The sequence below is a fragment of the Streptomyces sp. NPDC034670 genome (assembly GCF_055574875.1).
On sequence record NZ_JBVITR010000006.1, the window covers coordinates 32,844 to 88,905 of the forward strand.

A 56,062-nucleotide genomic window follows, 5' to 3' on the forward strand; every position below is an offset into this window, starting at 1 on the left:
CCGCGCAGGGTGGGACCCCCCCCCCCCCCCCCAAAGGGGGTGGGGGAACGACCCCCCAGAACCCCTGCCACCGGCGGGGTGCCCCCCCCCCCCAAGCCCCCCCCCCCCCACTCCTCGTCTCAGACGGATCCCCGGCGGGTCACACGTCCTTGCTCAGGTTCGGACCGGCTCCGCCGGCCGCCTGCTCGATCGGCGGGACGTCGGGCAGGGCCGACTTCTCCTCACCGCGGAAGGTGAAGGTCTGGGACCCGCCCTCGCCCTCGGTGTCCACGACCACGATGTGACCGGGGCGCAGCTCGCCGAAGAGGATCTTCTCCGAGAGCGCGTCCTCGATCTCGCGCTGGATGGTCCGGCGCAGCGGCCGGGCGCCCAGCACGGGGTCGTAGCCCCTCTTGGACAGCAGCTCCTTGGCGGACTGGGAGAGCTCGATGCCCATGTCCCGGTCCTTCAGGCGCTCGTCCACCTTGTCGATCATCAGGTCGACGATCCGCAGGATGTCGTCCTGGGTCAGCTGCGGGAAGACCACCACGTCGTCGACGCGGTTGAGGAACTCGGGCCGGAAGTGCTGCTTCAGCTCGTCCGAGACCTTGTTCTTCATGCGCTCGTAGTTGGTCTTCGTGTCGCCCGCGGCGGCGAAGCCCAGGTTGAAGCCCTTGGAGATGTCCCGGGTGCCGAGGTTGGTCGTCATGATGATGACCGTGTTCTTGAAGTCCACGACCCGGCCCTGGGAGTCGGTCAGACGACCGTCCTCCAGGATCTGCAGCAGCGAGTTGAAGATGTCCGGGTGGGCCTTCTCGACCTCGTCGAAGAGGACGACCGAGAACGGCTTGCGGCGCACCTTCTCCGTCAGCTGACCGCCCTCCTCGTAGCCCACGTAGCCGGGGGGCGAACCGAAGAGGCGCGAGACCGTGTGCTTCTCGCTGAACTCCGACATGTCGAGGGAGATCAGCGCGTCCTCGTCGCCGAAGAGGAACTCCGCGAGCGCCTTGGACAGCTCGGTCTTACCGACACCGGAGGGGCCGGCGAAGATGAACGAGCCACCCGGACGCTTCGGGTCCTTCAGACCCGCACGGGTACGGCGGATCGCCTTGGACAGCGCCTTGACGGCGTCGTCCTGGCCGATGACCCGCTTGTGCAGCTCCTCCTCCATGCGGAGCAGGCGGCTGGACTCCTCCTCGGTCAGCTTGAAGACCGGGATGCCCGTCGCCGTGGCGAGGACCTCGGCGATCAGGTCGCCGTCGACCTCGGCGACGACGTCCATGTCGCCGGCCTTCCACTCCTTCTCCCGCTTCGCCTTGGCGGCGAGGAGCTGCTTCTCCTTGTCGCGCAGGGAGGCGGCCTTCTCGAAGTCCTGCGAGTCGATCGCGGACTCCTTGTCCCGGCGGACACCGGCGATCTTCTCGTCGAACTCGCGCAGGTCCGGCGGCGCGGTCATCCGGCGGATGCGCATCCGCGAGCCGGCCTCGTCGATCAGGTCGATCGCCTTGTCCGGCAGGAAGCGGTCCGAGATGTACCGGTCGGCCAGGGTGGCGGCCTGGACCAGGGCCTCGTCGGTGATGGAGACGCGGTGGTGCGCCTCGTACCGGTCGCGCAGGCCCTTGAGGATCTCGATCGTGTGCGGCAGGGACGGCTCCGCGACCTGGATCGGCTGGAAGCGGCGCTCCAGGGCCGCGTCCTTCTCCAGGTGCTTGCGGTACTCGTCCAGCGTGGTCGCACCGATGGTCTGCAGCTCGCCGCGGGCCAGCATCGGCTTCAGGATGGAGGCCGCGTCGATGGCGCCCTCGGCCGCGCCGGCGCCGACCAGCGTGTGCAGCTCGTCGATGAACAGGATGATGTCGCCGCGGGTGCGGATCTCCTTGAGCACCTTCTTCAGGCGCTCCTCGAAGTCACCGCGGTAGCGGGAGCCGGCGACCAGGGCACCGAGGTCCAGGGTGTAGAGGTGCTTGTCCTTGAGGGTCTCGGGCACCTCGCCCTTGACGATGGCCTGGGCGAGGCCCTCGACGACGGCGGTCTTGCCGACGCCGGGCTCACCGATCAGCACCGGGTTGTTCTTGGTGCGGCGGGACAGCACCTGCATGACCCGCTCGATCTCCTTCTCGCGCCCGATGACCGGGTCGAGCTTGGACTCACGGGCGGCCTGGGTGAGGTTCCGGCCGAACTGGTCGAGGACCAGGGACGTGGAGGGGGTGCCCTCGGCAGGACCGCCGGCGGTGGCGGTCTCCTTGCCCTGGTAACCGGAGAGCAGCTGGATCACCTGCTGCCGCACGCGGTTCAGGTCTGCGCCCAGCTTGACCAGGACCTGGGCGGCGACGCCCTCGCCCTCACGGATCAGGCCGAGCAGGATGTGCTCCGTGCCGATGTAGTTGTGGCCCAGCTGAAGGGCCTCGCGGAGCGACAGCTCCAGGACCTTCTTGGCACGGGGGGTGAAGGGAATGTGACCGGACGGCGCCTGCTGCCCCTGGCCGATGATCTCTTCCACCTGCTGGCGGACCGCCTCGAGCGAAATCCCGAGGCTCTCAAGGGCCTTGGCGGCGACACCCTCACCCTCGTGGATCAGGCCCAGGAGGATGTGCTCGGTGCCGATGTAGTTGTGGTTGAGCATCCGGGCCTCTTCCTGAGCCAGGACGACAACCCGCCGCGCGCGGTCGGTGAACCTCTCGAACATCGTTAATCGCTCCTCAGAGCGGTCAGGCAGTAAGGGGAACTTCCCCTCCCTGTCCTTCCGCAGCTTAGTCCCGCAAGCGGGGACCGCTCATTCCAACTGCCGACACCGTCGATGGCCTCCTGACCCCGAACGCCGACATCTGCTCCAACCCGATGGTGCGAGACGATGTTCCCGCAGGCCAGGCAGTTACCCCCTTCGCCAGTACGCCGATGGCGAACGGAAGCCCCGCCGTCCCTGCGTGTCGCCCCCTCCCACTAGGGATGTCTTACCCGCTGCTACGGACGGTCCATGCCGAGTGCACGGTTTCCCTCCGCTACGGGCGAACAACCTTGCGCCTCCGCACGCCTCCCCACGCCCCCCTGTTCGAGACTCTGCGGACACACGTCGGCACTCAGCGTAACCCGGAGCGTCCTCCGGCGGTTGCGCCGGTCATGGTTGGCCCCCTCCCCGCCCCGGTCCCGCCCGTCCGCCCGCCGTCCGCCCGCCGGCCCCCCGACGCGGACGACGAGGTCCGGCTCTGGTACGAGGAGGCGCTGGACTGGCCGACGGCGCCCGGACGTCCGGTGCGCCTGGCGGTGGGGGAGCGCTTCGACGTCCTGGACCTGCCGGCCGAGGCGGGGCACGCGGCGCTGGAGCGCCTGGGGCACGCCGGCCGGGGCTTCCCGGTGGCGGTGCAGGACCGCAGGATGCGGCTGCTGGTGGCCGCGGGCACCGCGGAGGAACTGCCGGGGCTGCTGGACTGGCTGGAGTGGGGCTCGCTGGAGCTGGACCTGGCCGCGATCGGCGCGGGCGGCCTCATGGACGCCCCCCGGCCGCCCGGCCGCGGCGTTCCCGCGCCGCCTCCCCCGGAGCACGGTCACGACGGATCACAGGGGGCCGCCGTGTGGCTGCGGCCCCCCGAGCCGGGGTGCGAGGTCGAGGCCTCGCTGCCGACGCTGTCGGCGATGGGGCGCCGTGGCGGCGCCCCCGATCTCGTACGGCTGGTGAACACGGTGGTGACGCAGGTCCACCGGGTCCGGCTGCGGCGCGCGCACGCGTAGCCCCGGCCGCGCCACGGCTCCGCGGTGGAGCGTGCACGGTGCGCACCGCCTTCCGTCCGGCCCCGTGGGGTCGGACGGACCCGCTGTCAGCCGTTGGCCTTCTCGTAGGCCTCGCGGATGGAGGCGGGGACACGGCCGCGGTCGTTGACCTCGTAACCGTTCTCCTTCGCCCAGGCGCGGATGGCCGCGGTGTCCTGGCTGCCGCCGGAAGAAGCACGCGCCTTTCCGCGCCCTCCCGAAGCGCGGCCCCCGGTGCGGCGACCGCCCTTCACGTAGGGCTCGAGAAGGCCGCGGAGCTTGTCCGCATTGGCGGTGGTGAGATCGATCTCGTAGGTCTTGCCGTCCAACGCGAACGTCACCGTCTCGTCCGCCTCGCCGCCGTCGAGGTCGTCGACAAGAAGGACCTGAACCTTCTGTGCCACCGGATTTCCTTTCATCGATAACTTCAGGGCCGGGGTGTGCCGGCGTCCGCCGTATCGCCGTCCCCTGTTATATGCACTACTGCAGTACGTCGGAAAGCAAACCGCTTTTGCCGGGAAAACACAAACCCCTGGCGGAGCCCCGTCGCCCGCCCCGGCCCGAAAACGTGCGCGTTTCGGACATAGGGAACCCGGGCAAGGGTGCGGCACGGAATCACCGGCGATCACAGATGCAGAAGCATCCGGCTGTTGCCCAGGGTGTTCGGTTTCACTCGTTCGAGCCCGAGGAACTCCGCGACGCCCTCGTCATAGGAACGGAGCAGCTCCGCGTACACATCGGTGTCGACGGGCGTCTCGCCGATCTCCACGAAGCCGTGCTTGCCGAAGAAGTCGACTTCGAAGGTCAGGCAGAAAACACGGCGCACACCGAGCCAGCGGGCGGTCTGCAGCAACTTCTCCAGCAACTGGTGCCCGACCCCGGCGCCCTTCAGGCCGGGCTTCACGGCCAGGGTGCGCACTTCCGCGAGGTCCTCCCACATCACGTGCAGGGCGCCGCAGCCGACCACCTCGGCGTTGTCGTCCCGTTCCGCGACCCAGAACTCCTGGATGTCCTCGTAAAGCGTCACCGTCGCTTTGTCGAGCAGGATGCCGTCGCGGACGTAGGCGTCGAGGAGCCGGCGCACGGCCGGGACGTCGCCGGTACGGGCCCGTCGGACCGTGAGGGCTTTAGCGGTGACTTCGGGGCTGTCTGCTGAGCTGTCTGCTGACATGAACGGACGCTATCGCCTGTCCGGGCCCTTCGCGGAGTCGGGGTTCTCGTCCCGGCCTTCCGGGGGCTCGGCGGGTTGCGCTTCTCCGGGCGCTTCGGCCGGCGGTTGCGGTTGTCGCGCGGTTTCGGGAAGTCCGACGATGCGCACCGCATCCCTCAGGGCCTGACGCTGTTCCTCGCTCATCATGCCGAAGAAGGCGACGAGAGCGGCGGCGGCGTTGTCGCTGCGCGACCACGCTTCGTTCATCAGCGCGGCGGCGTATGCGGCGCGCGTGGAGACCGCCTCATATCGATAGGCCCGGCCTTCCGACTCCCGGCGCACCCAGCCCTTCTGATGGAGATTGTCCAGGACGGTCATCACCGTGGTGTACGCGATGGACCGCTCCTTCTGAAGATCTTCCAGGACTTCCCGAACGGTCACCGGGCGGTTCCACTTCCACACCCGCGTCATGACCGCGTCTTCGAGTTCTCCCAAGGGGCGAGGCACAACTCAGAACAATAGTGGGACATCCGGGCGACGGCGTGTCGGGCGGGCGCCGCCGGCCGCGAACGGGCACGGAGGAAGCGCACGACTCGCGCGGAGCGGGGCGCGCCGGAGCCGTGCGCCGGGGCGGCGGCGCGGCGGGTGCCGCCGGCCGCCGGTGTCACCGGTGGGGTCAGCCGTCGGCCCCGGAGGGGGACCGGGCGCCCTCCGCACGTGCGTGGGCCGCGTCGACGGCCGCGTCCTCCTTGGCCTTGTTGGCGCCTCCCTGGGTCTTCACGATCACCCGGATCACGCCGATGAAGAGAGCGGCCATGACGGCCGGGGGCAGGAGCGCGGAGACGTAGTCCATGGCTCCAGAGTAGCCAGGAGGAGGCGGGTGGACGGGCGGGGGTGGGCGGGACGCGGGGCGGTGCGGGGCGAGCCGCGTCAGCCCGCGGCCAGGCGCCGGCCGGACGGGGGCGGGGTGGGCTTGCGCCGGGGGAAGACCTCGCCCGGGGTGGGGACGGGGCGGCCGGGCCTCGGCGCGCCGGGGGCGGGCACGGGGCGGGGCTGGGGCGCGGCCGGCCGCTGCGCGGGCTTCTTCCGGGGGTCCTCGGTGGCGGCGTCCCGGCCTCCGGGCAGGGCGAGGAGACGGGCGCGGGAGGCGGGGGCGGCGGGAAGGGGGGCGGGGGCGGCCGCGGGTGCCGTGCGGCCGGCGAGGCGGGCGCGCACGTCCTGCTCGGCGAGGAGCCGGCAGCGGTGCAGGAGGGCGGCGGCGGTGGGATTGCCGCTCAGGGCCCGCAGGGCCGCGAGGTCGTCCGGCCGGGGACGGTATCCGGCGCCCAGCGCCTCCTCCAGGAGTGTGAGGTAGCCGGCGGCGGTGCCGGGGAGCGCGGCGCGGTAACGGCCGAGGTCGGCCACGAGGAAGGCGCGCAGCCGGGCGCTCTCCCGCGTCGCCTCGTCGAGGGACCGGGCGAGGCGGAGGCAGTCCTGGACGTCGTCGGCCGAGGCGGTGGCGGGGTGGAGGGCGAGGGCGAGGGCGCGGCGGAGCACGCGCAGCTCCTCCACGCCGAACGCCAGGCCGCCGCGGGATCCGTAGGGCGTGGGCATGCGGCGACGATACACGCTAATCGGACAAACGACGCGCAAGGGATGGGTGCGGCGTGAAAGCACCACCCGGGTGGACGGGACCGCGGGCGCCCCGGAGTGCCGGACGCCCGCCGCCCGCTACAGCCGCGACACGTTCCGCTCGTACACCAGGCGCAGGCCGATCAGGGTCAGCCAGGGCTCGTGCTCGTCGATCACCGAGGACTCGCCCAGGACCATCGGGGCCAGGCCGCCCGTGGCGATGACCGTCACGTCGTCGGGGTCGGCGGCGAGTTCCCGGGCCATGCGGCGGACGACGCCGTCGACCTGGCCGGCGAAGCCGTAGACGATGCCGGACTGCATCGCCTCGACCGTGTTCTTGCCGATCACGTTCCGGGGCCGGGCCACCTCGATCTTCCGCAGCTGGGCGGCCTTGACCCCGAGGGCCTCCACCGAGATCTCGATGCCGGGGGCGATCACCCCGCCGACGTACTCCCCGCGCGCGGAGACCGCGTCGAAGGTGGTCGCCGTGCCGAAGTCGACGACGATCGCCGGGCCGCCGTACAGCTCGTTCGCCGCCACCGCGTTGATGATCCGGTCGGCGCCGACCTCCTTGGGGTTGTCGAACTGGACCGGCACCCCCGTCTTGACGCCCGGCTCGACGAGGAGCGAGGGGACGTCGCCGAAGTAGCGGCGGGTCACCTCGCGCAGCTCGTGCAGGACGGAGGGGACGGTCGCGCAGATCGCGATGCCGTCGATGCCGTCGCCCAGGTCCTCGCCGAGGAGCGGGTGCATGCCCATCAGGCCCTGCAGGAGGACCGCCAGCTCGTCGGCCGTGCGGCGCGGGTCCGTGGAGATGCGCCAGTGCTCGACGATGTCGTCGCCGTCGAAGAGGCCCAGGACGGTGTGCGTGTTGCCCACGTCGATCGTCAGCAGCATGGCTCTACTCCACCGCGCGCAGGTCGAGGCCGATGTCGAGGATCGGCGAGGAGTGGGTGAGGGCGCCCACGGCGAGGTAGTCGACGCCCGTGCCGGCGTACGCCCTGGCGTTCTCGAGGGTGAGGCGGCCGGAGGCCTCCAGCGCCGCGCGGCCGCCGACGAGGGCCACGGCCTCCTCGCACTCGCCGGGCGTGAAGTTGTCCAGCAGGATCAGGTCGGCGCCGGCGTCCAGGACCTCGCGGAGCTGGTGGAGGGTGTCCACCTCGACCTCGATCGGCACGTCGGGGAAGCGTTCGCGGACCGCGCGGAAGGCCTGGGCGACGCCGCCGGCGGCCACCACGTGGTTGTCCTTGACCAGGGCCGCGTCCGAGAGGGACATGCGGTGGTTGACGCCGCCGCCGCAGCGCACCGCGAACTTCTCGAGGCCGCGCAGGCCGGGCGTGGTCTTGCGGGTGTCGCGGACCTTCGCCCCGGTGCCCTCGAGGACGTCCGCCCACGCGCGGGTGGCCGTCGCGATGCCCGACAGGCGGCACAGGAGGTTGAGGGCGCTGCGCTCGGCGGTGAGCAGGTCGCGGGTGCGGGCGGTGACGGAGAGGAGCCTCTCGCCCGCCTCGACGCGGTCGCCGTCCTCCACGTGGCGCTCGACCTCGAACTCCTCCGTGCAGACGACCGACATGACCGCCTCGGCGATCCTGAGGCCCGCCACGGTGCCCGCCTCCCGCGCGGTGAAGTCGGCGGTGGCGACGTCGTCCTCCGGGATGGTGGCGACCGTCGTCACGTCCACGCCGTGGGCCAGGTCCTCCTGGAGGGCCACGTGGGCGATGTCCTCGACCTCGACCGGGTCGAGGCCCGCGTCGGCCAGGAGCTGGGCGAGCGCGGGGTCGAGACCGCACTCCAGGTACGCCTCGTCGTCCGCGCCGCAGGCGCAGCCGTCGCCGCAGCCGTCGGACGGGACGAGGGGAAGGTCGGGGGTGGTCACTGCTGTCACTGCTCCTGGGCCTGGGGAGGGAGGGTCGGGGGGAAGTCTGTGGTGTCGGTGGTGCGGGTCGCCAGCGAGCGGTCCGGATTCAGCCGTATGACGATGTGGCGGCGCCAGGCCGCGTCGTCGCGCTCGGGGCGGTCCTCGCGCCAGTGGCAGCCGCGGGTCTCCTCGCGCCGCAGCGCGGCGGCGACCAGGACGCGGGCCACGCACAGGAGGTTGGTGGCCTCCCAGGTGTCGACGCCGGGCTCGGCGGTCTTGCCGTTCTCGTCGAGGGCGTCGCGCGCGTCGGCGTGCAGCCGGTGGAGGGCGTCGGCGGCCTCGGAGAGGGACGCGGCGGAGCGCAGGACGCCCGCCCCCCGGGTCATGATCCGCTGGATGGTGAAGCGGGCCTCCGGGGGGAGGAGGGGGTGCGCGGGGCGGCCGGAGTGCGCCAGGGGCCGCGGCGCGCGCGCCGGGGAGGTGTCCCCGGCACGGCCGCGCGCGATGTCGGCGGCGATGCGCTCGGCGTAGACCAGGCCCTCCAGGAGGGAGTTGGAGGCGAGGCGGTTGGCGCCGTGCACGCCGGTGCAGGCGACCTCGCCGCACGCGTACAGACCGGGGACGGTGGTGCGGCCGTGGGAGTCGGTGCGCACGCCGCCGGAGGCGTAGTGGGCGGCCGGGGCCACCGGGACCGGCTCGGTGACCGGGTCGATGCCGTGGGCGCGGCAGGCGGCGAGGATCGTGGGGAAGCGGTGCTCCCACATCGCGGCGCCGAAGTGGCGGGCGTCCAGGTACATGTGCTCGGCGTCCTGCTCCCGCATGCGGCGCATGATGCCCTTGGCGACGATGTCCCGGGGCGCGAGTTCGGCCAGCTCGTGCTGCCCGGCCATGAAGCGCACGCCGTCGGCGTCCACCAGGTGGGCGCCCTCGCCGCGGACCGCCTCGGAGACCAGGGGCTGCTGGCCCTCCGCGTCGGGGCCGAGGAAGAGGACCGTGGGGTGGAACTGCACGAACTCCAGGTCGCTCACCTCGGCGCCCGCGCGCAGGGCGAGGGCCACGCCGTCGCCGGTGGAGACGGCGGGGTTGGTGGTGGCGGAGAAGACCTGGCCCATGCCGCCGGTGGCCAGGACCACCGCGGGGGCGTGGACGGCGCCCACGCCGTCGTGCTGGCCCTCGCCCATGACGTGCAGGGTGACCCCGGCGGTGCGGCCGTCGGCGTCCGTGAGGAGGTCCAGGACGAGCGCGTTCTCGACGGTGCGCATTCCGCGTGCGCGGACCGCCTCGACCAGGGCGCGGGAGATCTCCGCGCCGGTGGCGTCGCCGCCCGCGTGGGCGATGCGGCGGCGGTGGTGGCCGCCCTCGCGGGTGAGTTCCAGGCCTCCCCCGGCGGCCTCGTCGAACCGCGCGCCGGTGGCGATCAGGCGGCGCACGGCGTCGGGGCCCTCGGTGACGAGGAGGCGCACCGCCTCCTCGTCGCACAGGCCCGCGCCCGCGACCAGGGTGTCGTCCAGGTGCTGCTCGGGGGTGTCGCCGTCGCCGAGGGCCGCGGCGATGCCGCCCTGGGCCCAGCGGGTGGAGCCGTCGTCGAGCCGGGCCTTGGTGACGACGACGGTGGCCAGGCCGGCGGCCTCGCAGCGCAGGGCCGCGGTCAGGCCGGCGACGCCGGAGCCGACGACCACCACGTCCGCGGTGACGGACCACCCGGGCGCGGGCGCGTGCAGTCGTATGCCTGTGCTGGTCACGCGGCGGCTCCGAGGGTTCCGAAGGTCAGGGGGACGTTGTCGATCAGGCGGGTGCCGCCCACGCGGGCGGCCACGGCCAGGACGGCCTCCCCGGTGAAGTCGTCGCCGATCTCGGTGAAGTCGGACGGGTCGACCAGGGCCAGGTAGTCCAGGACGAGGGGCGGGTCGAGGCGGGCGGCCTCGTCGAGGACCAGGCGGGCGGCGGCGCGGACGGCCGCCGGGCCGCCGGCGGTCGTGGCGACGGCGTGCGCGTCGGCCGCCGCGCGGGACTCCCCCATGGCGTCGAGCGCCTCCGCGCGGGCGTGCGAGGCGGGCACCTCGCGGGCCCGCGCGCGCAGCGCCTCCTGGGCGGCGTGCCGGTCGCGGCCCGCGAACAGCGCCCGGGACAGGGCGAGCGCGGTGCGCCGCTCCCGCGGGGAGAGGTAGCGGTTGCGGCTGGACAGGGCGAGCCCGTCCTCCTCGCGGACGGTGGGCACGCCGACGATCTCGACGCCGAAGTTCAGGTCCCGCACCATGCGCCGGATCAGGGCGAGCTGCTGGGCGTCCTTCTGGCCGTAGAGGGCGACGTCGGGACGGGTGAGGTGCAGCAGCTTGGCGACGACGGTGAGCACGCCGTCGAAGTGGCCGGGGCGCGCGGCGCCCTCCAGGCGTTCCCCCATGGGGCCGGCGCTGATCCGGACCTGGGGTTCGCCGCCCGGGTAGACCTCGTCCACGGCGGGGGCGAAGACGGCGTCGGCACCCGACCGTCCGGCGAGTTCGAGGTCGGCGTCCAGGGTGCGCGGGTAGCGGTCGAGGTCCTCGCCCGCGCCGAACTGGAGCGGGTTGACGAAGACGGTGACCACGACCTCGCCCCCGGGGCCCGCGGCCCGGCGCGCGGTGCGGATCAGCGTGGCGTGGCCCTCGTGCAGGGCGCCCATGGTCATCACGACGGCGCGGCGGCCCGTGCGCGGGCGCGCGTGCAGTTCACCGGCGGTGCGCAGCAGGGTGGTGGTCATCGGACGGCTCCGTTCCGGGGTGTGCGCGTCGTCGGTCGGCCGGTGCGGGGGGCGGTGCGGCCGGTGCTGCTCATCGGGTCTCCCCCGCCTCGCCGGTGCCGCCGGTGCCGTCCGTGTCGTCCGGGCCGCCGGTGCCGGCGGCCCCGTCGGCGAGCGCCCCGAGGAGGTCCTCGGCGAGTTCCGGCTTCAGCAGTCCGTGGGCGAGCGCCCGGTCGGCGGTCGCGCGGGCCATCGCCAGGTAGCCGGCGACGACCCCCGGGGCGTGCCGGCGCAACTCGGCGACGTGCGCGCGGACCGTGCCCGCGTCGCCGCGCGCGACCGGGCCGGTGAGGGCCGCGTCCCCGGAGCGCAGGGCGTTGTCCAGGGCGGCGCCGAGCAGCGGGCCGAGCATCCGGTCGGGAGCGCCGACGCCGGCGGTGCGCAGCAGTTCCAGGGACTGGGCGACGAGGGTGACCAGGTGGTTGGCGCCCAGGGCGAGGGCCGCGTGGTACAGCGGGCGGTTCTCCTCGGCGATCCACTCCGGCTCGCCGCCCATCTCGATCACCAGGGCCTCGGCGGCCAGCCGCAGCTCCTCGGGCGCGGTGACGCCGAAGGAGCACCCGGCGAGGCGCTGCACGTCGACGGGGGTGCCGGTGAAGGTCATCGCGGGGTGCAGGGCCAGCGGCAGCGCCCCGGCCCGCAGCGCGGGGTCGAGCACCTTCGCGCCGTACCGCCCGGAGGTGTGCGCGAGGAGCTGCCCCGGCCGCACCGCGCCGGTCTCGGCGAGCCCGGCGACGAGGCCGGGCAGGGCGTCGTCCGGGACGGTCAGCAGGACCAGCTCGGACCGCCGCAGGACCTCGGCGGGCGGCACCACCGGCACGTCGGGGAGCATCCGCTCCGCGCGCCTGCGGGAGGCGTCGGAGACCGCGGAGACGGCCACCGGGCGGTGCCCGGCGAGCTGGAGGGACGCGGCCAGCACCGGGCCCACGCGTCCGGCGCCGACGACGCCGACGGCGAGCCGCGCGGGGCGGTCCCGGGGATCCGGCTGTGGGGTTGTGTTCACGCGACGGTGGCCTTCCCGTTCCAGTCCGCTCGGGGTACCGGACGATTTCTCGTCATGTTAACGCGATCGGTTCCCGGCGCGGTCGGCCGTCCGCGGGCCGCGGGTTCCCGTACGCCGGTGCGCCGTACGCGTGTGCGGGGAAGCGGGTGTCCGTGCGGGCGGGGACGCGGGATGATCGCGGGCATGAGCGATGTGGCGGAGCAGGACGGGGAAGCGCCGGAGCGACTGCGGGAGCGCCGGGAGGCCGCGCACCGGGCGGCCCGGCGGGTGCTGTCCCGGCCGGGCTTCCGGGGCACGGTCCGCGAGCGGCTCGCGCTGCTGCAGGAGGCGGCGCCCCGGGTGTACGACCTGGACCGGCCGGCGGACCTGTACGGCACCGGGATCGTGGAGGAGCTGGAGGAGCGGGTCGCCGCGCTGCTGGGCGCGCAGGCGGCGGCGTTCTTCCCGACCGGCACCATGGCCCAGCAGGTGGCGCTGCGCTGCTGGGCGGGCCGCACCGGCAACCCGGTGGTCGCGCTGCACGCGCTCTCCCATCCCGAGGTGCACGAGCGGAACGCCTTCAGCACGGTCAGCGGGCTGCGCCCGGTGCGCCTGACCGGTGAGCCCCGGCCGCCGACGGCCGAGGAGGTGCGCGCGTGCGAGGAACCCTTCGGCGCCCTGATGCTGGAGCTCCCCCTCAGGGACGCCGGTTTCCTGCTGCCCACCTGGGAGGAGCTCACCGAGCTGGTGGCCGCCGCCCGGGAACGCGACGCGGTGGTGCACCTCGACGGGGCGCGCCTGTGGGAGTGCACCCCCCACTTCGGCCGCCCCCTGGACGAGATCGCGGGCCTGGCCGACAGCGTCTACGTCTCGTTCTACAAGTCGCTCGACGGCTTCGGCGGCGCCGCGCTCGCGGGCCCGAGGACGCTGGTGCAGGAGGCGAAGGCCTGGCGGCACCGGTACGGCGGCACGGTCTTCCAGCAGTTCCCCACGGTGCTGTCGGCCCTGGTGGGCCTGGAGCGGGAACTGCCCCGGCTGCCCGCCTACGTGGCCCACGCGCGCGTGGTCGCCGCCGCGCTGCGCGAGGGGTTCGCGCGGGCGGGGGTGGCGTGGGCGCGGGTGCACCCGCAGGAGCCGCACACGCACGAGTTCCAGGTGTGGCTGCCCTACGACGCCGGCCTGCTCGCCGAGGCGGCGCTGCTCCAGGGCGAGGAGACGGGGACGATGCCGTTCGCCGCGGCCTGGCACCGGGGCGGTCCCGGCCTGGCCTTCACGGAGGTCGCCGTGCGCGCCGCCGGCCTGGAGTGGACCGCGCGGGACGTGGGGGCGGCGGTCGCGGACTTCGTCGCGCGGGTGCGGGCGCTCGACGGGCGGGGCGGGTCCCCCGCGCCGGGAGGTCCCGCCGGCTGACGGGGGCCGCCGGCGTCGTCGGCGGCGGGGTGCACCATGTGGGGATGAGCGTGCGCATCGACACCGCGGGGCTGCGGCCGGAGGAGGTCGTCGCCGTGCCCTCCCCCCTGGCCGAGCTCGGCATGGCGCTGCACGCGCTGTCCGAGCCGGGGCACCACCCGGGTCTGCAGGGCTGGGCGACCGGTGTGACCGCGCGGCTGGACCCGCACCTGGCGGATCGGATGTGCGAGGCCGACTTCCTGTGGCGCACGACGTTCTCGGACCTGTTCCTGCCGTGCGCGGGCGTCCCGGGCGGCCGGGCCCTCCCGGGGGCCACCCTGGCCGAGGAGCTGGACCTGCTGGACGAGCTGTCGGACGAGCAGTTCGTGGCCGCCGCCCTGGAGTTCACCTGCGCGCTCCCCTACGGCACGCCGGGTCCGGGGCCGCTGGCCGACGAGGGGCTGCGCCGGCGTTCGCTGGAGCTGGCCGCCGCGCGGGGGCCGCGCCAGGTCCGGTTCACCGAGCGGCTGCTGGCCGACCCGCCGCGGATCCGTGTCTGGCTGCGGCAGTTCCTCCGGGACTGCGAGGAGGCGTTCTTCGCCGGGACCTGGTCCCGGCTGCGCCACCAGCTCGCCGCGGACACCCGCCACAAGACCGAGCTGCTGCGGCGCAAGGGACTGGCCGAGGCGCTGGCCGCGGTGTCCCCGGCGGTGACGTTCGACGGGGCGGCCGGCCTGATCACCGTCGACAAGCTGGGCGACGGCCGGACGGCCACGGCCGGCGGCGGGCTGCTGCTGATCCCCACCAGCCTGGGCCGGCCGCACCTGATGGTCCTGCACCGGTACGGCTGGCAGCCGGTGCTGCACTACCCGGCCGGCTCCCCCGGGCTCGCCGCCCCGCCGACGGTCGGGCAGCTGGCCCTGAGGATGACGGCGCTGTCCCATCCGGTCCGCATGCGCCTGTGCCGCCACCTGGCCCGCAGCGCGTACACCACCGGCGAGCTGGCGCAGATGCACGGCATGACGGCGCCGGAGGTGTCCCGGCACCTGGGCGTGCTCAAGAAGGCCGGCCTGATCACCACGCGCCGCCGCGGGCGGTACGTGCTGCACCAGCTGGACGTGACGGTCGTGGCCCGGCTCGGCAGCGACTTCCTGGAGGGGATCCTGCGCTGAGGGCGTCCGCGCCCGCGCCCGCTCCTCAGTCGAAGCGGATGTGGCGGATGCCGACGCCCGCCTGCCGCAGCCGGGTGCGCAGCGGGCCCTCGTCGTTGGGGCGCAGGGTCAGTCCGGCCAGGGCGGCGATGCGGTCCGCCGTCCCCGGGACGGTCGTGCGGTCGGTCCACAGGTGCTCGGCGAACTCCGTCCCGGCGAGCCGCTCCAGGCAGTGGTCGAGCTGCCGTACAGCCCAGCTCTCCCGGCGCAGGCCCGCGCCCTTCCCGCCGGCGTACCGCAGGAAGCGCCCGAAGCCGCGTTCGCGCAGCCGCCGCAGCACCGTCCCGCGCTCCGCGAGGAGGGTGAAGTGGCGTACATCGTGGCCGAGCTCGCGCAGGCGGCCGACGGTCTCCGCGAAGTGGCCGGGGTCGGTGACGGTCATGGGGACGATCACCACGCCGTCGTGCTCGGTCAGGACGAGGTCGAGGACCTCGACGACGCCCTGCCGCCAGGAGGCCAGGTCCTGGAAGTCACCGCGCAGTCCGGGCGGGAGCATGCGGTGGAGGCCGAAGCCGACGTGCTCCGGGTCGCAGACGACGCTGCCCGCGAGGCGGCGGTGCACCTCGTACGCGGTCTGTGTCCTGCCGCCCCCCGAAGGGGCCGTTGGCCCACGGCAGCACGGGCGCGGGCGTACCGGCGCGGGGCGCGGGAGGTCAGCCGGTCAGCCGTGCCCGCCCGCCCGCACCAGTCCCGTCTCGTAGGCGAGGACCACCACCTGCACCCGGTCCCGCAGGCCCAGCTTGGTCAGGATGCGGCCCACGTGCGTCTTCACCGTCGCCTCGGACAGCACCAGCCGGGCCGCGATCTCACCGTTGGACAGGCCCTGCGCGACCAGCACCATGACCTCCCGCTCGCGCTCGGTGAGCCGCTCCAGCTCCTTGTGCTCGGGCTGCTTGCCCGTGCCCGGCAGCATCGGCGCGAAGCGGTCCAGGAGCCGGCGGGTGGTGGACGGGGCGACCACGGCGTCACCGCTGTGCACCGCGCGGATCGCGGCGAGCAGCTCGCCCGGCGGGACGTCCTTGAGCATGAAGCCGGAAGCGCCCGCCTTGAGCCCGGAGAAGGCGTACTCGTCGAGGTCGAAGGTGGTCAGGATCAGCACCTTCGGCGGGTCGGTGTCCGCGCAGATCCGGCGGGTCGTCTCCACCCCGTCGAGCTTCGGCATGCGGACGTCCATCAGCACCACGTCGACGGCGGTGGACCGCAGCACCTCCAGGGCCTCGACGCCGTTGCCCGCCTCGGCCACGACCTCCATGTCCGGCTGGGCGGCCAGCACCATCCGGAACCCGGTGCGCAGCAGCACCTGGTCGTCGACGAGCATCACGCGGATCGTCATCGGGCCCTCTTCCGTCGTTGCGTCGTTGCGTCGTTGTGTCGTTACAGGTGTCAGCACAGGGCATGCGCGGGCGTCAATGCGCGGGTTTGAGCGGCAGCAGGGCGCTGATGCGGAATCCTCCGCCGGGGCGCGGGCCCGCGTCCAGGGTGCCGCCGACCATGCCGACCCGCTCGCGCATGCCGATCAGGCCGTGGCCCCGGCCGTCCAGGCCGCCGTCCTCGTACAGCTCGTGCGGGGCGCCCTTGCCGTCGTCCTCGACGAGCAGGCCCAGCCCGTCGTCGAAGTACACCAGGCGCACGCTGGCGCCCGCGTGGGGCCCGCCGTGCTTGCGGGTGTTGGTGAGCGCCTCCTGCACGATGCGGTACGCGGTGAGCTCGACACCGCTGGGCAGCGGGCGCGGGGTGCCCTCGATCTTGAAGTCCACGGGCAGTCCGGAGTCCCGGCACTGCTCGACGAGGTCCTCGATCTGCCGCACGTCGGGCTGCGGCACGTACTCCCCGGCCTCCTGGTGCTCGCCGGTGCGCAGCACGCCGAGCAGGCGGCGCATCTCGGCGAGGGCCTGCCGGCCGGTGGAGGAGATGGTCTCCAGGGCCTTCTTCGCCTGGTCGGGCGCCGCGTCGAGGACGTAGGCGGCGCCGTCGGCCTGCACCACCATCACCGACACGTTGTGCGCGACGACGTCGTGCAGCTCGCGCGCGATCCGGGCGCGTTCGGCGGCGACCGCCACCTTGGCCTGCGCCTCGCGCTCCTTCTCCAGCCGGGCGGCGCGCTCCTCCAGCTGCGCGAAGTAGGCGCGGCGGGTGCGGATGGAGTCGCCGAGCACCCAGGCGAGGGCGAAGGGCACGGTCAGGAAGATCATCGAAGCGAGGTTGCCCCCCGCGCCCGCCTCCTCGTGGGGCCAGCGCAGCTGCGCCAGCGGGGCGGCGCACAGACCGGCGGTGAGCGCGAGGCGGGAGGCCCAGCGGGCGCCGATCACCGCGGCGGTGTAGACGATCGCCAGCAGGGCGAAGTCGGCGGGCACCGTCGGCACGTCCAGGACCAGCTGCGCCACGCCCACCGCGACGGCGAGGACCAGCATGCGTTCCGGCGTCCGGCGGCGCAGCGCGACGACCAGGCAGAGCAGCAGGGTGACCGGCACGGTCAGGGCCGGCAGCTCGGCTCCCCGGGACGCCTCCGCGGGCGCCGCGCTCAGCACCGAGATCCCGAACAGGACCACGGCCCAGGAAACGTCGACCCCTGTCGGGTGCCTGCGGAGGAAGTCATAGAGGCGCTGCACGTAACCCAGCGTAGGGAAGCGAAATGCGTGCAGGGGTCAACCGGAGGGCCGATCCCCGGCCGGTACGTGTACTACGCAAGGTGGAGGCCGGGAACGCACGTGCCCCTAATGTGGGCCGGTGACGACGGCGGCGGAAGGCGGGTGGCACCGGTGACGGCAGGGGCCGCGGACGACGGCCGGTACGAGCGGGACGACCGGGGCGAGCGGGACGGGCGGGACGAGCAGGACGGACGGGGCAGGCGGGGCAGGCGGAACGACCGGGACGGGCGGAACGACCAGGACGGGCGGGGCGGCTGGCGCGGCTGGCGCGCGGCGGCCCGGGCCGCGCTGTACGGGCCGGACGGCTTCTACCGCGGGCCCGAGGGCCCGGCCGGGCACTTCCGTACGTCCGTGCACGCCTCGCCGCTGTTCGCCGGGGCCGTGGCGCGCCTGCTGTGCCGGGTCGACGAGGCGCTGGGGCGGCCGGCGGCGCTCGACTTCGTGGACATGGCCGCCGGGCGGGGGGAGCTGGTCACCGGTGTGCTCGCCGCGCTGCCCGCCGACGTGGCGGCCCGGGTGCGGGCGCACGCCGTCGAGCTGGCCGGCCGCCCCGCCGGGCTCGACCGGCGGATCGAGTGGCGGGCCGATCCCCCGGCGGGCGCCGTGGGGCTGCTCTTCGCCAACGAGTGGCTGGACAACGTCCCCGTGGACGTCGTGGAGGTGGACGCCGCGGGCGTGCCCCGGCTGGTCCTGGTCCGGGAGGACGGCGCGGAACGGCTCGGGGACCCGGTCGCGGGCGACGGGGCGCGCTGGCTGGACCGGTGGTGGCCGCCGGGGGACGAGGAAGGACTGCGGGCGGAGATCGGGCTGCCCCGCGACCGGGCCTGGGCCGCCGCGGCCGGCACGCTCGCGCGGGGTCTCGCCGTCGCCGTCGACTACGCGCACACGGCCGGCGCGCGGCCGCCGTTCGGGACGCTCACCGGCTTCCGGGCGGGGCGGGAGACGACGCCCGTGCCGGACGGGTCGTGCGACATCACCGCGCACGTCGCCCTGGACGCCTGCGCCGCGGCCTGCGCGCTCCCCGGCGCCCGCCTGCTGTCCCAGCGGGACGCCCTGCGCGTCCTGGGCGTCACCGGCGACCGCCCGCCGCTCGCACGGGCGTCCACCGACCCCGCCGGGTACGTGCGCGCCCTCGCGACCGCCTCCCAGGCCGCCGAGCTCACCGCGCCGGGCGGGTTCGGCGACTTCGGGTGGCTGGTGCAGCCGGTGGGGATCGGGGACGTGCTCGCCGGCTGACGCCCGCGCGCCCTGGAGGCGCCCGGGCCCGCCCGTCCTCCTTGCCGGCCCACTTGTCGATCTTGCCGGCCTACTTGTCGATGTCGCCCACCACGAAGAACATCGAGCCCAGGATCGCCACCATGTCGGCGACCAGCGTCCCCGGCAGCAGTTCGGTGAGCGCCTGGATGTTGTTGTAGGACGCCGAGCGCAGCTTCAGCCGGTACGGCGTCTTCTCGCCCTTGCTGACCAGGTAGTAGCCGTTGATGCCGAGCGGGTTCTCGGTCCACGCGTAGGTGTGCCCCTCGGGCGCCTTGAGGACCTTCGGGAGCCGCTGGTTGACCGGCCCCGGGGGCAGCTCGGCGAGCCGGTCGAGGCAGGCGTCGGCGAGGTCGAGGGAGTTGTGCGTCTGCTCCAGCAGGCACTCGAAGCGGGCGAGGCAGTCCCCCTCCCGGCGGGTCACCACCTTCAGGACGTCCCCCAGCTCGCCGTAGGCGAGGTACGGCTCGTCGCGGCGCAGGTCGAAGTCGACGCCCGAGGCGCGGCCGAGCGGCCCGCTCACCCCGTACGCGTGCACCGCCCGCGGGGACAGGACGCCGACGCCGCGCGTGCGGCCCCGGAAGATCTCGTTGCCGAGCACCAGGTCGTCGAAGCGGTCCATGCGGGAGCGCACGTCGGCGACGGCGGCCCGCGCCCGGGCGGTCCACCCCGCCGGGACGTCCTCCTTGAGGCCGCCCACGCGGTTGAACATGTAGTGGATCCGCCCGCCGGAGACCTCCTCCATGACGTGCTGGAGCTCCTCGCGCTCGTGGAAGGCGTAGAACATCGGGGTGATGCCGCCGAGCTCCAGCGGGTAGGAGCCGAGGAACATCAGGTGGTTGAGCACCCGGTTCAGCTCGGCGAGCAGCGTGCGCAGCCACACCGCGCGCTCGGGGACCTCCATGCCGAGCATCCGCTCCACGGCGAGGACCACCCCCAGCTCGTTGGAGAAGGCCGACAGCCAGTCGTGCCGGTTGGCCAGCATGATGATCTGGCGGTAGTCGCGGGCCTCGAACAGCTTCTCCGCGCCCCGGTGCATGTAGCCGATCACCGGCTCCGCGCGGACGATGCGTTCGCCGTCCAGGACGAGCTTGAGCCGCAGCACTCCGTGCGTGGACGGGTGCTGGGGGCCGATGTTGAGCACCATGTCGGTGCTCTCCGCGGCGCCGCCGATGCCGACCGTGGTCTCCGACGTAGGAGTCATGCACCCAGTCTCCCCTACGTACGCTGGCCCCATGGAGACGGGGAGCGGGCAGGACGCCGCGGCCGTGGGAACGGGCGGGCCGGCGCAGGCGGAACCGATGGATCCGGCGGGGAGCGCCGCGGGACCGGTGGAAGTGGAGGCGGCGGAAGCGGTGGGGGCGGCGGGCGAGCCGGTGTGGATCGCGCTGCCCCCGGGGCTGCTGCGGATGCGGCGGCTGATGCTGGTGGTGTGGCTGGGGTTGCTGACCCTGGCCACCGCCCTGGTCCCGGGGCTGCTGGCCGGACCCTGGTGGGCCGCCTTCGCGGTGCTGCCGCTGGCCCTGGCGGTCTGGGGCTGGGCGCTGCTGGAGCGCAACTGGCGTTCCTGGCGGTACGCCGAGCGCGCCGACGACCTGCTGATCAGCCGGGGCGTCCTGTGGCGCCAGGAGACGGTCGTGCCGTACGGGCGGATGCAGTTGGTCGAGGTCACCTCCGGACCCGTCGAACGGTACTTCGGCCTGGCCAGCGTGCAGCTGCACACGGCCGCCGCGGCGACCGACGCGACCATCCCCGGCCTCGACCCGGCCGAGGCGGAACGGCTGCGCGACCGGCTCACCGAGCTGGGCGAGGCCCGATCGGCGGGGCTGTGACGGCCCCCGGCGTCCACGAGGGCGTCCGGGAGGAACGGCGCCCCGTGATCGAGCGGCGGCTGCACCCCGTCACACCGCTCAGACGGGCGTGGGCGCCCGTCGCGGTGCTGATCGGGTGGGCGCTGCACGACCCCGACCAGGCGCAGCGCCAGCTGACCCGGCTGACGCCCACCACCCTGCTCGTCGGCCTCGCCGTGCTCCTCCCGGCCGCCGCCCTCTACGGCTTCCTGTCGTGGTGGTTCACCCACTTCGCGGTGACCGACGCCGAACTGCGCATCCGCACCGGGCTGCTGTTCCGGCGCACCGCGCACATCCGGCTGGAGCGGATCCAGGCCATCGACGTCACCCAGCCGCTGCTCGCGCGGGTCGCGGGCGTGGCGAAGCTCAAACTCGACGTCATAGGCACCGACAAGAAGGACGAACTCGCCTTCCTGGGCGCCGGTGAGGCCCGCGCGCTGCGCGCCGAACTGCTCGCGCGGGCGGCCGGTTTCGCGCCCGAGACCGCGCACGAGGTCGGCGAGGCGCCGTCCCGGGAGCTGCTGCGGGTACCGCCGGGCGTCCTCGCCGTCGCCCTGGTGCTGACCGGCGCGACCTGGGGCTGGCTGGTCGCCGCCGCCGTCGCGTTGCCGCTGCTGTGGATGGCCACCCACAGCCTGTGGACGCTGCTCGCCACCGCCGTGCCGCTGCTCGGCGCGGCGGGCGCGAGCAGCGTGGGCCGGTTCGTCACCGAGTACGACTGGACCGTGGGCGAGTCGCCCGACGGACTGCGCATCGACCACGGGCTGCTGGACCGGGCGCACGAGACGGTGCCGCCGGGGCGGGTGCAGACCGTGCGCGTCGTCGAACCGCTGCTGTGGCGGCGCCGGGGGTGGGTGCGCGTGGAGCTGGACGTGGCGGGCTCGTCCAACTCCCTGCTGCTGCCGGTCGCTCCGCGCGAGATCGCCGAGGCGGTCGTCGCGCGGGTGCTGCCCGGGGTGAGCGTGCCGCCGCGCGAGGCGCTCACCCGGCCGCCGCGGCGCGCGCGGTGGTGCGTGCCGCTGTGGTGGCGCGGCTACGGACTCGCCGTCACCGACGCGGTGTTCGCCGCCCGCCGCGGGCTGCTGCGGCGGAGCCTGGCCCTGGTGCCGCACGCCAAGGTGCAGAGCGTGCGGCTGGTCCAGGGGCCCTGGCAGCGGGCCCGGGGCGTCGCCGACGTCCACGTGGACACCGGGGCGAACAAGTCGGTGACGGCCCGCCTGAGGGACGCCGGCGAGGCGGCGGACCTGCTGCGGGCCCAGGCCGAGAGGTCCCGCACGGGCCGCCGGGACGCCCGTCCGGACCGCTGGATGGCGTGACGGGCCCGCCGGCCCCGGCCCGCGTGCGGGGTCGGCCCGGCACGGCGACGGGCCCCGCACGCCGTCCTTGGGTTCAAGGGATCGTCGCAACACCGCTTGGTTTCAGGTGGTGAGTAGATCACGTAGACGCTCGGCTGGGGTATCCCAGCCGAGCGTCTTGCGTGGGCGGCCGTTGAGTTCCTGGGCGACGTGTTCGAGGTCTTCGGGGCTGTGGACGCTCAGGTCGGTGCCCTTGGGGAAGTACTGCCGCAGGAGTCCGTTGGTGTTCTCGTTCGAGCCGCGTTGCCAGGGCGAGGCGGGGTCGCAGAAGTAGACGGGCATGCCGGTGGCCATGCTGAACTGCTTGTGGCGTGCCATCTCGCTGCCCTGGTCCCAGGTGAGGGAGCCGCGCAGGTGGGCGGGCAGGGTCTGGATCGTGGCGACGAGGCCGTCGCGGACGGTCTCGGCGTCGTGGGCTCCGCCGGGCAGGTGGACCAGCATGGTGTAGCGGGTGCTCCGTTCGACCAGGGTGGCGATCGCGGAGCGGCCGCCCTGGCCGATGATCAGGTCGCCTTCCCAGTGACCGGGCACGGCCCGGTCCTCGATGTCGGCGGGGCGGTCGCTGATCATCACCATCGGGTCGGTGAACCGTGGGGTGCGCCGCTGGGGGTCCCGGCGTGGTCTGCGGCGGGTCCGCCCGGAACGGACGGCCGCCTGCACCTCCCGTTTCAGGCCGCCGCGGGCCTGGAAATACAGCGCCTGGTAGACCGTCTCCACGCTCACCCGCATGCTCTCGTCGTCGGGATGTTCTCTCAGTAGAGCGTGGCAGATCTGCTCCGGTGACCACCGCCTGCGCAGTCCGTCCTGGACGAAGCGGCGCAGCCGTCCCTCGCGCAGCAGTTTGCGTTCCTTGGGCCGGGGCCTGCGGGCGGCGGCGGCGCGGTGGGCGGCGTAGGGCTGGTAGCCCTCGCTGCCCGAGTTCGCGTCGATCTCCCGCTTGACCGTGCTCGCCGGCCGTCCCAGGGCTCGTCCGATCGCCCGCAGCGAGTGGCCCGCCGCATGGAGATCGCGGATCCGTTCGCGCTCGGCGAGCGTCAGGAACCGCGGGTGGAGCTGCTTTTCCAGGGCGTTCAGGCCCACCGGTGGCGTGGTCACACCGGACATCGTGACGGTCCCGGCCGCGTAGTCGACGCGGCGGCCGTCGGCGTAGGTGCGTGTGGTGCCGCTCTTCTTGACGCCCCAGTCCCAGTCCTTGGCCGTGCGTTCGTTCACGCCGACCTGCCGGGCCGCGACCCGGCGTGCGACACCGGCGGCCCGAAGCCGCTCGTACTCGTCGCGCCCGGGATGCCGGCGCGGCAGACGAACCGAGCTCCGTCCAGCTTTCCGGGCCCAGCTGAAAGCAGTGTTCCGGTTCACCCCCAGCTCACGCGCCACCACGGTCACGTTCCCCACGGCATCCAGCCGCGCAAGGAAACGCTCCCGCAGCCCCGCAAGATCATCGCGCCCAACGACCACGGTCCTCGCACCTCCCACAGATCGCGGGTGTTGCGAGGACCGTTAGAGCCCAAGGTCCGTGCGGGGCCCGTGGGGGCGACCGGTGCTTCAGGAGGCCGCGCTGCGCAGCCCCTCGACGTCGATCCGCTCCGTCTCGTCGTGCTCCGTCAGGTCGATGACCTGCCCGACGGCGCGCGCGTCCGCGTCGGCGGGCTTGAACTGCGCCTCGGTCTCGGCCTTGTGCAGCGCGAGCGCCTCCTGGCCGACGACGTCGGCCAGGTCCTCGTTCTGCACGGCCTCCAGGGCGGACCGCCCGGCGCCCTTCTTCGTGCCGAAGAAGTCGAACCCGCCCTCGGCCACCGGGGGCCGCACGGGCGCCGCCGGCGGTACGACCGCCACCGCGGTCGGCACGGTGAAGTGCCCGGAGGACTGCCGCGCGGACCGGTCCGCGGCGGCGGCCCGGCCGGGGGCGTCGGCCGGGTGCCCGTGCTCGCCGGCCGCCGCGGTCCCTCCCCGGGCCCCGTCCTCCCGCGCCGGCTTCCGCTTCCGCGCGGGCTCGGGGCCGTCGTCCTCGGGGGTCCGGGTCCCTCGCGGGGAACCGTCCGGCCGCGGGGCGCCGCCGGCCTCCGCGGCCCCGGCGGGACCGTCACCGTCACCGTCGGGTCCGGTGCTCCCGGAGGGCTCCGGTGTCCCGGCGGCCTCGGCGGGCCCGGGGGTCACGGAGCTTCCGGCGGGCCCGGAGCTTCCGGCAGCGGCTTCGCCGCCGTCCGCGGCGAGACGTGCCAGTGCCGCGCCGGCCCGCAGGAACAGCTGGGACCCCTCCGGCGAGAAGAGTGCCGGAACCACCGGCTCCGCGCCGGCGCCGTCGTGCGCGGCCGCCCCGGCCGCCGCCTCCGCGGGCGCCGCCTCCGGCCGCCGCTCCCCCGCGTCCGGTTCCACGGGTCCCGCGGCGGCCGCGGGACCCGACGTCCCCACCGGCAGCGCACGGGCCGGCACCGCGGCCTCTATCTCGAGCACCCGGCGGTCCTCCAGGACGCTCGCCCGGTCGGCCTCCGCCGCGGCGTACCGCCGCAGCAGCGCCGCGTGCTCGTTGCGCAGCCCGGCGAGTTCCGCGCGCTTGGCGCGCAGCCGCTGCTCCAGCTTCACGCGCAGCTCGCGCGACTCCTCGAGGTCGGACTCCAGTTCGGCGAGCCGCTCCTCGAAACGCCACTCGTCGCTCGCACGCGCGCGCGTGAGGTCGGCGACGCGTTTGCCCGCCTGGACGTCCCAGTGCCGCATGACGAACGCGCCGACGACCGCCGTGACCGCGGCGGCCGCGGCCAGGAGACGGAGCACCGCCGGCTGCGTGAACACCCAGGGCGCCAGGGCGCAGACGACGGAGACGCCCGCGATCGCCGACGGGGGCAGCACCCTGTGCAGAGGTGGGGAATGACGATGACGTCCACGTGGCATGGCCAGAAACTTACCGCGCGTAGGTGAATGATGGTGCCCCACCCCGCAAAAAACAAAGCCGGGACGGGTGTTTCACAGGGCATCAGCGAACTCGCGCCGAGCGTGAATGGGCGGGCCGCCGGAATTGCCAAGATCATTTTTATGGCGGCCGCCCCCGCAGCGCGCCCGGGCGGTCCCGCCCCGCCGTTTTCCGGGCCGACCGGCGGGATCCGCGCCCGTGCGCCCGGATTCCCCCACCGGCGTTCACGGGCGCTCACCCGCGCCACGGACCCGGAGTTCACCCGCGCGACGGAGTTCGCCGGACGTCCGAATCGGCACCCGGTCCGAGGCCTCCCGCGGAACCACGCGGAACCGCGGGATGCGATACCGGCCAGGGCGGAAGGAAAATGCCGGGCCGGACCCGCGGACCGGCCGCGAAGCGCTTCGCCGCGCGCCGGGCGCCGCGCGGCCCGCGCCCGCCGGACGGGGCGGAACGTTCCCGCGCCACGGCGGAGGGCACCGCCCGCGCGGCCTGGGGACACCCGGGCGTCTCCCTGGGCCTACGCTGAACGTATGAGCAATCACAGCGGACGCCCCCGGGTCGCGGGCCTCCCCCACTGGGACCGCTGCGCGGTCATGGGGGTCGTGAACGTGACCCCCGACTCCTTCTCCGACGGCGGCCGCTGGTTCGACACGACGACCGCCGTCAAGCACGGCCTCGACCTGGTCACCCAGGGCGCGGACCTGATCGACGTCGGCGGCGAGTCCACCCGCCCCGGCGCCACCCGCGTCGACGAGGCCGAGGAACTCAGGCGCGTCATCCCCGTGGTCCGCGGCCTCGCCGCCGAGGGCGTCACCGTCTCCGTCGACACCATGCGCGCGTCCGTCGCCGAGCGGTCCCTCGCGGCCGGCGCCGCCCTCGTCAACGACGTCAGCGGCGGCCTCGCCGACCCCGCCATGATCGGCGTCGTGGCCGCCGCCGGCGCCCCCTTCGTCGTCATGCACTGGCGCGGCTTCCTGGAGGGCAGCACCGTCCAGGGCGTCTACGAGGACGTCGTCACCGAGGTCGTGGACGAGCTGCGCGCACGCGTGGCGGACGTCCTGGAGGGCGGCGTCGCCGCCGACCGCGTGATCGTCGACCCCGGTCTCGGGTTCTCCAAGAACGCCGACCACGACCTCGCCCTCCTGGCCCGCCTCGACCGGCTCCTGGACCTCGGCCACCCGCTGCTCGTCGCCGCCTCCCGCAAGCGGTTCCTCGGCCGCGTCCTGGCCGGTCCGGACGGCCCGCCCCCGCCCGCCCGCGAACGCGACGCCGCCACCGCCGCCGTCTCCGTCCTCTCCGCCCGGGCCGGCGCGTGGGCGGTCCGGGTGCACGAGGTCCGCGCGACCGCCGACGCCGTGCGCGTCGTGCGCGCCGTCGAGCGGGCCCGCCACCCGGAGGGCACGTCGCCCGCGGTCGGCACGCCCGGCGCAGAGGGAGCCCGGTGACCGCGCCCCACACCGACGTCGAGCAGGTCGAGGCCGCCAACACCGCCTTCTACGAAGCGCTCGAACGGGGCGACTTCGAGGAAGTGGCGTCGCTCTGGCTCACCCCGGCCGACCTCGGCGTCGACGAGACGTACCACGACCCGGCGGACACCGGTGTGGTCTCCTGCGTGCACCCCGGCTGGCCCGTGCTCACCGGACGCGGCGAGGTCCTGCGGTCGTACGCCCTGATCATGGCGAACACCGACTACATCCAGTTCTTCCTCACCGACGTGCACGTCTCGGTGACCGGCGACACCGCCCTGGTCACCTGCACCGAGAACATCCTCAGCGGCGGCCCCGCCCCCGAGGCCGGGGAGGAGCTCGGCCCCCTGGTGGGGCAGCTCGTCGTCGCCACCAACGTGTTCCGGCGCACCCCCGGCGGCTGGAAGCTCTGGTCCCACCACGCCTCCCCGGTGCTCGCCGAGACCGACGAGGAGGAGGACGACGACACCCCCGCCTGAACGGGTAGGGGAACCACGAGACCCCCACAAGGACCCACGGGGCCCGCGGGGACGGGACGCGCCCGGCGCTCCGGCCCCCGTCGGCGGCCGCGGGTAGATTCGACCCCGCGCCGGTGTGCCGCCCGTACACGGCACCGGCCGGCCGGACCGACGACTGCAGGAGTGATTCGTGTGGATCGTGTCGCGCTGCGCGGCCTGAAGGCCCGCGGGTACCACGGTGTGTTCCCCAAGGAACGCGAGGAGGGCCAGACCTTCATCGTGGACCTCGTCCTCGGCCTGGACATCAGGCCGGCCGCGGCCGACGACGACCTGACCAGGACCGTGCACTACGGCATCGTGGCGGAGGAGGTCGTGGCGGTCGTCGAGGGCGAGCCCGTCAACCTCATCGAGACCCTGGCCGAACGGATCGCCCAGGTCTGCCTGAAGCACGAGGTGGTGCGGGAGGTCGAGGTCTGCGTCCACAAACCGGACGCGCCGATCACCGTGCCCTTCGACGACGTGGCCGTCACCATCACCCGGAGCCGCGTATGACCAGGCCGTCCGCCCAGGGCCACACCGACCCGACCGTCCAGCCCGTCCCCGCCTCCGTGGTCGAGCAGGTCGACGCCGCCGACAGCACCCTGCACAACCCGAAACAGGCGGTGATCTCCCTCGGCGCCAACCTCGGCAACCGCCTGGAGACCCTCCAGGGGGCCGTCGACGCCCTGGCGGACACCCCCGGCGTCAAGGTCAGGGCCGTCTCGCCGGTGTACGAGACGGAGCCGTGGGGCGTCGAGCCCGGCAGCCAGCCCTCGTACTTCAACGCGGTCGTGGTCCTGCGGACCACCCTGCCCCCGTCCTCCCTGCTGGAGCGGGCCCAGGCCGTCGAGGAGGCCTTCCACCGGGTCCGGGACGAGCGCTGGGGACCGCGCACCCTGGACGTGGACATCGTCTCCTACGCGGACGTCCGCTCCGACGATCCGCACCTCACGCTCCCCCACCCGCGCGCCCACGAACGCGCCTTCGTGCTCGCGCCCTGGCACGACGTCGAGCCCGGGGCACAGCTCCCCGGCCGCGGTCCGGTCGGCGCCCTCCTCGACGCGGTCACCCGTGAGGGCGTCGCCCTCCGCGAGGACCTGGAACTCCGGCTGCCCGAGTAGCCGTTAAGGTCGACACGACCACATTCCGGGGCACCGGGGGAAGCCGAAGGGACACCGTGAAAGAGCTGCGCATCAGGGTGCTGGCGGGAGTCCTCGCCGTCGCCGGGATCCTGTCCTGGGCCGGCGCCCGCCTCTGGAACTCCTTCGGAACCCTGCCGAGCGTGCCCGTGGCCGCGCCCGTCGTCCTCGCCCTGATCGCCGTGGTCCTCGCGGCCACGGCGCTCTCGCTGCGCGCCCGCCTCAGGGCCCAGCGCGAGCGCCGGCCCGAGGCCAAGGGCGTCGATCCCCTGATGGCGGCCCGCGCGGTCGTCTTCGGCCAGGCCAGTGCCCTGGTCGCCGCCCTCGTCGCCGGCATGTACGGCGGCACGGGCGTCTTCCTGCTGGAGTACCTGGACATCCCCGCCCGCCGCGACCAGGCCGTCTACGCCGGCCTCTCGGTCCTGGCGGGCCTCGGCGTGATAGCGGCGGCCCTCTTCCTGGAGCGCGTCTGCAGGCTCCCGGACGACGAGGCCGACGGGGGCGGCGGGGACAACGGGACGGGGGCCACCCCGGCGGTGTGAGACGGCCGGGAGCGGCGGGGTCAGCGCGCCAGTATCAGGCTCATCGCCTCGGCCCGGGTCGTGGCGTCCCTCAGCTGGCCCCGCACCGCCGACGTCGTGGTCTTGGCGCCGGGCTTGCGGACGCCGCGCACGGACATGCACATGTGCTCGGCCTCGATGACGACGATCACGCCCCGGGCCTCGAGGATCCGCATGAGGGAGTCGGCGACCTGCGTGGTGAGTCGTTCCTGCACCTGCAGGCGGCGGGCGAAGACCTCGACCAGCCGGGCCAGCTTCGACAGCCCCGTGATCTTGCCGGTCTCCGCCGGGATGTACCCCACGTGGGCCACCCCGTGGAACGGCAGCATGTGGTGCTCGCAGAGGCTCACGATCTCGATGTCCTTCACCAGGACCATCTCGTCGTGCCCGAGGTCGAACGTCGTCGTCAGCACGTCCTCGGGCTCCTGCCGGAGCCCCGCCAGAAGTTCCCGGTACGCCCGCGCCACCCGGGCCGGCGTCTCCAGCAGGCCCTCGCGGTCGGGGTCCTCGCCGATCGCGATCAGGAGTTCGCGCACGGCGTTCTCGGCCCGCTTCTCGTCGAACTCACCGATCGGGGCGGACTCCCCGTCCAGCGTCACCGGATTGGTCATGTGGGTGCCTCGTTCCTGTGCCTGCGTGGGTGAGGGGCGCGCCCTCTCGGCTACGGGCGCGCACATGCCCGCGCCCCCCAGGCTAGAACCTGGGGGGCGCGGCAATCATTCCGGACCCGGTGTGGGGCCGACGGGGGCCCGGGTCAGCCCTCGGGGCGTTCCTCCGGGGTCCGCTCGGGCGCCGGGGCGGGCTCCGCCGCGGTGCTCTTGGCGGTGCTGATCGCCGGCGTCGCGCCGTTCGCCCCGTTCGTCAGGGCCAGCTCCTTGGGGGAGAGGACCGGCGGGCGGGTGGACGGCGTACGGCGGGAGGAGCCGGTCCAGGCGGGCCTGGGCGGGCGCTTGACGATCGGCGCGAAGATCTCGGCGATCTCCTCCTTGCCCAGCGTCTCCTTCTCCAGGAGGGCGAGGACCAGGTTGTCGAGGACGTCGCGGTTCTCGACGAGGATCTCCCACGCCTCGTTGTGCGCGGTCTCGATGAGCTTCTTGACCTCTTCGTCGACCAGCGCGGCGACCTCTTCCGAGTAGTCGCGCTGGTGAGCCATCTCACGCCCGAGGAACGGCTCGCTGTTGTCGCCGCCGAACTTGATCGCGCCGAGACGCTCGGTCATGCCGTACTGCGTGACCATCGCGCGGGCCAGGCCGGTGGCCTTCTCGATGTCGTTGGCGGCGCCGGTGGTCGGGTCGTGGAAGACGAGCTCCTCGGCCGCGCGGCCGCCCAGCATGTAGGCGAGCTGGTCCAGCATCTCGTTGCGGGTCGTGGAGTACTTGTCCTCGTCCGGCAGCACCATCGTGTAGCCGAGGGCGCGGCCCCGGGACAGGATGGTGATCTTGTGGACGGGGTCGGAGTTCGGGGAGGCCGCCGCGACCAGGGCGTGACCGCCCTCGTGGTACGCGGTGATCTTCTTCTCCTTGTCCGACATGATCCGGGTCCGCTTCTGCGGGCCCGCGACCACGCGGTCGATCGCCTCGTCCAGCATCTTGTTGTCGATCAGCTTCTGGTCGCTGCGGGCCGTGAGCAGCGCGGCCTCGTTCAGCACGTTGGCCAGGTCGGCGCCGGTCATGCCGGGGGTGCGGCGGGCGACGGCGCCGAGGTCGACGTCCGGGGCGACCGGCTTGCCCTTCTGGTGGACCTTGAGGATCTCCAGCCGGCCCTGCATGTCCGGGCGGTCGACCGCGATCTGGCGGTCGAAGCGGCCGGGGCGCAGGAGGGCCGGGTCGAGGATGTCCGGGCGGTTCGTGGCGGCGATGAGGATCACACCGCCCTTGACGTCGAACCCGTCCATCTCGACGAGGAGCTGGTTCAGGGTCTGCTCGCGCTCGTCGTGCCCACCGCCGAGGCCGGCGCCGCGGTGGCGACCGACCGCGTCGATCTCGTCGACGAAGACGATCGCGGGCGCGTTGGCCTTGGCCTGCTCGAACAAGTCACGGACCCGGGAGGCGCCGACACCGACGAACATCTCGACGAAGTCGGAACCGGAGATCGAGTAGAACGGGACGCCGGCCTCGCCCGCGACGGCACGCGCCAGCAGGGTCTTGCCGGTACCGGGCGGGCCGTAGAGCAGCACGCCCTTGGGGATCTTGGCGCCCACGGCCTGGAACTTCGCCGGCTCCTGCAGGAACTCCTTGATCTCGTGGAGCTCCTCGACGGCCTCCTCCGAGCCCGCGACGTCGGCGAACGTCGTCTTCGGGGTGTCCTTGGTGATGAGCTTCGCCTTGGACTTGCCGAAGTTCATGACACGGGAGCCGCCACCCTGCATCTGATTCATCAGGAACAGGAAGACGACCACGATGAGGACGAACGGCAGCAGGGACAGCAGAATGCTCACGAACGGGTTCTGCTTGGACGGTGAAACCGTGTAGCCGTCCGGGATCTGCTTGTTCTGGAACTTGTCCTGCAGCGTGTTGGCGATGGTGACGCCCTGATCGCCGATGTAGCTCGCCTGGATCTTCGAGCTGTCCTTGATCTTGACGCCGTCCTTGAGCTCGACCTTGATGGTCTGCTCGTCGCCGGTGGTCAGCTTGGCCGACTCGACCTTGTTCTCATTGATCGCCTGGACGACCTGGCCCGTGTCCACCGTCTTGTAGCCGCCGGACGAGCCGACGACCTGCATCAACACGACCACGGCAAGGACGGCCAGCACGATCCACATGACCGGCCCACGGAAGTATCGCTTCACGTCCATCCATACGGAGCGGTGCCGCCCCGTCCCTCCTGCCATAGTGAGTTTGATAAAGGCTGTTCTTCGGACGGTACCCCAGCATTGTCCCGCGAAGCTGCGTGGGACGGCCGGCAAACGCGTCTACGGATGCTCCAACGCCGCCGACCCCGCCGGGGTTCCCGATCACCGTACGGCGGGCGGGCCCTTAAGGACTCAACCGCCGTAGACGTGGGGCGCGAGCGTACCGACGAACGGGAGGTTGCGGTACTTCTCGGCGTAGTCCAGGCCGTAGCCGACGACGAATTCGTTGGGGATGTCGAATCCGGCCCATTCCACGTCGATGGCGACCTTGGCGGCCTCGGGCTTGCGCAGCAGCGTGCACACCTTGAGGGAGGCGGGCTCGCGCGAGCCGAGGTTGGAGATCAGCCAGGACAGGGTCAGGCCGGAGTCGATGATGTCCTCGACGATGAGGACGTGCTTGCCCTTGATGTCGGTGTCGAGGTCCTTGAGGATCCGCACCACACCGGAGGACTGGGTACCCGCCCCGTACGAGGATACGGCCATCCAGTCCATGGTGACGGGGGTGGACAGTGCCCGGGCGAGGTCGGCCATGACCATCACCGCGCCCTTCAGGACGCCGACGAGCAGCAGGTCCTTGCCCGCGTACTCCGCGTCGATCTTCGCGGCCAGCTCCGCCAGCTTGGCGTCGATCTCTTCCTTGGTGATGAGCACCTTCTCGAGGTCGGCACCCATGTCTTTCGCGTCCACCCGCATCACTTTCGGTCGTCCCACCGGCCGCTCCGTACCGTCCGCGGCGCTGCCGGAGGTGAGGATTCAGCCTTGCCGAATCACCAGTCTGCCACCCTGCCGCCGGGCGACGACCCGGCCGGGGAGGTTGATGGCCCCCTGTCCGCGCCAGCCGGTGATCAGCCGGTCCACTTCCTCGATGTGGCGGGCGAACAGCGAACCGGCCGGGGCTCCGGCCTCGATGGCGGCGCGGCGCAGCACGCGGCGGCGCACGGCGGGCGGCAGGGCCTGGAGCCCGGCGCACTCCAGGTGGCCGTCGGCGTCGCGGACGCCGGCCGCGGCCCGGCCGGCCCAGGCGTCGAGGGCGTCGGCGTCGTCGCGGGAGAGCTGGGCCGTGCGGGCGAGGGCCTCGACGACGCCCTTGCCGAGGGCCTTCTCCAGGGCGGGCAGGCCCTCGTGGCGCAGCCGGGAGCGGGTGTAGGCCGGGTCCGCGTTGTGCGGGTCGTCCCAGACGGAGAGGGACTGGGCCATGCAGGCCGTGCGGGCGGTCTGCCGGTCGAGCTGGAGGAAGGGCCGCCGGTAACGGCCGCCGGCCCCCGAGACCGCGGCCATTCCGGACAGGGAGCGGATCCCGGAGCCGCGGGCGAGCCCCAGCAGGACGGTCTCGGCCTGGTCGTCGCGGGTGTGGCCGAGCAGGACGGCGGCGGCGCCGTGCCGCTCGGCGGCGGCGTCGAGGGCGGCGTAGCGGGCGTCCCGGGCGGCGGCCTCGGGCCCGCCCCCGCGGCCGACGCGGACGGCGACGGACTCGACGGGGTCCAGGCCGAGTTCGCGCAGGCGCGAGGCGACGTCGGCGGCGCGCCGGTCGGAGCCGGCCTGGAGGCCGTGGTCGACGGTGACGCCGCCGGCGCGGACGCCGAGCCGGGGGGCTTCGAAGGCGAGGGCGGAGGCCAGCGCCATGGAGTCGGCGCCGCCGGAGCAGGCCGCGAGCACGAGCGGGGAGGGGGGACGCTCGTCCGGGGTGCGGCCGTGGTCGTCGGGGAGGTCGTGGAGGAGGTCGTGGAGGGCGCGGCGGACCGCCAGACGTATCGCCGCGACCGCGGGATGGGGACCCATGTCCGGTTCCCTTCATGAAGTTTTCGGGGGCTGAACCCGATGTCGGTCACTCAGAGTGTGTAGATGGTGACAGAAACGGGCCTTTACCCGAGCATCGCACGCCTACCCCTGGCTCACGGTCCCTCGGAAGGGTGATTGCAGGGGCGTCCGTCTGCCGTCGGCGGGATCCGTCTCACGACGTGCGCGGGCTCATGCGTCGGGCTTGCGGTGCACCCGTGCGACCCAGTCCGCCGGTTTGGCGATCTCCGCCTTGGTGGGGAGCGTGTTCGGCGAGGTCCACACCCGGTTGAAACCGTCCATGCCGACCTCCTCGACGACGGCGCGCACGAAGCGTTCGCCGTCGCGGTACTGGCGGAGCTTGGCGTCCAGGCCGAGCAGTTTGCGCAGGGCGAGGTCCAGGCGGGAGGCGCCCTTGGCGCGGCGCTGCTGGAACTTCTCGCGGATCTCGGCGACGCTCGGCACGATGTCGGGGCCGACGCCGTCCATCACGAAGTCCGCGTGGCCCTCCAGCAGGGACATCACGGCGGTGAGGCGGCCGAGGACCTCGCGCTGGGCGGGGGTCTGCACGAGTTCGACGAGGGAGCGCCCGCCGTCGTCCTCCTCGCCCTCGGGGCGGCCCCCGACGAGGGACTGGGCGGCTTCGCGGACGCGTTCCAGGACGGTCACGGGGTCGACGTCGGTCTCCGCCAGGAACGACTGGATCTCGCCCTCCAGGTGGTCCCGCAGCCAGGGCACGGCGGTGAACTGGGTGCGGTGGGTCTCCTCGTGCAGGGTCACCCACAGGCGGAAGTCGTGCGGCTCGACGTCGAGCTCGCGTTCGACGTGGACGATGTTGGGGGCGACGAGCAGCAGCCGGCCGCCGCCGTTCTCGCCCGCCGGGAGGTCGCGGGTGGCGGGGGCGAAGGTCTCGTACTGGCCGAGGACGCGGGAGGCGAGGAAGGACAGCAGCATGCCCAGCTCCACGCCGGTGACCTTGCCGCCGACGGCGCCGAGGACCGCGTTGCCGGGGCTGTTGCCGCGGCGCTGCTGCATCTTGTCGAGCAGCGGCTTGAGCAGTTCGCGGAAGCCGGCGACGTTGGCCCGGACCCAGCCGGGGCGGTCGACGACGAGGACGGGGGTGTCGTGGGTCTCCTCGGTGCCCAGCCGGGTGAAACCTCTGACGTGCCCCTCCGAGGACTTCGCGTGCCGGCGCAGTTCCGCGACGACGGCCCGGGCCTCGTCGCGGCTCACGTCGGGACCCGGCCGCATGAGCCGGGTCGCGGTCGCGACCGCGAGATTCCAGTCGACCATCCCTGAGGAACCGGAAGAGGCAGCACCACCGATGCTCGTCATGCGTCAACGGTACGTGAGTGCCCGGGGTTGGGGCAGGGCGGCGAGGTGGCCGGGGCGATCGGTCACCGGCAGCCGCACGCCGCCAGCGCGGTGGCCGCCTCGTCCAGGGCGGACTGGGCCGCGGCCGGGTCGGTGGTGCCGTTCGCCAGGAAGGCGAAGGCCAGCAGCCGTCCGTCCCGGTCGACGACGGTGCCCGCCAGGGAGTTGACGCCGGTGAGCGTGCCGGTCTTGGCGCGTACGGTGCCGGCCGCCCCGTCGGCGTAGCGGCCGGCGAGGGTGCCGGTGAAGCCGGCCACCGGCAGGCCGGTGAGGACGGGGCGCAGCTCGGGGCGGGCCGGGTCGGCGGCCTGCACCAGCAGGGCGGTGAGCAGGTCGGCGGTGAGCCGGTCGCCCCGGTCGAGGCCGCTGCCGTCCTTGAAGACGGCGCCCCGCACGGGCAGGCCGAGCTGTGCCAGCCGGGCGGTGACCGCCGCGCCGGCGCCGGCGAAGTCGGCGCGTTCGCCGCTCGCGAGGGCGGTGTGGCGGGCGAGGGCCTCGGCGAGGTCGTTGTCGCTCTCGGTCAGCATCCGTTCGACGAGCGTGGCCAGCGGCGGCGAGGAGACCGCGGCCAGGAGGCGGGCGCGGGAGGTGGCCTTGGACGGGCCGGGGGGCGTGGCCCTGACGCCGCGGTCCTCCAGGAGCGCGCCGAACTTCCGTGCGGCGTCGGCCGCCGGGTCGGCGACGCGCGGGGCGGGGCCGCGGGTGGAACCGTCGGTGCGGGCCTCGTCGACCATCAGGGGGGTGACGGCGGCGAGGTTGGGGTTGGCCCCGATCGGGTGGACCGTGGTGCCCTCGTAGAGGGTCGTGTCGTAGGAGAGGGTCACCTCGCGCACCCCCCGCGCGGACAGGGCGGCGGCGGTGCGCTCGGCGAGGTCGTGCAGGCTCGCGAGGCCGCCGGCCTCCTCGCGGGCGGTGAGGGTCGGGTCGCCGCCGCCGACCAGGACCACCTCCCCGGTGTCGGGTTCGAAGACGGCCCGGGTGGTGAGGCGGTGCTCGGCGCCCATCGCGAGGAGCGCGGCCGCCCCGGTGGCGATCTTCGTGGCCGAGGCGGGGACGAGCGCGTCGCCGGAGCCGGTGCCGTACAGCCGCTTCCCGCCGGTCACGTCGACCACGGCGGCGGAGCGGCGGCCGAGCGCCGGGGCCTTCAGCAGCGGGTCGAGGACGCCGGCGAGCGCCTTGCCGCCGGGCGCCGTCCCGGTGGTGGTGGCGGTGCCGCCGAGGCCGGTGAGCACGGAGGCGGCCGGCGGGGCCGCCCGGGGCCCGCGGGGCGGCGTGCCGGCGTGGGCCCGGGTGCCGCCGTGATCTGCGCCACGCGCGGCTTCCAGGGCCACGGCCCGGTCCCGCTCGGCCGTACGCTGGCCGGTGGAGTCCCAGGGACCGGCGACGGTCGCCACTCCCGCGGCGAGCGCCAGACCGGCGGTGGCCGCGGTCGCGGTGAACCGCCGGGTCTTCGGCCACGCGCCCCGCGGGACCCGCGGTGATCCCGGCCGGCCCGGCCGTGCGGACCTCGGCCCGGCGGCCGCGGCGGCGCGCGCCAGGTACGGCCGCAGGGCCCCCGCGGCCCGGGCGAGACGGGGCCGTACGGCGTCCGCGATCCGCACGACGTGCGGTCCCGCGGCCCGCCAAGGCCTCAGCTCCGGCACGACCACCAGCCCCTTTCGCGATCACACACCTGCGTGAGGGACACTTAACCACCAGAACTATGTGCTGATCATGGAGGAGCCACCGGTGGAGTTCGACGTCACGATCGAGATCCCGAAGGGTTCGCGGAACAAGTACGAGGTGGACCACGAGACGGGTCGGATCCGCCTGGACCGTCGACTCTTCACCTCGACCGCCTACCCGACCGACTACGGCTTCGTCGAGAACACCCTCGGCGAGGACGGCGACCCGCTGGACGCGCTGGTCATCCTGGACGAGCCGACGTTCCCGGGCTGTCTGATCCGCTGCCGCGCGATCGGCATGTTCCGCATGACCGACGAGGCGGGCGGCGACGACAAGCTGCTGTGCGTCCCCTCGACCGACCCGCGCGTGGAGCACCTGCGGGACATCCACCACGTGTCCGAGTTCGACCGCCTGGAGATCCAGCACTTCTTCGAGGTCTACAAGGACCTGGAGCCGGGCAAGTCGGTCGAGGGCGCCAACTGGGTGGGCCGGGTCGACGCCGAGGCCGAGATCGAGCGGTCCTACAAGCGGTTCAAGGAGCAGGGCGGCCACTGAGTCCCCCTCTCGCGCACGTCGCGACGGGCCGCACGCGGACGCGTGCGCCCCGTCGTGCTGTGGTGCGCATACTGGGCAGGACGGGGGCAGGCTTACGGACGGTGTCGTACGTCGTACAGGGAGTGCAGGGCAAGTGACGGACGCGGAGGACCGCAAGCCGCAGTCGGACGAGGCGAGGAGCGCCTTCGTCGTGTCCACCGTCCCGGCGGGGACGGTGGACACCGAGTCGTCGACGACGTCCGAGTTCGCCGTTCCCCGGGGACTGGCCGTCCCGAGGAGCGACCCGGATTCCGAGACGACCTCCGAGTTCACCCTTCCGGACGGGCTGGACGTGGTTCCGCCGCAGCCGGCCGAGCCGGAGGGGTCGGCGTTCAGCCCGCCGCGCACCTACAGCGCGAAGCAGGCGCCGGCGTTCACGCCGCCGGCCGGGGTGCCGATCGTCACCCTGACCAAGGACGTGCCCTGGCAGGACCGGATGCGCACGATGCTGCGCATGCCGGTGGCCGAGCGGCCGGCGCCGGAGCCGGTGCACCGGCCCGACGAGGCCGGCCCCGCCGTCCCGCGCGTGCTCGACCTGACGCTGCGGATCGGCGAGCTGCTGCTGGCGGGCGGTGAGGGCGCCGAGGACGTGGAGGCGGCGATGTTCGCCGTGTGCCGCTCCTACGGCCTGGACCGCTGCGAGCCCAACGTCACCTTCACCCTGCTGTCGATCTCCCACCAGCCGTCCCTGGTCGACGACCCGGTGACCGCCTCCCGCACGGTGCGCCGCCGCAGCCCCGACTACACCCGGCTGGCGGCCGTCTACCAGCTCGTGGACGACCTCAGCGACGACGAGACGCACGTCTCCCTGGAGGAGGCCTACCGGCGGCTGGCGGAGATCCGCCGCAACCGGCACCCGTACCCCGGCTGGGTGCTGACCGCGGCGAGCGGACTGCTCGCGGGGGCCGCCTCGGTGCTCGTCGGCGGTGGCGTCCTGGTGTTCGTCGCCGCCGCGATCGGCGCGATGCTCGGCGACCGGCTGGCCTGGCTGTGCGCGGGGCGCGGGCTGCCGGAGTTCTACCAGTTCACGGTGGCCGCCATGCCGCCGGCCGCGATCGGGGTGGCGCTGACCCTGGCGCACGTGGACGTGAAGGCGTCCGCGGTGATCACCGGTGGGCTGTTCGCGCTGCTGCCCGGACGGGCGCTGGTGGCGGGCGTGCAGGACGGCCTGACCGGTTTCTACATCACCGCGGCCGCGCGCCTGCTGGAGGTCCTGTACTTCTTCGTGGGCATCGTGGTCGGGGTGCTGGTGGTGCTGTACTTCGGCGTGCAGCTGGGCGCCATGCTGAACCCGGACGCGGTGCTCGGCGGCGAGCCGCGGCCGCTGCTGCAGACCGCCGCGTCGATGGCGCTGGCCCTGGCCTTCGCGGTGCTGCTCCAGCAGGAGCGGTCCACCGTGCTGCTGGTGACCCTGAACGGCGGGGTCGCCTGGGTGGTGTACGGGGCGATGCACGCCACGGGCGGCATCTCCCCGGTGGCCGCCACGGCCGTGGCGGCGGGCCTGGTGGGCCTGTTCGGGCAGTTGCTGGCCCGGTACCGGTTCGCGTCCGCGCTGCCGTACACCACGGCGGCGATCGGTCCCCTGCTGCCCGGTTCCGCCACGTACTTCGGTCTGCTGGGGTTCGCCCAGAACGAGGTCGACGCGGGACTGGTGTACCTCACGAAGGCGGTGGCACTGGCCATGGCCATCGCGATCGGGGTGAACCTCGGGTCGGAGATCTCGCGCCTGTTCCTGCGGATCGGCTCCGCCGAGAAGCGCAGGGCGGCGAAGCGGACGCGGGGCTTCTAGCCGCCCCGCGTCCCCCGGACCGGTCGCTGGTCCCGGTTCAGTAGCCGCCGTTGTACGGCTGCTGCGGGTGGTAGCCCTGCCCCTGGCCCGGGTTCTGCCCCTGCGGGTACGGGCCGCCGTGGTACGGGCCGTTGCCGTACGGCTGCTGGGGCTGCTGGGGCCGGGCGGGCTGCTGCGGGTGGTGGCCCCGGTGGTCGCCGTAGGGCCCGGGGGCCGCCTGCCGGGGCGGCTGCCGGTCGGGGGTGATGCGGCGCAGCTGGGTCGTGGCGTCGTCCATCACGGGGGCCTGCGGGTGCTGGGCGTACTGCGGCTGCGGCGGGGCGGCCGGCACCTCGGCGGCGGCGCGCTTCTTCTTGCCGCGTTCCCGCAGGTACTCGACGATGATCGGGACCACGGAGAGGAAGACGATCAGGATGAGGATCGACTCGACGTTGGCCTTGATGAACGCGATCTGGCCGAGCCAGTACCCGGCGACCGTGACGCCGGTCCCCCAGACGATGCCGCCGACCACGTTGTACACGAGGAACGTGCGGTACTTCATGCGGCCGGCGCCGGCCACGATGGGGGCGAAGGTGCGCACGATCGGGACGAAGCGGGCCAGGACGATGGCCTTGGGGCCGTACTTCTCCATGAACTCGTGGGCCTTCTCCAGGTTCTCCTGCTTGAAGAGCTTGGAGTTCGGCCGGTTGAACAGCCTCGGGCCGAAGAACTTGCCGATCGTGTAGCCGACCTGGTCACCGGTGACGGCGGCGATCACGATCAGCGTGCACACCAGCCACAGCGGCTGGCTGATGTAATTGCCCTCGGCCACGAAGAGCCCCGCCGTGAACAGCAGGGAGTCACCGGGCAGGAACGCGAAGAGTCCGGATTCCGCGAAGACGATCAGCAGGATGCCGGGGAGGCTGAAGGTCTCGATCAGGTAGTCCGGGCTCAGCCAGTCGGGGCCGAGCGCAAGGGTGGTCACGGGATTGTGGCTCCTGCTGCTTGGGGAATAAGGGCCGGGCTGGTTGCCCAACGTATCAACGCAACCGTCAGAACCCGGGTTCCACCCGGGTTTCGCGGGGTACCCAGAATGCCTTGTGGCCCGGCCGGGGTGAAGCCGGGGGCCGGGTGGGCACCGGAGGGCGCGGCCGCGGACGGGACCCCGGCCCGCCCCGGGGCCGCCCGTCGCGCGAGGCGCGAGCCGTCCCCCTCCCCCGGATGTTGTGCCGGTTTTGTCCGCTTGGCCCGTTTATCGTGTGCGCGTGGCCCAGGACAGCGCACCGTCGGCACCCTCCACCGCCCCGGCGGCCGAGGCGCGCGCCCTGCTGCCGACCGTCGTCCCGGCGCTGCTCGTGGGCGTGCTGGCGAGCCTGGTCCTGGTGGGCGTGAGCGCCGCGGCCGAGCGGCTCCAGGACGTGCTGTGGCAGGACGTGCCGGACGCGCTGGGGGTCGGCCGGTACTCCGTCCTGTGGATGTCCGCGGTGCTCGTCACCACCGGGATCGCGGTCGGGCTGGTGGTGTGGAAGGTCCCGGGACACGCGGGCCCCGATCCGGCGACCACCGGCCTGGACGCGCCCGTGCTGCCGCCCGCGGTGCTGCCGGGGCTGCTGCTGGCGACCGCGCTCGTGCTGGCCGGCGGGGTGAGCCTGGGGCCGGAGAACCCGATCATCGCCGTGAACGTCTCCCTGGCGGTCCGGCTGGGCACCAAGGCGTTCCCCCGGGCCCCGGAACACGGCTGGGTGGCCCTGGCGGAGGCGGCGACGATCGGCGCGCTGTTCGGTACGCCGGTGGCCGCCGCGCTGGTCATCTCCGAGGCGCTGGCGGGACGGCGGACCGGAGGACGGCTGTGGGACGGCCTCTTCGCCCCGCTGGTCGCGGCGGGGGCCGGCGCGCTCACCGCCACGCTGGTGGCGCGGCCGAGCTTCGACCTGCACCTCCCGTCGTTCGGCCGGCCCGGCTGGGGCGACCTGCTGGCGTCGCTCGTGATCGCCCCGGCGGGCGCGCTGCTCGGCATGTGCGCCGTGTACGCCTTCCCGTACGTCCACGGCGCGTTCCGGCGGCTGCGGCACCCGATGCTGGTGCTCCCGGCCGGCGGGGCGGTGCTGGGCGCCCTGGCGGCCCTGGGCGGGCACCTGACGCTGTTCAAGGGACTCGACGAGATCGCGGAACTGGCGCGCGACCCCGGGGGCTGGTCGGCGGGCGAGTTCGCGACCATGGCGGTGGTGAAGCTGGCCGCGCTGCTCGTCGCCGCCTCCTGCGGCTTCCGGGGCGGGCGGATCTTCCCGGCGGTGTTCGTCGGCACGGCGCTCGGCCTGTGCGCGCACGCGCTCGTGCCCGGGGTGCACCCGGCGGTGGGCGTGTCGGCGGGCGTGCTGGGGATCCTGCTGGCCGTCACCCGGCAGGGCTGGGTGAGCCTGTTCGTCGCCGCTGTCCTGGTCGCCTCACCGGGGATCCTCGCGCTCCTGTGCCTCGCCTCCCTGCCGGCCTGGCTGCTGGTCACGGGCCGCCCGCAGATGCAGCTGCGCGCGGACGGGACGTCGGTCCGGTGACCGCCGTCCCGTCCCGCCGCCGGCCCGTCCGTCCGTCCCGGCCCCCTGTCCCCCTCCCCGTCCCCCCGTCCCCGTCCGCTCCCGACTCCCGGAGACACCCATGCCGCTCCACGAAGGTCCGCAGCACGACGAGCGCCCCCTGTCCGTCAACCCCTTCCTCGGACCGGCCGACCCGGTCGGGGGCATGACCGAGGCGCCGCCCAAGCACCGGCTGCCCGCCGGCCCCACGGCGCCCTCGACGGCGTACCGGCTGGTGCACGACGAGCTGATGCTGGACGGCAACGCACGGCTGAACCTGGCCACCTTCGTCACCACCTGGATGGAGCCGGAAGCCGGGCTCCTGATGGCGGAGTGCCGGGACAAGAACATGATCGACAAGGACGAGTACCCGCGCACCGCCGAGCTGGAGCGGCGCTGCGTGGCGATGCTCGCGGACCTGTGGCACGCGCCCGACCCGTCGGCGGCCGTGGGCTGTTCGACGACCGGGTCGAGCGAGGCGTGCATGCTCGCCGGGATGGCGCTGAAACGGCGCTGGGCGCTCGGGAACGCCGACCGGTACCCCTCGCGCGACGCCCGGCCGAACCTCGTCATGGGCGTCAACGTCCAGGTCTGCTGGGAGAAGTTCTGCACCTTCTGGGAGGTGGAGGCCCGTCAGGTCCCCATGGAGGGCGAACGGTTCCACCTGGATCCGGGGGCGGCCGCCGAGCTGTGCGACGAGAACACCATCGGGGTGGTGGGCGTCCTGGGCTCCACCTTCGACGGGTCCTACGAGCCGGTCGCCGAGCTGTGCGCGGCCCTGGACGAGCTCCAGGAGCGCACCGGCCTCGACGTCCCGGTGCACGTCGACGGGGCGTCCGGCGCGATGGTCGCGCCCTTCCTCGACGAGGACCTGGTGTGGGACTTCCGCCTCCCGCGGGTGGCGTCGGTCAACACCTCCGGGCACAAGTACGGGCTGGTCTACCCGGGGGTCGGCTGGGCGCTGTGGCGGGACGCGGACGCGCTGCCGGAGGAACTGGTCTTCCGGGTGAACTACCTGGGCGGCGACATGCCGACCTTCGCGCTGAACTTCTCCCGGCCGGGCGCGCAGGTCGCGGCGCAGTACTACACGTTCCTGCGGCTGGGACGCGCGGGCTTCCGGGCGGTGCAGCAGGCCGCGCGGGACGTGGCCACGGGGCTCTCCGCGCGGATCGGGGCCCTCGGCGACTTCCGGCTGCTGACCCGGGGCGACGAGCTGCCGGTGTTCGCGTTCACCACCGCCGACGAGGTGTCGGCGTACGACGTCTTCGACGTGTCCCGGCGGATGCGGGAGCACGGCTGGCTGGTGCCCGCGTACACCTTCCCGGCGAACCGCCAGGACCTGTCGGTGCTGCGGGTGGTGTGCCGCAACGGCTTCTCCGAGGACCTCGCCGACCTGTTCGCGGAGGACCTGGCCCGGCTGCTGCCGGAGCTGCGCCGGCAGCCGCGTCCCCTCACCCGCGACCGGAACGCGGCCACCGGCTTCCACCACTAGGGCCTGGCGTTCGGATCAGCCTGGCTGTGGCCGACGGTGCGTCTCGGTCGAGCCGAGCGGGGTCCGGTGCGCGCAGATGCAAGGCGGAGGAGGGAGTCGACGCGGAGCGTCGGCGACCGACGACAACGCGGCAGATGTGCGCACCAGGCCCCGCGACGCCAGGGTGATCCAAACGACAGGCCCTAGCCACCGGGGCCTTTCGTCCCGGTCAGCGCTCGTCCCCGGGGTGCCGTTCCCCCGTCGCGTACGGGTTCTCCTCGCCCTCGGCCAGGACGCCGACGAACGGCTCGCCCTCGCCGGCGAAGGTGTAGGCACCGTCCCGGACGCGCTCGATGAGACCGCGGGTCCACTCGGCGCCGAAGTCGGCCGAGCGGACCCAGAAGTCCATGATCTCCCCGATGTGGCCCAGCTGTCCGGGCCCGCCCTCGGGCGTGTAGTACTCGGTGACGGACCGGTGCCACTCCTCGATGGCGCGCACCCGCTGCTCCAGCAGTGCGAGGGCCTCCTCGCGTTCCAGGTCGACCATGAGGCCGAGGCCGGCCGAGAGCACGTCCGGCTTCTGGTCGTAGGAGGTCAGCGACTCCCGCAGCAGCCGGAAGTACTCCTCGGTGCCCCGCTCGGTGATCTCGTACTCGGTGCGCGGCGGGCCCCCGGCCGTGGACGGGGCGGTCTCGTGCGCGTGCAGCAGCCCCTGCTTGGCCATCTGTTTCAGGGCGTGGTAGATCGAGCCGGGCTTGGCGTGGGACCACTCGTGCGCGCCCCAGTACTCCAGGTCGTTGCGCACCTGGTAGCCGTGGGCCCGCCCGTGCTGGCGCACCGCGCCGAGCACGAGGAGACGGATCACTGACATGCGGCCAGGGTAGGCCCCGGAGCCTGCCCCCAGGAGCCGCGCTGCTCCTTCGCGACCAGCTCGGAGGCGGTGGCGCCGTCCGGGGACTCGCGGATGACGTCGGCGTGACCGGCGTGCCGGGCGGTCGCGCGGATCAGGTGCAGGCACAGCCAGCGCATCGAGAGCCGCTCCTCCTTCGGGTTCCAGGACGTCTTCGCCGGCAGGAAGGTGTCGTCGAGGCGGGGCACGGAGCGGATGGACGGCTCCGTCCCGGCGGCCACCTTCTCGTAGTACGCGAGAGCGGACCCCGCGGTCTCGTCGCCGACCAGCCGGAAGCTCTCGTGCCGGTTCGACTCGTCCCGGTGGACGGCCGGCGGCTCGCCCCCGGCCCGGGCGATCCAGCCCTGCTCGACCCCGGCGACGTGCTTGAGCAGCCCGGCCAGGGAGGGTTCGCCGGCGCTGGGCCGGGAGGACGCCTGTGCGTCCGTGAGGCCGAGCAGCGCCCGCCGGACGCCGCCGCGCCGCTCCGCGACGAAGGCCAGGAGCGCCCCGCGCTCGTCGCCCCGCTCCTCGGGTCCCACGTGAGTGACCATGACCGTCCGCCTTTCGCCGTTCCGCCGCAGGTGGTCCCTGCTGACTGGCACCGGCGACGCCACGGGCCGACGAGGACGGGGGGTGTCCTCATCGGCCCGGGGGAACGGGAGAACGCAGACCGAAGGAGCGGCGGGACCGAAGGAGCGGGTTCAGAACGGGAAACCGCTCCGGCCGTGCTGCACCGAGATCCACTTCACCGTGGTGAAGGCGTCCAGCATCGCCTCGCCGTTCAGCCGGCCGACGCCCGAGTGCTTCTCGCCGCCGAAGGGGACGATCGGCTCGTCGTGCACGGTGCCGTCGTTCACGTGGAACATGCCGGTGTCGATCCGCCGGGCGAACGCGACGCCCCGCTCGGTGTTCCCCGTGTGCACGGCGCCGCTCAGGCCGTACGGGGTGTCGTTGACGAGGCGCACGGCCTCCTCCTCCCCGTCGAAGGGGACGAGGAAGACGACCGGGCCGAAGACCTCCTGCCGCAGCAGGGCCGAGTCAGCCGGCAGTCCGGTCAGCACGGACGGCTCGACCAGGTTGTCGGTGCGGGCGCCGCGCACCAGGGCGGTCGCGCCCTCGGCGAGGGCCTGCTCGACGACGCCGGTCAGCGCGTCCGCCTGCTGGGAGTTGATCACCGGGCCGATGACGGTGGCGGGGTCGCGCGGGTCCCCGGCCTTGAGCGAGGTGACCTTGGCGACGAACTTCTCGGTGAACTCCTCGGCCACCGAGCGGTCCACCAGCACGCGGTTGGCGGCCATGCAGACCTGCCCCTGGTGGACGAACCGGCTGAACACGGCCGCGTCCACGGCGTAGTCGAGATCGGCGTCGTCGAGGACCACCAGCGCGCTGTTGCCGCCCAGTTCGAGGACCGAGCGCTTGAAGAGGGAGGCGCAGACGGTGGCGACGTGGCGGCCGACCTTGTCGGAGCCGGTGAAGGAGATGACCTTCGGGACCGGGTGCTCCAGGAAGGCGTCGCCGATCTCCGCGATGTCGGTGATGACGACGTTCAGCAGTCCGCCGGGCAGGCCCGCGTCCTCGAAGATCTTCGCGATCAGCGAGCCGCCGACGACCGGCGTGTTCTGGTGCGGCTTGAGCACCACGCCGTTGCCGAGCGCGAGGGCCGGGGCGACCGACTTCAGGGAGAGGAGGAAGGGGAAGTTGAAGGGGCTGATCACCCCGACGACGCCGACGGGCACCCGGTAGACGCGGTTCTCCTTGCCGTCCACCGGCGAGGGGATGATCCGGCCCTCGGGGCGCAGCGCCAGGTGGACCGACTCGCGCAGGAACTCCTTGGCGAGGTGCAGCTCGAAGGCGGCCTTCAGGCGCGTGCCGCCGAGCTCGGCGACGATCGCCTCGGATATCTCCTCCTCGCGCTCCTCGACCAGCCGCAGCGCCCTCTCGAACACCGCACGGCGGGCGTACGGGTTGGTCGCCGCCCACGCCTCCTGGGCCCGGGCGGCCGCCCGGTAGGCCTGGTCGACCTCGTCGACCGTGGCGATGGCGATCGACGCGAGCTTCTCGTCGTCGTAGGGGTTGAAGTCGATGATGTCCCAGGAACCGCTGCCCGGGCGCCACTCACCGTCGATGTACTGCTGAGCGAGGTCGGTGAAGTACGACGACATGTGATCCCTCAATCCCTTGCTGCGTCAGCAGAGCACTGATCGACTCCGGTGCCTGATCGATCGTCATCGTACTGATGTTTCAAGAGAGTTGGAGGAGACCCCGGAGAAGGTCCCGGCTCTCCGACGGGCCCGGGCTGTCGTGCTGGAGCTCCTTGAGGGCGCTCTCGTACTGGGCGACGTCCTCGGTCTTGTCGAGGTACAGCGCGCTGGTGAGCTGCTCCAGGTACACGACGTCCGACAGGTCGGACTCGGGGAAGCTGAGGAGGGTGAACGCGCCGGACTCGCCGGAGTGGCCGCCGAAGCTGAACGGCATGACCTGCAGCCGGACGTTGGGCCGCTCGGAGACCTCGATCAGGTGCTGGAGCTGGCCGCGCATCACCTCGCGGTCGCCGTACGGCCGGCGCAGGGCGGCCTCGTCGAGGACGACGTGGAACTCGGGCGCGTTCTCCGAGACCAGGTACTTCTGCCGCTCCAGGCGCAGCGCCACCCGCCGCTCGACGTCGGCCTCGCTCGCGCCCTTCATGCCCCGCCGCACGACCGCGCGGGCGTACTCCTCGGTCTGCAGCAGACCGTGCACGAACTGCACCTCGTACGCGCGGATCAGCGAGGCCGCCCCCTCCAGGCCCACGTAGGTGGGGAACCAGCTGGGCAGCACGTCCGAGTAACTGTGCCACCAGCCCGCGACGTTCGCCTCCTTGGCGAGGGAGAGCAGCGAGGCGCGCTCCTGCTCGTCGGTGATGCCGTACAGCGTCAGCAGGTCCTCGACGTCCCTGGTCTTGAAGCTCACCCGGCCCAGTTCCATCCGGCTGATCTTCGACTCCGAGGCGCGGATCGAGTAGCCCGCCGCCTCACGCGTGATCCCCCGCGCCTCACGCAGTCGCCTGAGTTGTGATCCGAGCAGCATGCGCCGCACCACCGATCCCGGCTCTCCCGCGCTCACGTTCGACAGCCTCCCCAACGTCTTTCCGGGCCCGCAGTCTGCCACTAAAACACTTCGAGCAGTACTCGCCCGGTTACGGAAACGGGATTCGGCCGCGGAGGCCGGTCGGGAAGGGCCGGGAGAACGGGGGGAGGAACGGGCGCGGAGCGACGAGGAGGCAGGGGAACGGCCCGAAGAGGACACGAAGATGACGGAAAAATTAACCAACAACCGGTACGGGGAGGTCGATTTCGGTCAGCTGCACGTGCATCTGCCCTTGCATCCGCCGTACGCATCCGAAACCATGGCCCTTGCACCACCGCCGTATCGCTACGACCGCGAATTCCGGGAGTGCCTCGCATGGGGACGAATGGATCGACCATGCTCCAGCCGTTACGGCAGGGCCTTCCGCCGCTGAACCTCGCGGCCGCGTCCGACGCCGCCTCCTGCGCCCTTCCCGCCCGGTACGAAGCGGTGCGCGAGGCCCGGAGATTCACTCGCGGGACCCTCGGCCAGTGGGACCTCGACGACCGTTTCGACGACGTGTGCCTGGTGGTCTCCGAGCTGGTCACCAACGCCCTGCGACACGGCCTGCCGGCCTGCTCCCCCCGGCTGGGGCAGCAGGAGCCGCCGGTGCGGCTGCACCTGATGCGGTGGACCGAGCGGCTGGTGTGCGCGGTGCGCGACCCCAGCGACGACAGCCCCGTCACGCGCGACTCGGACGACTTCTCCGCCGAGTCGGGCCGCGGGCTGTTCCTGGTCGACTCCTTCAGCGACGGCTGGGGCTGGCACCCCCTGGCGGGCGCGCTCAGCGGCAAGGTGGTCTGGGCGTTGTTCCGCCTCAAGCGTCCCACCGCGCACACCTGCACCGGCGCGTGACGGAACGCGGCACGTGACCGGAGTGCCGCATGACGGGAGGCAGCGCTTCCCGGCGCCGCTCCTCCCCGCGGGGCACCGCCTCCCGGACGCCGTGCGGGACGCTCCGGGGCCCGGGCGCCCGCCCCGGGGCGGGTCAGCCGGCGACGAGGTGGTCGAACTCGCCGTCCTTCACGCCCAGCAGCATCGCCTCGATCTCCGCGCGGGTGTAGACCAGCGCGGGACCGTCGGGGAAGCGGGAGTTGCGCACGGCCACCTCCCCGCCGGGCAGCCGGGCGAACTCCACGCAGGAGCCCTGCGAGTTGCTGTGCCGGCTCTTCTGCCAGGCCACTCCGTCCAGCCGGGTGGCCGCCATGCCGTTGTACACGCCGGACAGGTCGGCACCGGCGTGCCCCTCGCCGTCGTACACGTCGTGGTCCACAGGTCGCTCCCCGCTGGTGCACTGGCTGGTGTGGCCATTGATGCAGTGGTCAACTGACCCGGATCATAGCTTTGTTCATGTGCATATGCAGGAGCAGATGCACGTGCACGCGGGGTGGCGCCGCCGTTACAGCGCTGTCGGCCGCAGGGTGAACGGTTTGACGGACGCTTTGCCCGCCCCGCTCCCCTAGAGACGCAGACGGGGGCCGTCGTGTTCCCTCGTGTTCCCCCGTGTTTCCTTCCCGTGCCGTCGGGCGTGCGCTCCCCCCGCCTTCTTCTCCCCGCGGGCCGTGCGAGGTGCGTCACGGGGGCTGGTGGGGCGCGGACGGGTCCTGTTAGCTGGCTGCCCGTCGTTCCGGCCCACGGGGCCGGCCACAGTTTGGGGGGCTTGCATGACTTCGGTGACTCCGACGGCTCCGGTGACCCCCGTGACCTCCTCGGCGCCCCCGCGCCCGCCCCGCGCGGCGCCCCGCCGACGGGTGCGCGCGGTGGCCGCGGCCGCGGGACTGGCGGCTGCGCTCGTCCTCACCGGGTGCAGCGACGACGACGGTGGCGGCGGCTCCGGCGGGGACTCCGCTCCCCCCGCCCCGCCCGCCACGGCGACCCCGGACGCCGGGGGCGGCATGGGCGGCCCCGGCGCGAGCACGGCTCCGGCCGGCGCGCTCGAGGGGAGCTGGCTCGCCACGACCGGGGGCAGGCCCGTGGTCCTGGCGTTCACCGGCGGGCGGGCCGCCCTCTTCACCACCGGCGGCACCCTGTGCAGCGGCACCGCGCGGGAGGAGGCCGGGACGTACACGATCCGCCTGGGGTGCGCCGACGGCGACGGGGACCGGGTGCACGGCACGGTCGGCTCCGTCGGCTCCTCCTCCCTGGAGGTGACGTGGGAGGGCGCCGTCGGCACCGAGACGTACACGAAGGCCGAGGGCGGCGGACTGCCGACGGAGGGACCCGGGTCGTAGCCCCGGCCGATCGGCACGGACGGCGGCGAAGGCGGCACCGCGTGCGTGATGATCTGGGGGTCCCACCACGACCCCGGAGGATCCCGATGCGCGCCACACCGACCGCTGTCTCCGCCCTCGCCGCACTCCTCCTCCTGGCCGCCTGCGGCGACACCGGTGACGACGGGAAGCCGGAGAGCACGGCGTGCTCGCTCGACGAGGTGAGCGTGGAGGTGGGTCCCGCGAGCGCCGCCCCGGCCGCCGGCGACACCGGTGAGGTGCCCGTGAGCCTCACCAACGGGGGCGCCCCCTGCGTCCTGGAGGGGTTTCCCGAGGTGCGGCTGACCGGCGCCGACGGGGCCGCCCTCGACCTGCCGCCGGCCGAGGGCGCCACGGCGCAGGAGCTGACCCTGGCCGAGGGCGGTTCCGCCTCCTTCGGCATCACCTACGTCCGCGGCCCGCGCGGCGACGGCGCCCTCGACGCCGAGGACCTGCGCGTCGCCCTCCCCGGCGGCGGCACCCGCGGCTTCCGCTGGTCGTACGGCCCGGTCGCGTCCGACGGCGAGGGCGGGCACCAGGCCTTCGTGAGCGCCTACCAGCAGGCGGGCGACTGAGCGGGCGGGCGGGCCCCTCCCCCGTCCCGCCGGCCCGTCCGTCCCGGGGGACTCGCGGAGGGCTCGGGAAGCCCGTTCCGGGGAGCCCTCAGGGAAGACGGGGGCGCCTGCCGACCCGCGCGCCGTCCGCGGCCCGGGTGCCCTCCTCCCAGCCCGCCGCGTCGCTCGCCCCGCGCAGCCGGGTGGTCGTCGTCTCCGGGAACAGGCGGTCCGCCCGGTCGGCGACCGCGGCCTCGCGGGAGGCGAGCACCGGGAGCAGGTCGTCGCTCACCTGGCTCTCGGCGGCGGCCGCGAGACGCGTCCCCACGCGGTGGGCGTAGGCCGCGAGGAAGGACTGCCGGAAGGTCTTGGTCCGTTTGCGTCCGCCCGCCCTCTGCGCCCCCTCCGCCCGGGTCATCGCCGTCGTCGCCTGCACGAGCAGGGAGGTGTAGAGGAGTTCGACCGCCTCCAGGTCGGAGGCGAAGCCGACGACGGTGGAGAAGCCGAGAGCCTCGTTCCACACGGCCCGGCAGTGGTTCGCGCCGGCGACCGCGTCCAGCAGCACCGCCTTGGCCTGCTCGTACGGCGGCTCCACCCCGATCCGGCAGGCGTCCGGCACGGCGCCCGAGGGTGCCCGCGCCGCGAGCAGCGCCTCGTCGACGCTGTGCCGTGCCATCAGTTCCTGCGCCTTGGCGCTGAGCGCCTCCGCCTCCTCGGGGAAACCGGTGGCCTCCGCCTTCGCCAGCAGCGCGCGGATCCGGCCGAGCAGGCGGGCCTCCGGCCGCCGGTCCCGGGGACCCGCTCCCGTGCCCGCCTCCGCCTCGTCGAGGGGTTCCAGGGCGGGCAGGCGCAGCAGCAGCCGGTACAGCTCCAGGACGGCGGTGGCGTACGAGAAGCGGTCGGCGCGCGGCGCCTCCCCGGCCGCCAGCCCGGCGAGCTGGGCGTTCCAGCGGGGGCCGCGGGGCCGGTCGTGCGGCGCCTGAGCCCGGATCAGCGCCGAGACGAGCCGTACGTGCACCTCGTCCAGCTCCCGCCGCACGATCCGCACGACGTCGGCCGGCTGCCAGCCGCGCCGCCAGGCGGCGGCCACGAGCTCCTGTCCGCGCCGGGCGAGTTCGTCGTCGGCCGCGGGATCCGCGGCGAGCAGGGACGCGCCGGCGTCGAGGGTCTCGTCGGCGGTGTCGTGGAGGGCGGCGCGGAAGGCGCGGTCGACGGTGCTGGACGTGCTCACGGGCCGATCGTGCCATGCCGGAGGACCACCCGAGGGTGTCAACTCATGGTTGACACCCTAGAGGTGTCAACTTAAGGTTGACACATGACCAAGGACCCCGACATCACGTCGTCCGTGCGACTCGACGACCTCATCTCGGCCATCAAGAAGGTCCACGAGGAACCCCTCGAACAGCTCCAGGACGCGGTGCTCGCGGGTGAGCACCTCGGCGAGGTGGCCGACCACCTGATCGGCCACTTCGTGGACCAGGCCCGGCGCTCGGGCGCCTCCTGGACCGACATCGGCAGGAGCATGGGCGTCACCCGGCAGGCGGCGCAGAAGCGCTTCGTACCGAAGGAGGGGGTCGACCTCGATCCCGCACAGGGCTTCAACCGCTACACGCCCCGCGCCCGCAACGTGGTGATGGCCGCCCACCAGGCGGCCAAGGCCGCGCGCAACGCCGAGGGCGTCCCCGTACACCTGGTCCTCGGCCTGCTGGCCGAGCCGGAGGCCTTCGCCGCGAAGGCGGTCACCGAGCAGGGCGTCACCCTGGAGGCGGTCCGCGAGGCCGCCGCCGCGGCGCTCCCGCCGGCCGTCGAGGAGGCCCCCGAGCTGGTGCCGTACGGCCCGGCGGCCAAGAAGGTCCTGGAACTCACCTTCCGCGAGGCCCTCCGCCTCGGCCACAACTACGTCGGCACCGAGCACATCCTGCTCGCCCTGCTGGAGCACGAGAACGGCGAGGGCGTCCTCAGCGGCCTCGGCATCCGTAAGGACGCCACCGAGCGGTACGTCACCGAGCTGCTGGCGCAGTTCCTGGAGACGCGGAAGGAGGACGGCGAGCAGCAGGGGACCCAGGGGGAGCACTGATCCGGGACGTGGTCCGGGCCCGTGCTCCGGGGCCGCGCCCGGAGCACGGGCGGGGCGTTGTCAGACCCCCCTGCCACACTCGCGCACATGGCCGACCGGTGGGCGCTCGCTCCGGCCGAGGACGGCGGCGTGGACGTCGCCCCCCTCGGCCCGGACGGGCTGCCCGCCGGCCCGGTGCGGCGGGAGGCGGATCCCGCCGAGGCCGTGCGGAGCCGTCCCGGCGTCACGCGGTGGGTGTGGCGGTCCACCGCCGAGGTCTACCCGCGTCTGCTCGCCGCGGGGGTGCGAGTCGAGCGGTGCCACGACGTCGAGGCCGTCGAGACGCTCCTGCTCGGCCACGAGGGGCGGTACGGGGAGCCCCGTTCGGCCGCGGCCGCCCTGGCCCGGCTGCGCGGCGGCCCCGTACCGCCCGACCCGCCGCAGCGCCCGGCCGAACCGGGCGCGCAGTCCCCCCTCTTCGAACCCGCGGGCGTCCCCCTGCCGCTGACCGACCTCCTCGCCGTCCACGCCGAGCAGCAGCGGCGGGCCGCCGCGACCGCGCACCCGGACCGGATGCGGCTGCTGCTCGCGGCCGAGTCGGCGGGGACGCTGGTGGCCGCCGAGATGAACCGCGCGGGGCTGCCCTGGCGGGCGGACGTGCACCGCGCGGTGCTGCACGACCTGCTCGGCGAGCGGTACGCGGGCGGCGGCGAGCCGCGCCGGCTGGCCGAACTCGCCGACGAGGTGTCCGCCGCCTTCGGCCGCCGGGTGCGGCCCGACCTGCCGGCCGATGTCGTCAAGGCCTTCGCGCAGGCCGGCGTCAAGGTCTCCTCGACCCGCCGCTGGGAGCTCGAGTCCGTCGACCACCCGGCCGTGAGACCGCTGCTGGAGTACAAGAAGCTGTACCGCATCCGGGTCGCCCACGGCTGGTCCTGGCTCCAGGACTGGGTGCGCGACGGCCGGTTCCGGCCCGAGTTCCACGCGGGCGGGACCGTGACCGGCCGCTGGGTGACCCACGGCGGGGGCGCCCTGCAGATCCCCAAGGTGATCCGCCGCGCGGCCGTCGCCGACCCGGGCTGGCGGCTGGTCGTCGCCGACGCCGACCAGATGGAGCCGCGGGTGCTGGCGGCGATCTCCCGCGACCCCGGCCTGATGGAGGTGGCCGGCCGGGAGACCGACCTGTACCAGTCGGTGTCCGACCGCGCGTTCTCCGGCGACCGCGACCGGGCCAAACTGGCCGTTCTCGGCGCGGTCTACGGCCAGACCTCGGGCGACGGCCTGAAGAACCTCGCCGCGCTCCGGCGCCGCTTCCCCCGGGCGGTGGCCTACGTCGACGAGGCCGCCCGGGCGGGCGAGGAGGGCCGGCTCGTGCGGACCTGGCTGGGCCGCACCTGTCCGCCGGCCGCCCGCACGACGGACGACGCGGCGGAGGAGGCGGGCATCCCGGTCGCCGGCGGCTCCGGGGACCCGGGGGCCCTCGGGGGACCCGGGGCCCACGAGGAGGAGGCCGGCGGCGGCCGGCCGTGGGTGCCGGGCTACGCCTCGACCGACGCCCGGGCCCGGGGCCGCTTCGCCCGCAACTTCGTCGTCCAGGGCAGTGCCGCCGACTGGGCCCTGCTGCTGCTCGCCGCGCTGCGGCGGGCGCTGTGGGACAAGGCGGCCGAGCTGGTCTTCTTCCAGCACGACGAGGTGATCGTGCACTGTCCCGAGGAGGAGGCCGGGGCGGTGGTGGCGGCGATCCGGGAGGCCGCGGACCTGGCGGGCCGGCTGACGTTCGGAAGGACACCGGTGCGCTTCCCGTTCACGACGGCGGTGGTGGAGTGCTACGCGGACGCCAAGTGACCGGGCGCGGGATCAGCGGGGACCGTGCGCCCCGCCCGCCGGCCGCTCCCGCGGCCGCGCGGCCCCGGCGATCTCGCGGGCGAAGTCGCGGACCAGGTCGTGGGGCACGTAGCGGCCGTACGCCGTCTCCTCCAGCAGGGCCACGTCGACGAGCCGGTCCAGCGCGGCCTCGGCGCGGCGCTCGTCGGTGCCGGTGAGGCGGGCCAGTAAGGGCGCGCCGTACGCGGGCAGGTCGAGCGCCCCGATGTGGCGCAGGGCGAGGGCCGCGTCCCGGTCGGCCTCGCGTTCGGAGGCGGCGAGCGCGTCGTACGCGACGCCCAGCGAGCGGCGGACGCTGAGGTCGTCGTACTCCAGGTGGGACAACCGGCTGTCCCTGACCGACAGTTGCCCGGCGAGCGCGTCCGGGGTGAGGACCCGTCGCGCGGCGAGCCGGGCGGCGACGACCCGCAGGGCCAGGGGGAGCCGGCCGGTGAGCGTGACGAGGGGGTGACCGACGCCGAGCTCGTCGCGGCCGGAGACCGCGCGCAGCAGGGCGGCGCTGTCCTCGTCGGTCAGCGGGGTGAGCGGGAACCGCGCGACCCCGTCGAGCGCGGTGAGCGGTGAGCGGCTGGTGACGATCACCGCGCAGCCGGGCCCGGCCGGCAGCAGCGGCCGCACCTGCGCGGCGGTCGCGGCGTCGTCCAGCACCAGGAGGGTGCGGGTCGGCGCGAGCAGGGAGCGCAGCAGCGCGGCCGCGGCGTCCGGGCCCTCGGGGACGCCGCGGGGGCCGGTGCCGAGATCACGGAGGAGCGAGCCGAGGGCCTGGGCGGGGGTGAGGGGGGCCACCCCGGGGGTCGCGCCGTGCAGGTTGACGTAGAGCTGACCGTCGCTGAAACGTTCCGCCAGCGCATGGGCGGCCTGGAGCGCGAGCGCGCTCTTGCCGACGCCGGCCATACCGCTGACGACGGCGACGGCGGGCCCGGCCGAGCCGGAACGGGGAGCCAGTACCCGGCACAGCTCGCCCCGCACCTCGGTACGGCCGGTGAAGTGGGCAGGAGGAGGCGGCAGCTGGGCGGGCCGGGGCGTCGCGGTCCCGGTGCCCGCAGGCCGCGCGGCGTGCGCCGGCGGCTCGTGCCGCGCGGACGCGTCGACGGCACCGGAACCGGCCCCCGCCGCTTCGGCCGGCGCGCCGGGCACGGCGCACGCGGTCCCGGGCCCCGCGGGCCCGGCGTCGGACCCGGCCGCCCCGGCCACCCCGGTGATCCCCAGGGGTTCCGCGGACCCCCGCAGCACCTCCATGTGCGCCTCCCGCACCTTCGCCCCCGGCTCGACGCCGAGTTCCTCCAGCAGGCGGGTCCGCAGGTCGCGGTGGACGGCCAGGGCCTCGGCCCGGCGGCCGGTGCGGTGCAGGGCGAGCATGAGCTGGCGGTGGTACGCCTCCCGCAGCGGATGCTCGGCGGCCAGCGCCGTCAGCTCGGGCACGAGTCCGGCCGGGCGCTCCCCGCCGAGGGCGAGTTCGGCGTCGTACCGCCGCTCCAGGAGCAGCAGCCGTGCTTCGGTCAGCCGCCGTACGAAGGCGTACCCGCCCGCCTCGGGCGGCAGCCCGGCCAGCGGGGTCCCGCGCCACAGCGCGAGCGCGGCCGCGCACTCGCGCACCACGCGCCTCCAGTCCCGCCCGGCGTGCGCGGCCCGGGCCGCGGCGGCATGGGCGTCGAACACGTGGACGTCCAGCTCCCCCTCCCCGACCCGCAGCAGGTACCCGGTCGGGACGGTGACCAGCCGCCCGGGATCGTCGAGCAGCCGGCGCAGCCGGGCCACGTGGTTGTGCAGCGAGGGCTGCGCGGAGGGCGGCGGCGCCCCGCCCCACAGGGCCTCCTTCAGTGCCTCGACGGAGACGGCGCGCCCCGCGTCGAGCAGCAGCACGGCGAGCAGGAGGCGCAGTTTGGGGCTTCCGACGGGCCGGGGCGTCCGCACGGACCGGGCGGACCGCCCGCCGTCGGGGCGGGGACCGTCCTCCGGGCCGTCCCGGTCCGCCCCCTCCGGGCCGCCCTCGTAGAGAACCGGCGTCCCGAGCAGGCCGAACCGCAGCTCGCGCCGTGTCACGCCGCACCACTGCCTTCCGCCAGATCCCGGACCCGCTCCGGACACGACGGACCCCCGGCGTCCGCCCGACCGCCGGTCACCGCCGGTCCCGAACGGCCCGGCGGGAAACCGCGGGCCACATGTTAGCGATCCGTTGGCAACATCTGATGTGATCACTACATCGGATCCGGCACGACGGCGCGCGCGTGGAACGCGCAGCTCGGGGGAGTGTCGCCGCCGCGTCCCGGTCCGCGCACGAGGGCCCCCGGTCGGCAGAGGTGAACGGCCGGGACCCTCGTCCCCCGCCCTCCGGCGGATTTTTTGCCCCCCGGGTCAAACGGCCGGCGGCCGCCCCGGCACGGACGCGGTCGCCCTGGTCGTCCGCGGCCCCGCCGGCTTCCTCCAAGCCCCCGTACGACCCCTCGGGCCGGTGCGCGAGACGGCGGGGAATCCCCTCACCCGCACGCGCAAAGATGAGGTAAAGCACTGTCAATTTCTTTGTAAATCACCCTAGTTGGACCTTACGATCGGTCCTCGGCCGGGGTGATCACGGCGCGAGCGGTGCACTTCCGCACCGACCACGGGAGTCCTCCTCGGTCGGCCGCTCGGCGCGGCCACGAACGACTGCCTGCACGCCCTCGTCCCGGCTTGCCCCGCGTCGGCTTCCGCTCAGATTCACGTCAAAGCCGCAGACCGGTCAGGGAAGCCGCCGGCAACGATGAGGGGTACTCGTTCCTTGAGACGAAGAAATCGCCTCCGACGCGGTACGTCGCGCGCGAGCGTGCACGTACCGGGGGGAATCAATCACCGGAGAGCCATACGAGGAGCAGGAGCACCGGCCGCGCTGCGCACGCTGT

50 protein-coding genes and 1 pseudogene are annotated in these 56,062 nt (G+C 73.9%); 20 read left to right on the top strand and 31 right to left on the bottom strand.

Annotated elements, in window-relative coordinates; all coding sequences use genetic code 11:
* Positions 1 to 139: 139 nt before the first annotated feature.
* Complete coding sequence (locus ACZ56B_RS06275; RefSeq protein WP_468786827.1) at positions 140 to 2,665, bottom strand: ATP-dependent Clp protease ATP-binding subunit; 2,526 nt, start codon at positions 2,663 to 2,665, stop codon at positions 140 to 142.
* A gap of 431 nt (positions 2,666 to 3,096) precedes the next feature.
* Here ACZ56B_RS06275 and ACZ56B_RS06280 point away from each other — a divergent pair, with 431 nt between their 5' ends.
* Positions 3,097 to 3,705 (top strand): SCO3374 family protein, encoded by a 609-nt coding sequence (locus tag ACZ56B_RS06280; protein ID WP_468786829.1) that lies wholly within the window; start codon positions 3,097 to 3,099, stop codon positions 3,703 to 3,705.
* A gap of 86 nt (positions 3,706 to 3,791) precedes the next feature.
* Here ACZ56B_RS06280 and ACZ56B_RS06285 read toward each other — a convergent pair whose 3' ends face one another.
* From ACZ56B_RS06285 to ACZ56B_RS06330, 10 genes are all read right to left on the bottom strand, one after another.
* Complete coding sequence (locus tag ACZ56B_RS06285) at positions 3,792 to 4,127, bottom strand: histone-like nucleoid-structuring protein Lsr2 (RefSeq protein WP_037939819.1); 336 nt, start codon at positions 4,125 to 4,127, stop codon at positions 3,792 to 3,794.
* A gap of 221 nt (positions 4,128 to 4,348) precedes the next feature.
* On the bottom strand, positions 4,349 to 4,894 hold the full coding sequence (locus ACZ56B_RS06290) for an amino-acid N-acetyltransferase (protein WP_468786832.1): 546 nt from the start codon (positions 4,892 to 4,894) through the stop codon (positions 4,349 to 4,351).
* A gap of 9 nt (positions 4,895 to 4,903) precedes the next feature.
* Positions 4,904 to 5,344 carry a BlaI/MecI/CopY family transcriptional regulator gene (locus tag ACZ56B_RS06295; RefSeq protein ID WP_468787182.1) on the bottom strand — a complete coding sequence of 147 codons (441 nt, stop codon included), beginning with the start codon at positions 5,342 to 5,344 and terminating at the stop codon, positions 4,904 to 4,906.
* 205 nt (positions 5,345 to 5,549) lie between these two features.
* Entirely contained in the window at positions 5,550 to 5,726 is a 177-nt protein-coding gene (locus ACZ56B_RS06300) for a hypothetical protein (protein WP_468786834.1), read from the bottom strand.
* 77 nt (positions 5,727 to 5,803) lie between these two features.
* On the bottom strand, positions 5,804 to 6,466 hold the full coding sequence (locus tag ACZ56B_RS06305; RefSeq protein WP_468786836.1) for a hypothetical protein: 663 nt from the start codon (positions 6,464 to 6,466) through the stop codon (positions 5,804 to 5,806).
* A 117-nt stretch (positions 6,467 to 6,583) separates the two neighbouring features.
* A complete protein-coding gene (locus ACZ56B_RS06310) occupies positions 6,584 to 7,381 on the bottom strand; it encodes a type III pantothenate kinase (protein ID WP_468786838.1) in 798 nt (265 codons plus the stop codon).
* A 4-nt stretch (positions 7,382 to 7,385) separates the two neighbouring features.
* A complete protein-coding gene (gene nadC, locus ACZ56B_RS06315; RefSeq protein WP_468787184.1) occupies positions 7,386 to 8,360 on the bottom strand; it encodes a carboxylating nicotinate-nucleotide diphosphorylase in 975 nt (324 codons plus the stop codon).
* Positions 8,361 to 8,365: 5 nt separating this feature from the next.
* Positions 8,366 to 10,084, bottom strand: coding sequence for an L-aspartate oxidase (locus ACZ56B_RS06320; RefSeq protein WP_468786840.1), 1,719 nt, complete (start codon positions 10,082 to 10,084; stop codon positions 8,366 to 8,368).
* Positions 10,081 to 11,079, bottom strand: a complete 999-nt coding sequence (gene panC, locus ACZ56B_RS06325; RefSeq protein WP_468786842.1) for a pantoate--beta-alanine ligase — start codon at positions 11,077 to 11,079, stop codon at positions 10,081 to 10,083. The genes ACZ56B_RS06320 and panC overlap by 4 nt, the downstream gene beginning before the upstream one ends.
* Before the next feature lie 70 nt (positions 11,080 to 11,149).
* The gene (locus ACZ56B_RS06330) at positions 11,150 to 12,121 is read right to left on the bottom strand and encodes a Rossmann-like and DUF2520 domain-containing protein (protein ID WP_468786844.1); all 972 of its coding nucleotides are present in this window, start codon (positions 12,119 to 12,121) and stop codon (positions 11,150 to 11,152) included.
* 183 nt (positions 12,122 to 12,304) lie between these two features.
* On the opposite strand from ACZ56B_RS06330, the gene ACZ56B_RS06335 reads away from it, so the two are divergent.
* Both ACZ56B_RS06335 and ACZ56B_RS06340 read left to right on the top strand, forming a co-directional pair.
* Entirely contained in the window at positions 12,305 to 13,510 is a 1,206-nt protein-coding gene (locus ACZ56B_RS06335) for a threonine aldolase family protein (RefSeq protein ID WP_468786846.1), read from the top strand.
* Between the two features lie 44 nt (positions 13,511 to 13,554).
* Complete coding sequence (locus tag ACZ56B_RS06340) at positions 13,555 to 14,661, top strand: DUF5937 family protein (RefSeq protein ID WP_468786848.1); 1,107 nt, start codon at positions 13,555 to 13,557, stop codon at positions 14,659 to 14,661.
* Between the two features lie 25 nt (positions 14,662 to 14,686).
* Here ACZ56B_RS06340 and ACZ56B_RS06345 read toward each other — a convergent pair.
* The 3 genes and pseudogenes from ACZ56B_RS06345 to ACZ56B_RS06355 form a co-directional block, all read right to left on the bottom strand.
* A pseudogene (locus ACZ56B_RS06345) lies at positions 14,687 to 15,320 on the bottom strand (ATP-binding protein).
* Between the two features lie 41 nt (positions 15,321 to 15,361).
* Positions 15,362 to 16,033, bottom strand: a complete 672-nt coding sequence (locus tag ACZ56B_RS06350; protein WP_468786850.1) for a response regulator — start codon at positions 16,031 to 16,033, stop codon at positions 15,362 to 15,364.
* Positions 16,034 to 16,106: 73 nt separating this feature from the next.
* Entirely contained in the window at positions 16,107 to 17,309 is a 1,203-nt protein-coding gene (locus ACZ56B_RS06355; RefSeq protein WP_468786852.1) for a sensor histidine kinase, read from the bottom strand.
* Positions 17,310 to 17,450: 141 nt separating this feature from the next.
* Here ACZ56B_RS06355 and ACZ56B_RS06360 point away from each other — a divergent pair, with 141 nt between their 5' ends.
* On the top strand, positions 17,451 to 18,584 hold the full coding sequence (locus ACZ56B_RS06360; RefSeq protein WP_468786854.1) for an SAM-dependent methyltransferase: 1,134 nt from the start codon (positions 17,451 to 17,453) through the stop codon (positions 18,582 to 18,584).
* Between the two features lie 70 nt (positions 18,585 to 18,654).
* Here ACZ56B_RS06360 and ACZ56B_RS06365 read toward each other — a convergent pair whose 3' ends face one another.
* The gene (locus ACZ56B_RS06365; protein WP_468786856.1) at positions 18,655 to 19,806 is read right to left on the bottom strand and encodes an NADH-quinone oxidoreductase subunit D; all 1,152 of its coding nucleotides are present in this window, start codon (positions 19,804 to 19,806) and stop codon (positions 18,655 to 18,657) included.
* Positions 19,807 to 19,837: 31 nt separating this feature from the next.
* Here ACZ56B_RS06365 and ACZ56B_RS06370 point away from each other — a divergent pair, with 31 nt between their 5' ends.
* Positions 19,838 to 20,434 carry a PH domain-containing protein gene (locus tag ACZ56B_RS06370; protein ID WP_468786858.1) on the top strand — a complete coding sequence of 199 codons (597 nt, stop codon included), beginning with the start codon at positions 19,838 to 19,840 and terminating at the stop codon, positions 20,432 to 20,434.
* Positions 20,431 to 21,768 carry a PH domain-containing protein gene (locus ACZ56B_RS06375; protein WP_468786860.1) on the top strand — a complete coding sequence of 446 codons (1,338 nt, stop codon included), beginning with the start codon at positions 20,431 to 20,433 and terminating at the stop codon, positions 21,766 to 21,768. The genes ACZ56B_RS06370 and ACZ56B_RS06375 overlap by 4 nt, the downstream gene beginning before the upstream one ends.
* A 102-nt stretch (positions 21,769 to 21,870) precedes the next feature.
* On the opposite strand, the gene ACZ56B_RS06380 is transcribed toward ACZ56B_RS06375, so the two are convergent.
* Entirely contained in the window at positions 21,871 to 23,106 is a 1,236-nt protein-coding gene (locus tag ACZ56B_RS06380; protein WP_468787186.1) for an IS30 family transposase, read from the bottom strand.
* A 243-nt stretch (positions 23,107 to 23,349) separates the two neighbouring features.
* The gene (locus ACZ56B_RS06385; protein WP_468786862.1) at positions 23,350 to 24,693 is read right to left on the bottom strand and encodes a hypothetical protein; all 1,344 of its coding nucleotides are present in this window, start codon (positions 24,691 to 24,693) and stop codon (positions 23,350 to 23,352) included.
* Between the two features lie 552 nt (positions 24,694 to 25,245).
* On the opposite strand from ACZ56B_RS06385, the gene folP reads away from it, so the two are divergent.
* From folP to ACZ56B_RS06410, 5 genes are all read left to right on the top strand, one after another.
* A complete protein-coding gene (gene folP / locus ACZ56B_RS06390; protein ID WP_468786864.1) occupies positions 25,246 to 26,160 on the top strand; it encodes a dihydropteroate synthase in 915 nt (304 codons plus the stop codon).
* Positions 26,157 to 26,660, top strand: a complete 504-nt coding sequence (locus ACZ56B_RS06395; protein ID WP_468786866.1) for a nuclear transport factor 2 family protein — start codon at positions 26,157 to 26,159, stop codon at positions 26,658 to 26,660. The genes folP and ACZ56B_RS06395 overlap by 4 nt, the downstream gene beginning before the upstream one ends.
* A gap of 171 nt (positions 26,661 to 26,831) precedes the next feature.
* Positions 26,832 to 27,191 (top strand): dihydroneopterin aldolase, encoded by a 360-nt coding sequence (folB, locus tag ACZ56B_RS06400; protein WP_468786868.1) that lies wholly within the window; start codon positions 26,832 to 26,834, stop codon positions 27,189 to 27,191.
* Positions 27,188 to 27,799, top strand: coding sequence for a 2-amino-4-hydroxy-6-hydroxymethyldihydropteridine diphosphokinase (gene folK / locus ACZ56B_RS06405; RefSeq protein ID WP_468786870.1), 612 nt, complete (start codon positions 27,188 to 27,190; stop codon positions 27,797 to 27,799). The genes folB and folK overlap by 4 nt, the downstream gene beginning before the upstream one ends.
* Positions 27,800 to 27,855: 56 nt before the next feature.
* The gene (locus ACZ56B_RS06410; RefSeq protein ID WP_468786872.1) at positions 27,856 to 28,359 is read left to right on the top strand and encodes a DUF3180 domain-containing protein; all 504 of its coding nucleotides are present in this window, start codon (positions 27,856 to 27,858) and stop codon (positions 28,357 to 28,359) included.
* 20 nt (positions 28,360 to 28,379) lie between these two features.
* Here the strand turns inward: ACZ56B_RS06410 and folE are convergent, their stop codons facing one another.
* The 6 genes from folE to dacB form a co-directional block, all read right to left on the bottom strand.
* Positions 28,380 to 28,988 carry a GTP cyclohydrolase I FolE gene (gene folE / locus ACZ56B_RS06415; RefSeq protein ID WP_468786874.1) on the bottom strand — a complete coding sequence of 203 codons (609 nt, stop codon included), beginning with the start codon at positions 28,986 to 28,988 and terminating at the stop codon, positions 28,380 to 28,382.
* Between the two features lie 143 nt (positions 28,989 to 29,131).
* Positions 29,132 to 31,171, bottom strand: coding sequence for an ATP-dependent zinc metalloprotease FtsH (gene ftsH, locus ACZ56B_RS06420; RefSeq protein ID WP_468786876.1), 2,040 nt, complete (start codon positions 31,169 to 31,171; stop codon positions 29,132 to 29,134).
* A gap of 189 nt (positions 31,172 to 31,360) precedes the next feature.
* Positions 31,361 to 31,921, bottom strand: a complete 561-nt coding sequence (gene hpt / locus ACZ56B_RS06425; RefSeq protein ID WP_184820056.1) for a hypoxanthine phosphoribosyltransferase — start codon at positions 31,919 to 31,921, stop codon at positions 31,361 to 31,363.
* A 60-nt stretch (positions 31,922 to 31,981) separates the two neighbouring features.
* The gene (gene tilS / locus ACZ56B_RS06430) at positions 31,982 to 33,007 is read right to left on the bottom strand and encodes a tRNA lysidine(34) synthetase TilS (protein WP_468786878.1); all 1,026 of its coding nucleotides are present in this window, start codon (positions 33,005 to 33,007) and stop codon (positions 31,982 to 31,984) included.
* 189 nt (positions 33,008 to 33,196) lie between these two features.
* A complete protein-coding gene (locus ACZ56B_RS06435; protein WP_468786880.1) occupies positions 33,197 to 34,339 on the bottom strand; it encodes a zinc-dependent metalloprotease in 1,143 nt (380 codons plus the stop codon).
* Between the two features lie 62 nt (positions 34,340 to 34,401).
* Positions 34,402 to 36,027: a D-alanyl-D-alanine carboxypeptidase/D-alanyl-D-alanine endopeptidase gene (dacB, locus tag ACZ56B_RS06440; RefSeq protein WP_468786882.1), complete on the bottom strand. Its 1,626-nt coding sequence runs from the start codon at positions 36,025 to 36,027 to the stop codon at positions 34,402 to 34,404.
* A gap of 79 nt (positions 36,028 to 36,106) precedes the next feature.
* Between dacB and ACZ56B_RS06445 the strand changes: the two genes are divergently transcribed.
* Together ACZ56B_RS06445 and ACZ56B_RS06450 are read left to right on the top strand one after the other, a co-directional pair.
* Positions 36,107 to 36,598, top strand: coding sequence for an inorganic diphosphatase (locus ACZ56B_RS06445; RefSeq protein WP_006132604.1), 492 nt, complete (start codon positions 36,107 to 36,109; stop codon positions 36,596 to 36,598).
* Between the two features lie 133 nt (positions 36,599 to 36,731).
* Positions 36,732 to 38,426: a threonine/serine exporter family protein gene (locus ACZ56B_RS06450; RefSeq protein WP_468786884.1), complete on the top strand. Its 1,695-nt coding sequence runs from the start codon at positions 36,732 to 36,734 to the stop codon at positions 38,424 to 38,426.
* A 37-nt stretch (positions 38,427 to 38,463) separates the two neighbouring features.
* On the opposite strand, the gene ACZ56B_RS06455 is transcribed toward ACZ56B_RS06450, so the two are convergent.
* The gene (locus ACZ56B_RS06455) at positions 38,464 to 39,390 is read right to left on the bottom strand and encodes a DedA family protein (protein ID WP_468786886.1); all 927 of its coding nucleotides are present in this window, start codon (positions 39,388 to 39,390) and stop codon (positions 38,464 to 38,466) included.
* A 280-nt stretch (positions 39,391 to 39,670) separates the two neighbouring features.
* Here ACZ56B_RS06455 and ACZ56B_RS06460 point away from each other — a divergent pair, with 280 nt between their 5' ends.
* Positions 39,671 to 40,957: an ion channel protein gene (locus tag ACZ56B_RS06460; RefSeq protein WP_468786888.1), complete on the top strand. Its 1,287-nt coding sequence runs from the start codon at positions 39,671 to 39,673 to the stop codon at positions 40,955 to 40,957.
* A gap of 100 nt (positions 40,958 to 41,057) precedes the next feature.
* Positions 41,058 to 42,467, top strand: a complete 1,410-nt coding sequence (locus ACZ56B_RS06465; protein WP_468786890.1) for a glutamate decarboxylase — start codon at positions 41,058 to 41,060, stop codon at positions 42,465 to 42,467.
* Between the two features lie 208 nt (positions 42,468 to 42,675).
* Here the strand turns inward: ACZ56B_RS06465 and ACZ56B_RS06470 are convergent, their stop codons facing one another.
* From ACZ56B_RS06470 to ACZ56B_RS06485, 4 genes are all read right to left on the bottom strand, one after another.
* Positions 42,676 to 43,317, bottom strand: a complete 642-nt coding sequence (locus tag ACZ56B_RS06470) for a PadR family transcriptional regulator (protein WP_468786892.1) — start codon at positions 43,315 to 43,317, stop codon at positions 42,676 to 42,678.
* Positions 43,308 to 43,889: a DinB family protein gene (locus tag ACZ56B_RS06475; protein WP_468786894.1), complete on the bottom strand. Its 582-nt coding sequence runs from the start codon at positions 43,887 to 43,889 to the stop codon at positions 43,308 to 43,310. Before ACZ56B_RS06475 ends, ACZ56B_RS06470 begins: the two co-directional genes overlap by 10 nt.
* Positions 43,890 to 44,039: 150 nt before the next feature.
* Positions 44,040 to 45,500: an aldehyde dehydrogenase family protein gene (locus ACZ56B_RS06480; protein WP_468786896.1), complete on the bottom strand. Its 1,461-nt coding sequence runs from the start codon at positions 45,498 to 45,500 to the stop codon at positions 44,040 to 44,042.
* Positions 45,501 to 45,579: 79 nt separating this feature from the next.
* The gene (locus ACZ56B_RS06485; protein WP_468787188.1) at positions 45,580 to 46,404 is read right to left on the bottom strand and encodes a helix-turn-helix domain-containing protein; all 825 of its coding nucleotides are present in this window, start codon (positions 46,402 to 46,404) and stop codon (positions 45,580 to 45,582) included.
* Positions 46,405 to 46,800: 396 nt separating this feature from the next.
* Between ACZ56B_RS06485 and ACZ56B_RS06490 the strand changes: the two genes are divergently transcribed.
* Entirely contained in the window at positions 46,801 to 47,298 is a 498-nt protein-coding gene (locus ACZ56B_RS06490; protein WP_468786898.1) for an ATP-binding protein, read from the top strand.
* Positions 47,299 to 47,431: 133 nt separating this feature from the next.
* Here the strand turns inward: ACZ56B_RS06490 and ACZ56B_RS06495 are convergent, their stop codons facing one another.
* Positions 47,432 to 47,716 carry a DUF397 domain-containing protein gene (locus ACZ56B_RS06495; protein ID WP_468786900.1) on the bottom strand — a complete coding sequence of 95 codons (285 nt, stop codon included), beginning with the start codon at positions 47,714 to 47,716 and terminating at the stop codon, positions 47,432 to 47,434.
* 391 nt (positions 47,717 to 48,107) lie between these two features.
* Between ACZ56B_RS06495 and ACZ56B_RS06500 the strand changes: the two genes are divergently transcribed.
* Together ACZ56B_RS06500 and ACZ56B_RS06505 are read left to right on the top strand one after the other, a co-directional pair.
* A complete protein-coding gene (locus tag ACZ56B_RS06500; protein WP_468786902.1) occupies positions 48,108 to 48,674 on the top strand; it encodes a hypothetical protein in 567 nt (188 codons plus the stop codon).
* Positions 48,675 to 48,760: 86 nt separating this feature from the next.
* Entirely contained in the window at positions 48,761 to 49,267 is a 507-nt protein-coding gene (locus tag ACZ56B_RS06505; protein WP_468786904.1) for a DUF4232 domain-containing protein, read from the top strand.
* A gap of 88 nt (positions 49,268 to 49,355) precedes the next feature.
* Here ACZ56B_RS06505 and ACZ56B_RS06510 read toward each other — a convergent pair whose 3' ends face one another.
* Positions 49,356 to 50,477, bottom strand: coding sequence for a DUF2786 domain-containing protein (locus tag ACZ56B_RS06510; protein WP_468786906.1), 1,122 nt, complete (start codon positions 50,475 to 50,477; stop codon positions 49,356 to 49,358).
* Positions 50,478 to 50,561: 84 nt separating this feature from the next.
* Here ACZ56B_RS06510 and ACZ56B_RS06515 point away from each other — a divergent pair, with 84 nt between their 5' ends.
* Both ACZ56B_RS06515 and ACZ56B_RS06520 read left to right on the top strand, forming a co-directional pair.
* Entirely contained in the window at positions 50,562 to 51,323 is a 762-nt protein-coding gene (locus ACZ56B_RS06515) for a Clp protease N-terminal domain-containing protein (RefSeq protein WP_468786908.1), read from the top strand.
* 87 nt (positions 51,324 to 51,410) lie between these two features.
* Complete coding sequence (locus ACZ56B_RS06520) at positions 51,411 to 53,144, top strand: bifunctional 3'-5' exonuclease/DNA polymerase (RefSeq protein ID WP_468786910.1); 1,734 nt, start codon at positions 51,411 to 51,413, stop codon at positions 53,142 to 53,144.
* 12 nt (positions 53,145 to 53,156) lie between these two features.
* Here ACZ56B_RS06520 and ACZ56B_RS06525 read toward each other — a convergent pair whose 3' ends face one another.
* Positions 53,157 to 55,226 (bottom strand): AfsR/SARP family transcriptional regulator, encoded by a 2,070-nt coding sequence (locus tag ACZ56B_RS06525; RefSeq protein ID WP_468786912.1) that lies wholly within the window; start codon positions 55,224 to 55,226, stop codon positions 53,157 to 53,159.
* Between the last annotated feature and the right edge of the window lie 836 nt (positions 55,227 to 56,062).

Excerpts from the sequence above, each read along its gene's own strand:
- ACZ56B_RS06335 (WP_468786846.1), top strand. The coding sequence starts at position 12,305 with ATGAGCGATGTGGCGGAGCAGGACGGGGAAGCGCCGGAGCGACTGCGG.
- folK (WP_468786870.1), top strand. The coding sequence starts at position 27,188 with ATGACCAGGCCGTCCGCCCAGGGCCACACCGACCCGACCGTCCAGCCC.
- ACZ56B_RS06300 (WP_468786834.1), bottom strand. The coding sequence starts at position 5,726 with ATGGACTACGTCTCCGCGCTCCTGCCCCCGGCCGTCATGGCCGCTCTC.
- ACZ56B_RS06295 (WP_468787182.1), bottom strand. The coding sequence starts at position 5,344 with ATGACGCGGGTGTGGAAGTGGAACCGCCCGGTGACCGTTCGGGAAGTC.
- ACZ56B_RS06465 (WP_468786890.1), top strand. The coding sequence starts at position 41,058 with ATGCCGCTCCACGAAGGTCCGCAGCACGACGAGCGCCCCCTGTCCGTC.
- ACZ56B_RS06470 (WP_468786892.1), bottom strand. The coding sequence starts at position 43,317 with ATGTCAGTGATCCGTCTCCTCGTGCTCGGCGCGGTGCGCCAGCACGGG.
- ACZ56B_RS06485 (WP_468787188.1), bottom strand. The coding sequence starts at position 46,404 with ATGCTGCTCGGATCACAACTCAGGCGACTGCGTGAGGCGCGGGGGATC.
- ACZ56B_RS06490 (WP_468786898.1), top strand. The coding sequence starts at position 46,801 with ATGCTCCAGCCGTTACGGCAGGGCCTTCCGCCGCTGAACCTCGCGGCC.
- folE (WP_468786874.1), bottom strand. The coding sequence starts at position 28,988 with ATGACCAATCCGGTGACGCTGGACGGGGAGTCCGCCCCGATCGGTGAG.
- ACZ56B_RS06275 (WP_468786827.1), bottom strand. The coding sequence starts at position 2,665 with ATGTTCGAGAGGTTCACCGACCGCGCGCGGCGGGTTGTCGTCCTGGCT.
- ACZ56B_RS06515 (WP_468786908.1), top strand. The coding sequence starts at position 50,562 with ATGACCAAGGACCCCGACATCACGTCGTCCGTGCGACTCGACGACCTC.
- ACZ56B_RS06370 (WP_468786858.1), top strand. The coding sequence starts at position 19,838 with ATGGAGACGGGGAGCGGGCAGGACGCCGCGGCCGTGGGAACGGGCGGG.
- ACZ56B_RS06480 (WP_468786896.1), bottom strand. The coding sequence starts at position 45,500 with ATGTCGTCGTACTTCACCGACCTCGCTCAGCAGTACATCGACGGTGAG.
- ACZ56B_RS06280 (WP_468786829.1), top strand. The coding sequence starts at position 3,097 with ATGGTTGGCCCCCTCCCCGCCCCGGTCCCGCCCGTCCGCCCGCCGTCC.
- ACZ56B_RS06350 (WP_468786850.1), bottom strand. The coding sequence starts at position 16,033 with ATGACGATCCGCGTGATGCTCGTCGACGACCAGGTGCTGCTGCGCACC.
- hpt (WP_184820056.1), bottom strand. The coding sequence starts at position 31,921 with ATGCGGGTGGACGCGAAAGACATGGGTGCCGACCTCGAGAAGGTGCTC.
- ACZ56B_RS06435 (WP_468786880.1), bottom strand. The coding sequence starts at position 34,339 with ATGACGAGCATCGGTGGTGCTGCCTCTTCCGGTTCCTCAGGGATGGTC.
- ACZ56B_RS06475 (WP_468786894.1), bottom strand. The coding sequence starts at position 43,889 with ATGGTCACTCACGTGGGACCCGAGGAGCGGGGCGACGAGCGCGGGGCG.
- ACZ56B_RS06365 (WP_468786856.1), bottom strand. The coding sequence starts at position 19,806 with ATGACTCCTACGTCGGAGACCACGGTCGGCATCGGCGGCGCCGCGGAG.
- ftsH (WP_468786876.1), bottom strand. The coding sequence starts at position 31,171 with ATGGACGTGAAGCGATACTTCCGTGGGCCGGTCATGTGGATCGTGCTG.
- ACZ56B_RS06290 (WP_468786832.1), bottom strand. The coding sequence starts at position 4,894 with ATGTCAGCAGACAGCTCAGCAGACAGCCCCGAAGTCACCGCTAAAGCC.
- ACZ56B_RS06385 (WP_468786862.1), bottom strand. The coding sequence starts at position 24,693 with ATGCCACGTGGACGTCATCGTCATTCCCCACCTCTGCACAGGGTGCTG.
- ACZ56B_RS06340 (WP_468786848.1), top strand. The coding sequence starts at position 13,555 with ATGAGCGTGCGCATCGACACCGCGGGGCTGCGGCCGGAGGAGGTCGTC.
- folP (WP_468786864.1), top strand. The coding sequence starts at position 25,246 with ATGAGCAATCACAGCGGACGCCCCCGGGTCGCGGGCCTCCCCCACTGG.
- tilS (WP_468786878.1), bottom strand. The coding sequence starts at position 33,007 with ATGGGTCCCCATCCCGCGGTCGCGGCGATACGTCTGGCGGTCCGCCGC.
- ACZ56B_RS06310 (WP_468786838.1), bottom strand. The coding sequence starts at position 7,381 with ATGCTGCTGACGATCGACGTGGGCAACACGCACACCGTCCTGGGCCTC.
- ACZ56B_RS06505 (WP_468786904.1), top strand. The coding sequence starts at position 48,761 with ATGCGCGCCACACCGACCGCTGTCTCCGCCCTCGCCGCACTCCTCCTC.
- ACZ56B_RS06305 (WP_468786836.1), bottom strand. The coding sequence starts at position 6,466 with ATGCCCACGCCCTACGGATCCCGCGGCGGCCTGGCGTTCGGCGTGGAG.
- ACZ56B_RS06520 (WP_468786910.1), top strand. The coding sequence starts at position 51,411 with ATGGCCGACCGGTGGGCGCTCGCTCCGGCCGAGGACGGCGGCGTGGAC.
- panC (WP_468786842.1), bottom strand. The coding sequence starts at position 11,079 with ATGACCACCACCCTGCTGCGCACCGCCGGTGAACTGCACGCGCGCCCG.
- ACZ56B_RS06500 (WP_468786902.1), top strand. The coding sequence starts at position 48,108 with ATGACTTCGGTGACTCCGACGGCTCCGGTGACCCCCGTGACCTCCTCG.